The sequence below is a fragment of the Collimonas antrihumi genome, from assembly GCF_018304965.1.
Lineage (GTDB): Bacteria > Pseudomonadota > Gammaproteobacteria > Burkholderiales > Burkholderiaceae_D > Collimonas > Collimonas antrihumi.
In genome coordinates this window covers 1-57,466 of sequence record NZ_JAGQED010000028.1, presented here as the reverse complement: position 1 = coordinate 57,466, position 57,466 = coordinate 1, and the positions used below count along the sequence as shown (strand labels likewise).

Here is a 57,466-nt window from a genome sequence, read left to right as displayed (position 1 = left end):
CAGTTCACCGTTTGCGTAACTGTTGCAAGCGGCAAAGTCGGTATAGAACACGGTCGGCTTGCTGTCGGACTGGCGAGCAATACGCTGCATCAGGCGCTGGCTGGCTCCCTGTACGTAAAATCCCGGACCGGGAGCTGAAGGTTTGGGCGACATGGTCGAGTGCGACCAGATGTTCACCATGTCGATCGCACTTTGCTGCGCATTATTGGCGGCATCAAGCAGCGCATCGGCGACTTTCATCGGATATGCCGTGCCAACCAGCGCAATGCCGGCGATACGCGCCGAGCTTGCATTTGCAGCACGGCCGGCGCTTTCCAGTGCGATCAGCGACCCCATGCTGTGTCCGATCAGGATCGCTTTGGTAACACCTGCGGCATCCAGCAACGCACTCAACCAGTCTGACAGTTCCTCGATGGTGGCCAAGGCAGGGCCTTGGCTGCGCCCATGTCCCGGCAGATCCACCGCCAGCACGCTGAAGCCGTGATGGGCGAAATAGCGGGTTTGCAAGATCCACACAGAATGGTCGTTTTGACCGCCATGGATAAACACCGCGGTCGGCAACGACGGATTGAATGCTTTGCCGCCGGTATAGCAATAAGTATCGTAATCGGTGCCGCGGAAATGTGTTTTTAGTAACATCTCATTTTTCCTTCCGCTCAGCGCGTTGCGACATCTTGAGACCGTAGGCCAGGTCTTCAATCAGATCCTCGACATTCTCCAGGCCTATCGACAATCTCAAGGTGCCTTCGGTAATGCCGGAAGCCGCCAACTGCTCGCTCGGAACCCGGAAGTGGGTAGTCGAGGCCGGATGGATGACCAGCGATTTGGCATCGCCTACATTGGCCAGGTGGGAGAATATCTTGAGCGATTCCACCATGCGCCGGCCGGCCGCGCGATCTCCCTTGAGGTTGAACGAGAACACCGCGCCGCAGCCTTTTGGCAGCAAAGTCTTGCTCAGTGCATGGCCGGGATGCGAAGGCAATTCAGGATAGGCGACCGACTCGACCGCAGCATGCGCCGCCAGGAATTCGACCACCTTGCGGGTGTTGGCGACATGTTTTTCCATACGTAGCGCCAGCGTCTCGATGCCTTGCAGGATGGCGAAGGCATTGTGCGGACTCATCACCGCGCCAAAATCGCGCAAGCCTTCGCGGCGGGCGCGCAAGGAAAACGGCGCGACTGTCGATTCCTCCGAAAAGACCATGCCGTGGAAACCTTCGTACGGCTCGCACAACTCGCTGAAGCGGCCGGTTTTTTCATATGCTTGCTGCCAATCGAAAGTGCCGCCGTCCACCAGCAGGCCGCCGACAGCGGTGCCGTGGCCGCACAGGAACTTGGTGGCCGAATGGAACACCAGGTCGGCGCCATGATCGAACGGGCGCAGCAGATACGGCGTGGTAAACGTGGCGTCCACCATCAGCGGTAGATAATGTTCATGCGCCAGAGCCGCGATACGCGGGATATCCAACACGTCCAGCCCCGGATTGCCGAGCGTCTCGCCGAACAGCACTTTGGTATTCGGCCGGATCGCCGCGCGCCAGGCATCCAGATCGCCGGGGTCGACAAAGGTGGTTTCGATGCCGAAGCGTTTCAAGGTGTAGGACAGCAGGTTGTGCGAACCGCCATACAAGGCGCGCGACGCCACGACATGCGAACCGGCGCCGGCGATGGTGGCCAGGCCCAGATGCATGGCTGCTTGCCCGCTGGCGACGGCAATCCCGGCGACGCCGCCTTCGAGCGCGGCGATGCGTTCTTCCAGCACGGCGTTGGTGGGATTGGAAATGCGCGAATACACGTGGCCTGCGCGCTCCATATTGAACAGCGAGGCAGCGTGGTCGGAATCCTTGAACACAAAGGCCGAGGTCAGGTAGATCGGCGTGGCGCGGGCGCCGGTGGCCGGGTCGGGGACGCTGCCGGCGTGCAGCGACAAGGTGTCGAAGCCGGGGTAATGGGGGGTACTCATGGTACTGGCTGTCTCCTTCTATTCTTGAAATATGAGAACTCGCTCTACTCGTGCTGCGCTGCGCGGTAGATTTTTAGTCTGGCTTAGGCTACATTCTGGATATAGATAAGTAAGAAGTAAGCATAACTCAAGCAAAGGCAGGATGGCCCCATGAAAGTTTCTGAAATCCTCAAAGTCAAAGGCAATATTCTTTACACCGTGACGCCGGAAACGCCGTTGATCGACGCCGTCAATACGATGGCGGAAAAAGATATCGGTTCGCTGGTAGTGATGGAGTTCGGTACGCTGGTGGGGATGCTGACTTTCCGTGAAGTGATGAATGCGATTCACCAGAACGGCGGTGCGGTCGGCAGCAACACGGTGCGCAAGCATATGGACGACAGCCCGATTACCGTCACGCCCGATACCGAAGTCAACGAAGTGCGCCGCATCATGCTGGAGCGCCACGCACGCTATGTACCGATCATGGATGCCCGCACCTTGCTGGGCGTGATGTCGTTTTATGACGTGGCCAAGGCGGTGCTGGATGCCCAAGGTTTTGAAAACAAGATGCTGAAAGCCTATATTCGCGACTGGCCGTCCAACGCCGACGAATAAGGTTCGTTATAAATTTGTCCGGAACCGTTTGTGGCAGTAAGATGCCGCAAACGGTTTTTTTGCGTAACGAAATTGCGTAATTGTGTAATTGCGTAAGCTTCAAAAAAATATTAAAACAGTAATTCATTCGTCGCTGCCATGGCGCGCCCTTCCCATTAGTCCACCTATGTCCAAATCCAGTCAATTTGCCCTGCTGCGCCAGAGACGTTTCGCGCCTTTCTTCTGGACCCAGTTTTTTGGCGCTTTCAACGACAACGTATTCAAGACCGCCTTGCTGACGATCCTGACTTACGAGGCGTTGAGCTGGACCAGCATGGACGTCAATCTGTTGAACAACCTGATTCCAGGTTTGTTCATTTTGCCGTTTGTGGTGTTTTCTGCGACCGCCGGCCAACTCGCCGACAAGTTCGAGAAATCGCGCCTCGCGCGTTATGTCAAAGTGCTGGAAATTATCATCATGGCGGTCGCCGCCGTGGGCTGGATGACGCATAACCTGTGGCTGTTGATTCTGGCCGTGGTCGGCATGGGTGTCCATTCGACCATTTTCGGGCCGGTCAAGTATGCCTATCTGCCGCAGCAGCTGCGCCAGGATGAACTGGTCGGCGGCAACGGCATTATCGAGATGGGAACGTTCGTCGGCATCCTGTTGGGTGAAGTGCTGGGCGCGGTGCTGGTGGTGCACAAGCCGTGGGGTATCGAGCTGGTGGCGGGTGGCACGTTGGCGATTGCGATCATCGGCTGGCTGTTCAGCCGCGGCATTCCACTGACGCCGGCCGCCGAGCCGGCGTTGCAGATCAATTGGAACCCGATTACCGAAACGGTGCGTAACCTGGGCTTTTCCCGCAAGAACCGGCCGGTGTTCCTGGCCATGCTGGCCAACTCATGGTTCTGGTTTTACGGCGCGATCGTGCTGGCGCAGTTTCCCTTGTATGCGAAAAATTACCTGCATGGAGACCATAGTGTTTTTGTGCTTTTGCTGACGGTATTCTCGCTCGGTGTCGGCACCGGTTCGCTACTGTGCGAACGCTTGTCGGGCCACAAGGTGGAAATCGGTCTGGTGCCGTTTGGCGCGATCGGCCTGTCGGTGTTCGGCCTCGACCTGTTTCTTGCCAGCCTGGGCTACACCAATACCGCGATGGTCGACATGGCCGGCTTTGTGCAGCAGCATGGCAGCTGGCGCATCCTGTTCGACTGCGTGATGATCGGCCTGTTCGGCGGCTTGTATATCGTGCCGCTGTTTGCAGTGATCCAGACCCGTTGCGACCGCAGGCATTTGTCGCGCACGATTGCAGGCATGAATATCATGAACGCCTTGTTCATGGTGGTGGCGGCGCTGGTGGCGATGACGCTGTTGAGCTTCGGCTTCACGATTCCGCAGATTTTCCTGGTCACCGCGATTCTCAATGCCATTGTGGCGATATATATATTCACGGTGGTGCCGGAATACCTGGTGCGTTTCGTGGCCTGGATAGTGATTCATACCATTCATCGGGTTCACACCGTCAACCGCGACCGTATTCCGGACGAGGGTGCCGCGGTGCTGGTCTGCAACCATGTCAGTTACGTCGATGCGATCGTGATCATGGCGGCTAGTCCTCGGCCGATCCGTTTTGTGATGGATCACCGGATTTTCAAAATCCCGGTGCTGGCCTGGCTGTTCAAAACCGCCAAGGCGATTCCGATTGCGCCGGCCAAGGAAAATCCTGAGTTGATGGAACGCGCCTTCGCGCAAATCGCCGCTGCGCTGGAAGATGGCGACCTGGTTTGTATTTTCCCGGAAGGTAAGTTGACCAGCACCGGTGAAATGAACGAATTCCGCGGTGGCATCAAGAAAATCGTTGAACGCACGCCAGTGCCAGTGATCCCGATGGCATTGAGCGGCTTGTGGGGCAGCATGTGGACTCGTAGCGCCGGTAATCCCTTCCAACGCTCGTTCAAGCGCGGTCCGCTGTCAGCTTTGCAGCTGACGGTGGGCGAAGCGATAGCGCCGACGCAGGCGACACCGGAATATTTGCAGCAGCAAGTACAGACTTTACGCGGTGCCTGGCAGTAAAACTGGGTCGGGTGGGGCGATCGTACCGATCGTTCCCACGCGTAACGCGATAATAAAAAAGCAACGATTATGGCGCCCGATTCACTATCACGGCGGCTGCGCTGGTAAAATCACATTTTTCAGCCCTTTTTTTATCTGGATCATCATGCCCGGCAATACCTTCGGCAGTTTGTTTAGCGTCACCAATTTCGGCGAATCACACGGCCCGGCCATCGGCTGCATAGTCGACGGCTGCCCGCCGGGACTGGAATTGTCCGAAGCTGATATCCAGCCGGACCTGGATCGCCGTAAACCAGGCACTTCACGCCACGTGACCCAGCGCCAGGAGCCGGACACGGTGGAAATCCTGTCCGGCGTCTATGAAGGCAAGACTACCGGCACCCCGATCATGCTGTTGATCCGCAACCAGGACCAGCGCAGCAAGGATTACGGCAATATCGTCGATACCTTCCGCCCCGGGCATGCCGATTTTACCTATTGGCAAAAATACGGTATCCGCGATCCGCGCGGTGGCGGCCGTTCCTCGGCGCGCCTGACGGCACCCATGGTCGGCGCTGCGGCCATCGCCAAGAAGTGGCTGAAGCAGCAATACGGCACGACTTTCAAGGGTTGCATGAGCCAGCTGGGCGAAATCCCTGTCGCTTTCGAGTCGTGGGACCACGTACCGAATAACCCGTTTTTTGCCGCCAACGTTAGCCAGATCGCCGAACTTGAAGCATATATGGATGCGTTGCGCAAAGATGGCGATTCCTGCGGCGCCCGCATCGATGTTGTCGCCTCCAAGGTGCCGGTCGGCCTGGGTGAACCTTTGTACGACAAGCTGGATGCCGAGATCGGCTACGCCATGATGGGCATCAATGCTGTCAAAGGCGTGGAAATCGGTGCCGGTTTTGCCTCGGTGGCGCAAAAGGGATCGCAGCATGGCGATGAAATTACCCGCAACGGCTTCCTGACCAATAACGCCGGCGGCATCCTGGGCGGTATTTCGAGCGGCCAGGACATCACCGTGTCGATCGCCATCAAGCCGACATCCAGTATCCGTACGCCGCGGCAGTCGATCGACAAGCAAGGTAATCCGGCCACGGTCGAAACCTTCGGCCGCCACGACCCTTGCGTCGGAATCCGGGCGACCCCTATTGCCGAGGCCATGCTGGCCTTGGTACTGATGGACCATGCCCTGCGGCATCGCGCCCAATGCGGCGATGTGCAGGTTGCACCGCTGGTCGATTCCAAGTAGTTCTTCTGGCGCTAGTTCCCCTGGCGCCGCCACAGCCAAGGCTTGGCGGCGACCTTTCTCTTCCCTATGCGTTGTCGATTTGCCGAATCCTGTGGCTGAATTCGGCTGCAAGATAGCTAATCTTGCGCGCCTGATGCAGGTTTACGTTACGCTAGCTGTAACACTCAAAACCAGATTGAATCCGGAGAAAGAGGGGACATCATGATTGATACACTTTCCAGCGCTGCGCTGGCCGGTGGCTTATCGTGGGCCAGCGGCATCCGCCTGTATATGGCGCTGTTCATTGCCGGCTGGTTCGGCCGCCTGGGGTGGATCGATCTGCCGCAGGCGCTGCAGATACTGGAATCGCCATGGGTGATCGGTGTTACCGGCTTGCTGGCAGCCATCGAGTTTCTGGTGGATAAGATTCCCGGGCTTGATTCAGTCTGGGACGCGGTCCACACCTTTATCCGGATTCCGGCCGGCGCGATCCTCGCGGTAGCCGCCATGGGCCATATGGATCCAGCCTGGACTACGGTGGCAGCGTTGATAGGCGGCACTTTTGCGCTGGGAGCGCACGCTACCAAGGCCGGCAGCCGGGCCATGATCAACACCACGCCGGAACCTTTGAGCAACTGGACTGCATCGTTTTCCGAAGATGCGACTGTGCTCGGTGGATTATGGGCAGCGTTTTTCCATCCCTGGCTGTTGTTTGCGTTTCTGTTCCTGTTTTTCCTGTTTGCGATCTGGCTGCTGCCCAAGTTGTGGCGCGGCCTGCGTTGGGTATTTCAAAGGCTTGCCACATGATTTTTTTGCAGTCTCTACGCATGACCCAGCGCGACTGGCGCGCAGGTGAATTACGTTTTTTGCTGATAGCTTTGATTGTGGCCGTCGCCTCCTTATCGGCAGTCGGCTTTTTTGTAGACCGGATGCGCGCCGGGCTGAACCGCGACGCGCACCAGCTGCTGGGTGCCGACCTGTTGATTTCGGCCGATCAGCGTATAACCCCCAGCTGGCGCAAAGAGGCCGAACGCCGCCAGTTGACTTTGGCAGACACGGTTGTGTTTCCCAGCATGGCCATCGCCGGCGAGGGCGACAGCGCCAGGTCGCAGCTGGCTTCGCTGAAAGCAGTCAGCGCCGGCTATCCGTTGCGCGGCAGCCTGGTGGTTGCCGATAGCGTCGCCGGTACGGATGCCAAAACCCGGCAGACTCCAGCCGCAGGCACCGTCTGGCTGGATTCCAATATGCTGACCGCGCTGAATCTGGCGGTGGGCGATCCGCTCAAGCTCGGCGACCGTACTTTCAAGATTGCCAAAGTGCTGGTGGTCGAACCCGACCGCGGTAGCGGTTTCATCAATTTTGCACCGCGCGTGATGTTGTCGATGGCCGATCTGGCATCCACCAAACTGATCCAGGACGGCTCACGGGTTACCTATCGCCTGCTGCTGGCCGGCGCCCCGCAACAGGTGCAGGACTTCCAGAAATGGGTAGAGAGCGATATCAGCCGCGAAAACCTGAAAGGCGTGCGTATCGAGGGCCTGGAAAACGGTCGCCCTGAAATGCGCGCGACACTTGATCGCGGCCAGCAATTCCTGTCCCTGGTCGGTTTGTTGTCAGCCTTGCTGGCAGCAGTTGCGGTGGCAATGGCGGCGCGCCGCTTCATGCTGCGCCACCTGGATGCCTGCGCCATGTTGCGCTGCCTGGGCTTGACGCAAAACCAGGTGACGCAATTATATTTGCTGGAATTCTTGCTGGTCGGCCTGGCTGGCAGTTTGATTGGCGTGGTGCTCGGCTTCGGCGCGCATTTCATGTTGCTCGATCTGCTGGGGAAATTTGTCGCCAGCGATTTGCCGAACGCCAGCGTGATGCCGGCCTTGCAAGGTTTGATCACCGGCATGCTGCTGCTGACCGGTTTTGCCTTGCCGCCTATCCTGCAACTGCGCAATGTGCCGCATAACCGCGTGATCCGGCGCGAGCAAGATGCCCCGCAAGCGCTGGTGCTGGCTACCTACGGGCTTGGCACGCTGACATTTATCGGCTTGCTGTTGTGGCAGGCAGGCGATGTAAAACTGGGTTTGCTGACCGCGCTCGGATTCTTGGGCGGCTTTGCCGTGTTCGCCTTGCTGGGCTGGCTGGCGCTGAAAGCCTCGCGCCATGTGCGTAGTTTGTCGCGCCATCCGAGCTGGCGCTTTGCGTTGACTGCCCTTCAGCGGCGGCCGGTGGCGACCATCGTGCAAATTGTCGCCCTGTCGCTGGGTTTGATGGCATTGCTGCTGCTGACGGTCATCCGCGGCGATCTGGTCGGCGCCTGGCGCCAGGCGACGCCGGCTGACGCACCTAATCGTTTTGTGATCAATATCCAGGATGACCAACGCGCCGAGATTACGCACCGCTTGCAAGCGATCGGCATCGCCCAGCCGCAACTGTTTCCAATGATTCGCGGCCGCCTGACCCAGGTCAACGGCAAGCCGATCACCGCCGATACCTATCCCGAAGACAAGGCCAAGCGCCTGGTCGACCGCGAATTCAACCTGTCCACCATGAATCAGGTGCCGGCCCAGAACACGGTGAGCGCCGGCCGCTGGTTTGACGATACGCAAGCCGCCGCATCGGTTGAGGAAGGCCTGGCCAAGACCTTGAACCTGAAGCTTGGCGATACACTGCAGTTCGACATCGCCGGCCAGCTGGTGAGTGCGCCGATTACCAGCTTGCGCAAGCTGGAGTGGGGCTCGATGCGGGTCAATTTCTTTGTCATCCTCAATCCGAAACTGATGGCCGACATGCCGCAAACCTGGATCACCGCTTTCAATTTGCCGGATGCGCATGCCAATTTCAGCAACGAGTTGACGCGCGATTTTCCGAATCTGACGGTGGTTGATATCGGTAGCGTCATCAAGCAGATCCAGGGCGTGATCGATCAGGTTGTGGCGGCGGTCGAATTCCTTTTCCTGTTTACGCTGCTGTCCGGTGCGCTGGTGCTGTATGCGGCGCTGGTCGGGTCGCAAGACGAACGGACCCGCGAAGCCGGCCTGCTGCGTGCGCTGGGCGCAACCCGCAAGCAATTGTCGCAATCGCAATGGATAGAATTCGGCTTGATCGGCAGTCTCGCCGGCTTCCTGGCGGCCAGCGGCGCTGCGGCAATCGGCTGGGCCCTGGCGCACTATGTATTCAACTTTACCTGGACTTTCAGCCCGCTGGTATGGCTGGCCGGGATGGCGATCGGTGCGATCTGCACGTTTGCCGGTGGCTGGGTCGGATTGCGGCATGTGTTGAATCAACCGCCTTTGCAAACCTTGCGCGAGGCTTGAGTCGCGAGGCTTGATTCAACCCTGTCACGTCATTTCGGGGATAATGCCGGCTTACGCTACCATTTTTCCCCATGACTACAGAACACACCACTACCGCCAATGCGCCAGCGGAGCAGCAACAGGCCAGCCTCTACGACATGATCGGCGGCGCCGGCAAGCTGCGCGAACTGGTCGACCGTTTTTACGACCTGATGGACCTGGAGCCCCAATTTTCCGTGATCCGGGCCTTGCATCCGACTACGCTGGATGGTTCGCGTGACAAGTTTTACTGGTTTTTAAGCGGCTGGAGCGGCGGTCCCGATTTGTATATTGAACAATTCGGCCATCCGCGCCTGCGCGCCCGTCATTTGCCGTATGGGATTGCCTCACCGGAGCGCGACCAGTGGCTGCGCTGCATGGCGCTGGCGATGCAGGATGTCGGCATGGAGGAGCGGCTGCAGGAGCATCTGCTGACGTCCTTCTTCCAGACCGCAGACTGGATGCGCAACAAGCCCGACGTCGTCCATCCGTGATTTCTCTGTAGTTGCAGCTTTACAGTTTTCAATTTCGCAGTTTTCAATCAATTCAGGAATACATGACATCATCAGAATTGCTTATCTTGCTAGCCGTTGCCGCCGTCATCGTCGTGCTGCAAATTATCGCCATCGTACGTAGTTCACGGGGCACGGATCCGGCGCAGCAACTGCAGCAATTGCAGAGCGATTTGCAACGCCACCAGCAAGAGCAGCAAGACCGCGGCGAGCGCCAGCAACGCGAACTGCGCGGCGAGGTGCAAATCAGCGCGCAAGGCATGCGCCAGGAGCTGGGCAGTAACTTCGGCCAGCTGCAGCAAACCCTGGCGGCGCAGATGACCAGCGTCGCGACTTTGCAAAACAACCAGATCGATACCTTTGCCCAGCAACTGGTCAAGCTCAACGAAACCAACGCCCAGCAGCTCGACAGCATGCGGCTGGCGATGAACCAGCAGGCGCAGACCAATCGCGAAGAACAGGCGCAGTCGCTCAAGCGTTTCGGCGATACCCTGAACCAGACGTTGGCGGCACTCACCGAATCGAATGCGCAGCGGATGGCAGAAGTGCGCGCCACGCTGGAAGCCAAGATCAAGGATCTGCAAAACGACAACGGCTTGCGTCTCGAAGAAATGCGCAAGACCGTGGATGAAAAATTGCATGCAACACTGGAACAGCGCCTGGGCGAATCGTTCAAGATCGTCTCCGATCGCCTGGAAAAGGTGCATCAAGGGTTGGGTGAAATGCAACAGCTGGCGATCGGTGTCGGCGACCTCAAACGCGTGCTGACTAACGTCAAGACGCGCGGTACCTGGGGTGAAGTACAGCTTGAGATGTTGCTGGAACAAGTGCTGACGCCGGAGCAATACGCCAAGAATGTGGAAACCGTTCCTGGCAGCGGTGAGCGGGTCGAGTTCGCTATCAAGTTACCCGGCAATGACGATGGCGGCACACCGGTGTGGATGCCGATCGACGCCAAGTTCCCGAAAGAACAATACGAGCGCCTGGCCGACGCCGCTGATCGCGCCGATGCCGAAGGCGTGGCATTGGCTTCGCGCGAACTGGAACGTGCGGTGCGCGGCGAAGCCAAGACGATTGCCGAGAAATACCTGTCGCCGCCGCTGACCACCGATTTTGCCATCCTGTTCCTGCCGACTGAAGGCCTGTATGCCGAAGTGATGCGGCGTCCCGGCCTTGCCGATGAATTGCAGCGGGTGCATAGGATCAGCATTGCCGGACCGTCTACCTTGTCGGCCTTGCTGAACAGTCTGCAGATGGGATTCCGGACGCTGGCGCTGGAGAAGCGGTCGTCTGAAGTATGGCAAGTGCTGGGCGCGGTGAAGACCGAATTCGGCAAGTTCGGCGACGTGCTGGCGGCTACCAAACTGACGCTGGAACGGGCCGCCAAGAATATCGACCAGGCGGAAGTGCGCAGCCGCCAGATGGCGCGCAAGTTGAAATCGGTAGAGGCGTTGCCGAGCGACGCTGCTCAGCGCCTGTTGGGTAAAGAGCCGGAGCCGGAGTTGGCGCCCGACGACGAAAGCTGAAACAACGTCTTCGGCGTTGCCTTATGGCCGCGTTCGCGCTGATCGGCGTCAGGCCATGCAAGGCATCGCGAACGGCGGCTTGCCGGCTTGCCGGACTACGTCGACATCAATCCCCAGGCAAGTCTTGACGATATGCGGCGTCATGGTCAGCGCCGGCGTATCCTGTGCCAGCAGGGCGCCGTCCGCTAGCCACGCCAACTGATCGGCATAGCGCGCCGCCAGGTTGGGGTCGTGCATGATCGCCAGAACGCCGATATTCCATTCTTTCGCCAACTGCCGCAAAGTGTTGAGCAAATGGTGTTGATGCGCCAGATCCAGGGCGGCGGTCGGTTCATCAAGCAACAGATAGCGGGGGACAGGCTGCGATTGCTCATGCTCATGTTGCGGCCGCAATTGCGCCAGCACGCGGGCGAATTGCACCCGTGCCAACTCGCCGCCGGAGAGTGTCGTGACATCCCGCTCTGCCAACGCGGCGGCGCCGGCTAGCGCCAGCGCTTCCATGGCGATCAGGCGGTCGTTCATGCTGCCGCCACCGCCATGCGGATAACGGCCCAGCAACGCGATTTCCATGGCGGTGAATGGAAAGGAAAATTGCACGCTTTGCGGCAATACCGCGCGAGTAGTGGCCAGTTGCTGCGGCCTCAGCTGCGCAAGTGGTATGCCGTTGAGCGAAATATGTCCGGTTAGTTGCGCCTCGCTATTTTGCAGCTTGCCGTGAAACTCGCCGGACATGGCTTTTAGCAACGTGCTTTTACCTGCCCCGTTGCGACCCAGCAGGGCGACGATTTCACCCGGCTGGATATGCAGGCTGAGATTGCGCAAGATGGTTTTGCTGCCGCGCCGCAGTGAGAGATCGCTTGCCATTAACATCGTGCTATTCCAGATTGGTTAGAGGCCCAGTTGCCCGCGTCGGCGCCACAGCAGCACCATGAAGAACGGCCCGCCCAGCAACGCGGTAAGGATACCCAAGGGCATTTCGGCCGGCGCTGCAACGGTGCGCGCGATCAGATCCGCAGCCAAAGTCAGGATGGCGCCGAACAGCAACGCCCCCGGAAGCACCACGCGCTGATCCGGCCCGCAGGCGAGGCGGATGCAGTGTGGCGCCACCAGGCCGATGAAGCCGATGGTGCCGGTGCAAGCCACCAGCGCGCCGACGCACAGCGCGCTGGCAATCAGCACCTGGCGTTTGATGGCTTGTACCGGCACGCCCAGATGCATGGCTTCTGCCTCTCCCAGCAACATGGCATTCAGCGCGGCGGAATGTCGCGCCAGGGCGGCGATGCTGAATACCACCACCGGCGTCGCCACCGCCAGCAAAGACCATTGCGCGCCGGCCAGGCTGCCCAGGTTCCAGAAGGTGAGTGTGCGCAGCTGGTCGTCGCTGGCGACATAGATCAGCAGGCCGATGGCAGCGCCGACGATGGCATTGATGGCGATGCCAGCCAACAGCAGAAGGGGCAGCGCCAGACGGCCACGGGCAGCACCGATCCGATACACCAGCATCGCCACCGCCAGGGCGCCGATGAAAGCGGCCAGCATCGGTGCGTAAATGCCGACCACGCGCAATGCATCCGGCCATAGCGTGGTGCCCAGCACGATGGTCAGTGCCGCCCCGAGCGCGGCGCCGCTGGAGACGCCGATCAGGCCCGGATCGGCTAGCGGATTGCGAAACAAGGCTTGCATGGCGCTGCCGGCGGCGCCGAAACCGCAGCCGACCAGGATCGCCAGCAGCACCCGCGGCAAGCGGATATCCATCAGCACCGCGCGGGTTTGCGTATCTGCCATGTCAAGCTGGCTGCCAGGCCACAGCAGCAGCGGGATGCGCCAGGGATCGATTTGATAAGCGCCCAATGCGGCGCATAACAGCGTGGTGACGATCAATAGCAGTAACAGAACCGCCAGCACCGTGCGTTGCCGGCTTTTACGCGGCAACTCTGGTACATGGACAGCAGCGGCTACAGAACCGGGCAGTGCGCTAGGAAATGAGGATGACATTGCAGCGTTAGTTAATGATTGATGATCAATGGTCAGGAATAAAGTTGGGTGGATAGTTGGCTCAGCGCCTGCGGCAGACGCGGCCCGAAGCCAAGCAGCAACAGCGAATCCATATCGGACACTACTCGCCTTGCTTTAGCTGCCGGCGTCAGGGAAATGCCTGGGCTAGCCAGTAATCGGTCGACGCCGCCTATCGCCGCCAGGCTTTCGCTGGCAATCAGCAGGATGTCGGGCGCGCTTGCAACCGCGCTCTCTGCGGTCAGGGGTTTGTAGCCTTTGAAACCTTTGCCGTCCGAAGTAGCGTTGATTGCTCCGGCGTAGCGGATCATGGCGTCGGCCGCGGTGTCGCGGCCGGCAACCATGGCCTGCGTGCCGCTATTACTGAGGATGAACAGGACGCGCGGCGGCTTGGCCGGATGCTGTTTTTGAACCAACGCCAAAGCAGTCTGCCATTCGCCGTCGAAGCGTTGTAGCAGCGTCTTACCGCGTGCGGCCAAGTCGAGTGCAGAGGCTACACCGGTAATTTTTCCACGTACGGTATTTACGTCATGCCGCTCACCTAGCCGGATCACCCGCACTCCCGCCGCGGCAATCTGTTGCAGCGTGGTCGGCGGGCCGGCATCCGCAGATGCCAGCAGCAGATCTGGATGCAGCGACAACACGCCCTCGGCCGACAATGCGCGCTGATAGCCCATCTTGGGCAGCGCCAGCGCTGCGGCGGGATAGGTGCTGGTGGTATCGGCGCCGATCAGGACCGCACCGGCATCCAGCGCATACACCACCTCGGTGATGGCGCCGCCGGCCACCACCACGCGGCGTGGTGTGGTGGCCGTTGCGGCTTTTGTCGTCGCCAGAGCGGGCAGGGCGCTTAACAGCAGACTGGCCGCGCTGCCGCTTAACAGCAAGCGCCGTTGTGCATTGATGTGCGACTTCACGTCTACGCCTCCGCCATGCTTGCTGCAAGCGGCAAACTCAAGGCCGCGGCGCGCCATGCGGTCAGTTCTGGTTGACCCGGTTTGCGTACGCCGAACAGCATCGCGATGGTATTGCCATCATGGTCGAACACTTCGAGTGAAGTGACTTCGCCGTCGCTAGTCGGCTTGCTCACCACCCAGCTCGAAGCAATCAGATCTTCCCGCAGATGCAGATTGAAGCCGGGATCCAGTATGTTTAGCCAAGGTCCCATTACCTTGACGTTGGCGACTGCGCCAGAGTGGATCTGGATCATGCCGCGGTTGGCTACAAAAACCATGATCGGTAACGCGCTGGCGGCAGCTTGCTCCAATATGCTACGGGTAGCGCTGTTGTCGACCTGGCGCACAAACTGCGGTGGCGCCAGTCGCAGCGCCTGGGTCCGGCTGACGCCGAAATCGCGCAGCAGGCCGAAGAACTGATGGGTGTCGGTCATGCCTTTCCAGGCGGCGCGGAAGCCGTCGCCATCGATTTCTGAATCGGGACTGTCGATGGCTGCTGGCGGCACTGGTTCTACCTTCATGCCGGGTTGTTGGTCAGGATCGCGCCAGCGCGCCACCAACGCATCGAAGGCTTCGTGATTGCTGTGTTCGCGCAAGAACACCTTGTGTACTGCCTCACCGTGCAGGTCGTAGAACTGCAGGCTTTTTTGCGTTGTCTTTTCGGCGCCACGTGCGATTTCTTCAATCACGGCGCAAGCGAAGCGCCATTGTTTATAGAAAATCCGCAAGTCGATGGCTTCGCCTAACGCCAGGCCGACCAGATCGTTATGGCTCATCTTTTGATAGGTGCCGTCCTTTTCATGCACGGCGCTGTCATTGCGGGTGAGCGCCATGACCGGGCCGAGCAGCGGCACTTCTTCAAACAATTCCACAAAACGCGGCATCAAGCGGATTGCCTCGATACCGACGCAGGCGGCAATGGCTTCGCCTTCGGTAATGCCGATCGCGGCGGCGGCATCGCGATTGCGCAGTTTCTGTTCGCGTTTAGCGTTTAAGAAATCCGCGCGCAATTGCTGTTGATCACGTTGCTTGGATGGGCTGGTGGTAGGCATTGTTTTCTCCTTGTCCGGGAAGTTGAATTAATACTGGAATTTCAAGCCGACGTTAAAGCTGCGGCCGGGGGCGGTATAAGCATTTTTCACTGTCGAGCTGTCGGCCAGGCCGCGTACATCCGACCAGTTCCAGTATTGGCGATTGAACAGGTTGTGGATGCCGGCGAACAGCGCAACGTTCTTGCTGATGGTGTAGCCGCCGCGCAGATCCATGACGAAGGCAGCCGGTGGTGCAAAGTCGGTTTGCTTGCTCATGTCGCTACGGCGTTTGGCGCTTTGGTAGATGAAGTCGGTTTGTCCGTACCAGCGTTCGCCAGGTTCGTAGCGCAAACCGAATACCGCCATGAAAGGATTGACCGTATCGAGCGGCGTGCTGCTGCCGTCGGCGCCTTCAGTGTGACCTTTGGTATAAGCCATACCGGCCTTGAAGCCGAGGCCGTTGGCCAGTTGCCAGTCGATTCTCGCTTCGGCGCCGCTGATGCGGGCCTTAGCGCGATTGACATACTGGTAGATGAGCGGATCGACGAACGGCCGGCCGCTGCCACCCACCACTTCTTGTGAGATGAAATTGTTGTAGTTGCCGGTGAAGACCGCCGTGCTGTAGCGCAGGACGCTGTTGCCTCCGTCCAGTTTGCCGCGCAAGCCGAGTTCGAACGTGTTGCTGGTTTCCGGTTTCAGATCTGGATTGCCGATAGTGGCGTAGCCGTAGATCGGATTGCCGAAACTGTTGTTGACCTGGTCCGGCGTCGGCGTGCGGAAACCGCGTGCGTACTGGATGTAAGGCAGCAGTGCCGGGCTGATCTCAACCATCAATGCCAGCCGCGGCGATACGGCACTGCCGCTCGATTTGGTGGGTTTGCCAGTGTAGGACGGATCATTCTCATCCGGTGTCAGGCGATAGCCGTCGAAGCGCAAGCCGGGCGTGATACTGAGCGCGCCGTTTTGCGACAGCCGGATTTCATCCTGGATGAAAGCGCCGAACAGCGAGTAGTCTGTATTCGGGAAAGCCTTGTTGGGGAACGGCGATTCGCCGACGCCAGGAATGGTGCCGTCGCGCAGTCCGCTGATGCGTGCCGTGCTGAGATCAAAACCGTAAACCAGCTTGTGCTGCAGGATGCCGGTGGCGAAGCCGCTTTCGGCCTGCGCCGAAGCGCCGTAGGTGCGTTCCTGATAGGTGTTGTCGCGTGTGCGATCAACTGCCGGGAACCGGTCTTCATAGGAGAACTGATGATTCCTGGCGTCCTGGTAGTAGATCTGCGCATGGGCGTTCTGGAAATAAGGATTGTTGGCGTCCTTGAAATCGTAGCCGAGGCTGTAGCGATTGCGTTCGAGTTTATCGTTAGCGCGCAATGCCAGCGTACTTGCCGTAACCGCGGACAGTACGTTGGAGTCGGTTTTCTGTTCCTGATGATTGATGGTGGCGGTGAAGGTATCCTGGGCGCTGGCCTTGAATACCAGCTTGCCGAGTAGCCCGTTGCCATGCACGTTTTGCGGATTGGCGGTATCGCGGTTGGGGCCGACGATATCGCGTGTGCCCTTGGTGTCAACCCCATGGCCGTCGCGCTTGTTGGCGATGATCAAGCCTTCGAAGCGTTCGCCGCCGAAAGCGGCGACGGCAGTAGTCGAGGTGCTGCCATCGGTAGAGTCGTAGCTGGGTTTGATCGAGAAGTAAGTCGGCTTGTTGAAAATCTTCAGGAAGTCGGATGGATCCTTGGTGATGAAGTTGACGGCGCCGGTCAGGCCGTCGCTGCCGTACATGGCCGATGCCGGTCCGCGCAGGATTTCCACCCGTTTATACATATCCATCTGCACATAGTCGCCCCGGCCGGCTTCCAGCGGCCCGAACGAAAACGCGCTCGGCAGGCGTGTGCCGTCTTCCATCAACAGAATCCGGTTGCCTTCCAGCCCGCGAATATTGATGCCTTCGTTACCGCCGCGGCCACCGGCGGTAGCCGCCGACGATGGCCGGTAAGGCCCGTGCCTGACCGTGACGCCAGGTTCGTAGCGCAGCAGATCCTTGACGTCCCTGGGCTGCTGTTCTTCGATGGTGTCGGCGTTGATCACGGAAATACTGCTGGGCGTGCGTGACACCGCGGTCTCGCTGCGGGTTGCAGTCACCGATATTTCGTCGAGCGTGTGGCTGGTGGCATAGGTGCCTGCCAGCAGCTGCGGCGCGCTCTGGGCAAAAACCGGCAGCGATACGGCGATCGTGGCGAAGACGGCAAAGTTGGCGGCTGCAGGCATTCCTGGCATCGCGATGCGGGTTGGGTATAAATTGGGCAAAGCGTCGTGCTCCAAAACAGTCAAACTTGTTGAGTGGCTGGCGACGCTGGGGATGCGGCTGGCTGGAAAGAGAGAAGTATCTGAGGGCAGGCAATCCACGAGATTGCATTACGTTGAGTCGATTATAAATGAGAATTATTACTATTTACAAGTTATTAATCAAGCAAATGTTAGCAGTCGCGTGGGGTGGGCACGTTTTTGTGCCCACGCGGAATTCACACCACGTACATGCGCCTGTTTCCGCGCCGCGAGAGTTTGTACTCCGTTTATCACAGTAACGCGTTGGCACAAAAGCGTGCCCACCCTACGCAGATCAAGATCAACGTCAGGCAGCCTGTGCCAGAGGTTGAACTTCCCTTGTGATCTTAGCCAAGATTTCTTTTTCAGCAATTTTAAGGTCGTAGGTTTGTTGGAGATTCAGCCAGGACTGTGCATCATTGCCGAAGAATCGGGCAAGGCGTAACGCGGTGTCGGCGGTTATGCCGCGCCGCTCGTGCACGATTTCACTGATGCGAGTGGCCGGGACGTGCAGCGCTATCGCGAGAGCATTTGCGCTCATCGGGATTTGATTCAGATATTCCTCCCGCAGAATTTCTCCCGGGTGGATTGGCCGCATGCCATTTTTGATTTTGCTCATGATTTGATTCCTAATGATAGTCAACCATCTCAACATTCTCCACTCCTCGGGCAGTCCAAACGAAGCAGATTCGCCATTGATCATTCACCCGGATACTGTGCTGGCCAGAGCGATTGCCAGCTAGCGCCTCTAAACGGTTACCGGGCGGCGAACGGACAAAATTAAGTGTCACCGCACTGTCTAACTGCTGAAGCTTTCGTTCCGCAACATTGGTAATGTTTGCAAATTTTGCAACGCGTTTACCTGCAAACAAGGCTTCAGTATCGCCACAGCAGAAGCTAAGTATCATAATTGGAAGGGTATTACGTTAGGCGTTATACGTCAAACGTTAAATGCCATGGGTGGATGGAGGCAATGTATTCTTGCCATGGGGAACGACCGTCTCGCAAGTTACATCTGGTAGCAACTATGCATAATAGGAAACGGTGAAGCAATAGGCTCTGGCCTATACTATTGTCACAATAGGCGATGCCCGTTCATGCATTTGCTTGCCACAAGTAGAAAAACCGGAGTTCATCGTAGCTTGCTGAACAGAACCGAAAGGAAGGAGTTTCTTATGCGTACACTCATGATCCTGGCGGCGGTCGCCATGCTGGCCGGTTGCGCGACGGACGCCGAACGTGCCGCCCAGGCGCAACGCGATGTCGACCAGATGATGCGCATCTACGGACCGGCTTGCGACAGACTGGGGTATAAAGGCAATTCCGACGAATGGCGTAGTTGCGTGCTGCGGCTGGACACAAAAGACAATACCGAACGTTACCCGGCTACGACAACTTGCTTTAGTCACCCCGGCTTAATCCAATGCACGTCGTTTTGACGCCAGCGCTTCCCGGACAATTAAAGCAGTGTTTTCGGCAGGACATCATACTTGAGTTGGTGTCCTGTTTTAACGTGATGGCGGCGCGCAGCTAAGCTCTAAACCGCTGCATCGTGACAGCAAACGCACATTTTATTGCCGTCGGCATCGCGGAAATAGGCGCCATAATAATCGGCATGATATTCAGGGCGTAAGCCGGGCGCGCCTTCACACCGGCCGCCGTTTTTCAAAGCGGCAGCATAGGTGTTGTCGACGGCAGCCCGGGTCAGGGCGAGCAGGGCGACCATCTGGCCGTTGCCGGCAGTTGCCATTTCGCCGTTGTAAGGAGAACCGATAATGAACAGGGGGCGTGCCTTGCCGCTGGCCATCCAGGCCGCCCATGGTTTATCTGCATCGCAAAATTTCAGCTGCAGGTCCAGGGTCTCCATGACAGCCGAATAAAACCGGAATGCGCGCTGAAAATCGGTGGTGCCGACAAAGACATGAGAGATCAAGGTTTTTTCCTTTCGATATGAGGGAGAAAGACGTGAACGATCAATATAATCTGCAACGCTTCGTGGCTGCCCAACAGCCAATCTTCGATATCGTATGCGAAGAACTAAGCAAAGGCAGAAAGAGAAGTCATTGGATGTGGTTTATTTTCCCTCAGATTCAGGGCTTGGGCCACAGCGAGATGGCATCCAAATATGCTATCTCCTCGCTTGACGAAGCCAAGGCGTATCTGGAACATCCGCTGCTTGGACCACGGCTACGGGATTGCAGCGGGCTAGTTGCTGCTGTGGACGGGCGTTCGGTCGAAGAAATTTTTGGTTTCCCGGACTATATGAAATTTCAATCGTCGATGACTTTGTTTGCTCAGGCTAGCTCCGACAATCAGATTTTCAACGAGTGCTTGCGAAAATATTTTGATGGAGAGCCTGATCAAACCACGCTTTTCCGGTTGTGATCATCAAGTTCGACACGCAGTAAAGGCCAGTTGACCGACAACCCGGGATCAGATCAAACCGTCAAACAGGATCACCTCGACTGCATCGCCGCTTGCCACGTCAGCCTGCTCATGCGCAAGCACGATCATGCAATTGGCTTCCGCCATTGAGCGCAATATACCCGAACCCTGGGCCGCGGTAGGGCGTACCGTCCACCGACCTTCGTTCATGCTCAGGATGCCGCGCTGGTATTCCGTGCGGCCTGGCCGTTTGCGAATACCGACGGCGGCGGTGGCGCGCATCAGCGGCAATGGCGCGACCTGCGCCCCCATCATTTGCAGCAAAGCGTCGCGCGCAAAAAAGTAAAACGACACCATGACTGCGACCGGGTTGCCGGGCAGGCCGAAAAACAGAGCTTGCTTGCCAGCCGATGTGATACTGCCGAATGCCAGCGGACGTCCCGGGCGCATGCCGATTTTCCAGAAGGCGACGTCGCCCAGTTGCGCCATCATTTGTTTGGTGTGATCGGCATCGCCGACCGAGACGCCACCGGAAGTGATGATGGCGTCGGCGTTTTCGCAAGCGCTGCGGAAAGCGTTTTCGAGCGCCTGCGGATCGTCGCCCACTACGCCCATGTCGATGATGTCGCAGCCGAGCCGTTGCAGCATGCCGTACAAGGTGTAGCGATTGGAGTCGTAGACGCAGCCGGGGTCCAGCACTTCGCCGACCGAGCGCAGCTCGTCGCCGGTGGAGAAAAATGCCACGCGCAGCCGGCGTCTTACCGGGATTTCGGCGATCCCCAGCGATGCCAGCAAACCGAGATCGGCAGGACGCAGGATGCGGCCCTGGCCGATGGCGGTTGAGCCGGCTTTCAGATCTTCGCCAGCCAGGCGGCGATTCGCGCCAGGCTTGACGGCTGCCAGCGGGACGGTGATCGAATCGACCGGACTGCCGGGCGGGATGTTCACAAATTCCTGCGGGATCACGGTGTCGAGCCCGTCCGGCATCAACGCGCCGGTCATGATCCGTATCGCCTGGCCGCGCGCCAGCGTTCCCTGGTAGGCGCGGCCGGCATGGGCAGTACCGACCACGCTCAGCACGGTATCGGCGTCGGGCAGCAGATCGACGGCGTTGAACGCATAACCGTCCATGGCCGAGTTGTCATGCGCCGGGACATTGATGGGCGAGATGATGTCGCTTGCCAGTACCCGGTCAAGAGCGCTGCGCAGCGCCACTTTTTCAATCGCGGTGACCGGCGTGATGCAATCGTGAATGATGGCTTGGGCCTGCTTGACCGGCATCGCATGCGGATCGTAGTCCGACAGGCAGCTGGTCAGTTCGGACAAGGATGGCTTGGCTGGGCGGGCATTCAAATTGGTCATTGCATTATCGCTGTTGTAACTGTTCTCGGGTATTGATGTTACGGAAAGCGTCGGCGTCGGTAAATAGCGCTTCGCAATAGTTGAGGCGGCTATACCATGTTTCCATCTTACGCCCGCCACCCAGCAGGAAGTCATTGAGCTCGGTTAATAATCCGGTTTTCAGCAGCATGAATACCGGTTGCGGCTGGATCGTCTGATCGCCATGGGCGCTTTGGTTGCTATGGTCGATCGTGGTTGCCACCGCCAGGTCGGCATTGGCGTTTTGCAGCGCTTGCGCCAGACGCGACACCAGATCATGCGGCAGATAGGGTGAGTCGCAGGGCGCGGTCACCAGGTAAGGACTGGTGCAATGGCTCAAGCCCGCCTGCAAGCCCGCCAGCGGGCCGGCAAAGTCAGGCTGCTCATCCGGCCAGACCGGATGCCCGAACGCCGCGTAGCTGCTCTGGTTGCGGTTGGCGTTGATGATCAGGCTGTTGACCTGAGGCGCCAGGCGCGCAATGACGTGGGCCACCATCGGTTTGTCATCGAGCAGGGCCAGACCCTTGTCGACGCCGCCCATGCGCGCGCCGCGGCCGCCGGCCAGTATCAGGCCGGTGATGTTCTGGGCAAACGTAGCGGAAGCCGTAGCGGGAGCGGAGGCGAGATTGGGATCAGCTTTCATGGCGTGACTTCGTCAGCCGCCGATGTACGACATTTCCACTTTCTTCCTGGCGGTTGCCAGACCCTCGGTGTTTTGCGTCCGCAATTCAGAATAACGATCGTCACGGGCACGCCACAATTGGCCGATCACGCTGGAGATTTCGGGATCGCTGCATTCGCTGCGCAACAGGGCGCGCAGATCGTGGCCGGCGCTGGCGAACAGGCAAGTGTACAGCTTGCCTTCGGTCGACAGGCGGGCGCGTGAACAGTCGTGGCAAAACGCCTGGGTGACGCTGGAGATCAAACCGACTTCGCCAATGCCGTCGGCATAGCGCCAGCGCTGCGCTGTTTCTCCTACGTAGTTGGCTGCCAGCGGTTGCATCGGCAGTTCGGTCTGGATCAGGCGTGCGACTTCGGCAGAGGGCACCACTTCATCCATCTTCCAGCCGTTGGAGGCGCCCACATCCATATATTCGATGAAACGCAGGATATACGGCGTGTTCTTGAAGTAACGCGCCATCGGCAGGATTTCCTGGTCGTTGACGCCACGCTTGACGACCATGTTGACCTTGATCGGCCCCAGTCCGACCTGATGCGCGACTTCCAGGCCATGCAAGACCTCGGCAACCGGGAAATCGGCGTCGTTCATGCGTTGGAAGATGTTTTCATCGAGTGCATCCAGCGAGACGGTGACACGCTTGAGACCGGCGTCTTTCAGCGCCTGCGCCTTTTTTGCCAGCAGCGAACCGTTGGTGGTCAGGGTCAGGTCGAGCTCCTTGCCATCCGGCGTTTTCAGGGCGCTTAGCATGGCGATCAGCGTTTCGATGTGCTTGCGCAACAAGGGCTCGCCGCCGGTCAGGCGGATTTTGTGGACGCCATGGGCGACGAACAAACTGGCCAGCCGGGTAATTTCTTCAAACGACAGCAATGCAGTGTGCGGCAAGAATGCATAGTCCTTGTCGAACACTGCGCGCGGCATGCAGTAGACGCAACGGAAGTTGCAGCGGTCGGTGACTGAGATGCGCAAGTCGTGCAGCGGCCGTCCCAGCTGATCGGCGATCAGGCCGGTCGGCGTTTCCAGGATGGAGGGCAAGGTCGGTGGCAGGGACGGCGGCAAAAAACTGCGGCTATCGATCAGCGGGATGACTTTTTTAGTCATGATGTGTGTCTGCGAAGGTGTGCAATATCTTGCATCTCTAAATTGGGTGGCAACTTCTAGAAGATACCATGAGCGTCGGTTTTTAGCTGTAGCGGACCGAGGAAAGTGGGCCGGTCCGGTCGTTTTCAAGCAGGCGCAGACGTGACAAAGGGAGTCAGAGACTCCCTTTGTTTTATTGCCATCGCGCTACACCGCTAATAACTTGCGGTGAATTGTCAGCTTACGACTGTGAGCGCTGGGTTTCGACTTGCACCAGCGGCTCGCTGGATTGCACCGGCAAAGGCTTGCGTTCGCGCGGCACACGTGGTGTCGGAGCGATGCTTGCCGTTGCTTCCTGTGCTGCACGCAGTTTGCTAGGATCGGTTGCGGCCAGTGTCAAACCTGCTGCAGCCAATACGCTTTGCAGATCTTCAACCTTAGGTGATGCTGATGCGCTTGGTACGGCTGTCTTGATGACGGCCGACGCCTCGGCTACCGGTGCCGGCGCTGGTGCAACAACTGGTGCAACAACTGGTGCAACTACTTGAGCCACAGGAGCTACCGTTTCAGCAACCACCGGCGCTGCCGTTTCGATTTGCGGCTCTGCTGCCGGTTGGCTGGCAACGATAGCGGCTACTTCAGGCAGTACCAGTTGAGCCGGTACGGCGACTGCCGCCGGGACCGGAATAACGACTGGTTCGGGTTCGGCTGCAGGTGTTTCAACAACTGGTGCAGCAACTGGTGCTGCAGCAACTGGCGCAGGGGCCGGGGCTGCTGCTACCGGCGTCACTTCGACTGCGACCGGAGCGGCTTCCTGTTGCGGTGCAACTTGCTGCTCAATTTGCTGCGGAACCAGCGGTGCAGCGATTGCGTTCGACAGCGCCGTCGGAGCAGGCGCTGCTTCAAATGCCGAAGCGCTCACTTCTTGCGATACAGGAATTGGCGAAGCCATCATCGGCACGTCGTGGCTGACCGGTGCTGCAGGTTCAGCCCGAACCGGAGTACTGACCACTGTTGTTGCAGGTGCAACAAAAGCGGTGCTGGCTTCTGCCGTATCTGCCGCAGCGGCTTCGCCTGTTTCGACTTCATCGCTGCTGCCTTCGGTAGTGCCTTCGGTGCTGTCACGATCGCGACGATTACGGTTACGGCCACCGCGACGACGACGACGACGTGGTTCTTCGTCTTGCTCGCCGGCTTTGACTTCGGTGCGTCCGCTATCGATTTGCGTTGTTTCCGCAGTATCCACAATGGCGGCAACAGCGACGCCTGCAGTGGCGACTACACCGCCCTTGAGCAAGGTGTCATCGATTTTTTCTTCGCTCAGGTTTTCCTTGCGCTCTTCGCGTGGCGGACGCGGTGGGCGTTCGCTACGTTCGCGCCGGCCTTCATTGCGATTTTCCGATTTGTTGTCGCCGGCATCACGTTGCTCTCTTGGCTCTCTCTGTTCTTTAGGCTCGCGCGGAGGGCGTGGCGGACGTGCTTGCTGGTTTTTAGCTTCTTTGGCTTCAACCGTTTCAATCACCGGTTTCTTGGCGTTGTCGTCGCGTGTTTCCGATTTGCCATCGCTGCCATCGCGATTGCGACCGCCACGATTACGGCCGCGTTGACCACGATTGTTGCGATCGCCACGGTCGCCGCGTTGTTGCGGGCCCTTGGTTTCCGCAGGTGTGGCAGGAGCCGCCACCGGCGCAACTGGCTTGCTGAAGAAGAAACCGAAGATCTTGCCGAGGAAACCGGTTTCTGCTGGAGCGGCAGCCACTGCTGTCGGACGTGCCGCTGTTTCTGCCGGCTTACGCTCGACGATAGGCGCCGGCTGGTCTGGCGTAATGCCCTTGACCACAGCTTCCTGACGCGGCTTGCCTTCTTCTTTTTGGGTTTTGTTGTAACCGATGTCGGTATCGGCTTGTTCCGCCATGGCATAGCTGGCCTGGGTTTCTTCCAGGCGCGGATCGTCGTGCTTCAGGCGTTCCAGCTTGTAATGCGGAGTTTCCAGATGCTTGTTCGGGATCAGGATGATGCCGACCCGGTGACGGGTTTCGATCTTCAGGATCTCGCCGCGTTTTTCGTTGAGCAGGAAAGCAGCAACATCGACTGGCGCCTGGACGTGGATCGCCGCCGAGTTTTCTTTCATCGCCTCTTCCTGGATGATGCGCAGGACTTGGAGGGCGGACGATTCGGTATCGCGGATATGGCCAGTTCCGTTGCAACGCGGGCAAGTTACGTGGCTGCCTTCCGACAGCGACGGACGCAGGCGCTGGCGCGACAATTCCATCAGGCCGAAGCGTGAAATCTTGCCCATCTGGACACGCGCGCGGTCATAGCGCAGCGCATCTTTCAGGCGGGTTTCGACTTCGCGCTGGTTCTTGGAATTCTCCATGTCGATGAAGTCGATCACGATCAAGCCACCGAGGTCGCGCAAACGTAACTGACGGGCAACTTCTTCCGCTGCTTCGCAATTAGTGTTGAATGCAGTGGTTTCGATGTCGCCGCCGCGGGTAGCGCGCGCCGAGTTGACGTCCACGGAAACCAGGGCTTCGGTATGGTCGATCACGATAGCGCCGCCGGATGGCAAGGGCACGGTGCGCGAATAGGCGGTTTCGATCTGGTGTTCGATCTGGAACCGGGAGAACAGCGGCACGTCGTCGCGGTAACGTTTTACGCGGTGCACCATGTCGGGCATGACGTGGGCCATGAACTGCTGAGCCTGGTCGTGGATTTCATCGGTATCGATCAGGATTTCGCCGATATCCGGTTGGAAATAATCGCGGATCGCGCGGATCACCAGCGACGATTCCTGGTAAATCAGGAACGCGCCATTACCTTGCGTGCCGGCACCTTCAATAGCGCGCCAGAGTTGCATCAGGTAGTTCAAGTCCCATTGCAATTCATCAACGTTGCGGCCGATACCGGCAGTACGGGCAATCACCGACATGCCGTTTGGCAGATCCAGCTTGTCCATGGTTTCGCGCAGTTCCTGACGGTCTTCACCTTCAACGCGACGCGAAACACCGCCGCCGCGCGGGTTGTTAGGCATCAGGACCAGATAACGGCCAGCCAGGGATACGAAGGAGGTCAGGGCCGCGCCTTTATTGCCGCGCTCTTCCTTTTCGACCTGCACCATGATTTCCTGGCCTTCGCGCAGTGCATCCTTGATCGATGCGCTACGGACGTCTACACCTTCTTTAAAGTAAGTGCGGGCAACTTCCTTGAACGGCAAAAAGCCATGACGCTCTTCACCGTAGTTGACGAAGCAGGCTTCCAGCGACGGCTCGATACGGGTAATCACACCTTTGTAGATATTGGACTTGCGTTGTTCGCGTCCGGTGGTTTCGATATCGATGTCGATGAGCTTTTGCCCGTCAACAATCGCCACGCGCAGTTCTTCTTGCTGCGTGGCATTAAACAACATGCGTTTCATTTTTCGCTCCGTGACCCTCGGGTCAATGCAATGGCGCTTAAAGATTGCTGTTCTTCAGCATTTCTGTCAGCGACAAAAAGTACAAGGATGTACGCGAGAACGGAGTGCCTGGGGGGAGAGAATTGCCTTGGTGTGTTTGCGCCAATCTACATACAAAGTAGGGCGCAGTGCACAGGCGCGGATGTAGTGCTATCGTTTTACTGAAAACTACCAGGGCGCACCGGTACAGCGTCTTGCGGTTCGCGGAACGCGAGCACGACGCCTGGCGGTGAGCAGCTTGATAGAGCCAAATAAAGCATTGGTTTCAATAAAATCATCGACTTGTTATAAGCACTACATCAACCGGCGAGCTCGTCGCAATCGTAACAATCGTCATGATCGTCACAATAGCATCGAGCTCGCCGGACTTTATCCTAATCATCCAGACATTCTTGTTCAGCATCCGTGCGCGTTATCCGATGACAACAACGGTGCGACCTTGACTCGCGCAGGGGTGATGCGTACACATTTCCCATCAAATTTGCAAATTGGCGAGGCTGATGGGCGCGCCCCTGTGTAGAATGGTCTTTTTATTCTTACACCAGCAACTGTTTTCTAACAATTGCAGAACAATTATATATTCAAAATGAAGGACTTAGCGAGATTTTCTGGAGGACGGGTTGAGACTCGTCCCAAGGCGCGGACACAGGCCGCGCCCAAGCATAAGGCCGAACGTAATGTAGCCGTAAAGCAAGAGGTGTCGGCGCCGCCGCCACCGCCGCCACAAGCGCTTGCAGTGCAGTTGTTGACTATTGCGGAAGAAGACGCAGGTCAACGTATCGACAATTTTTTATTGCGTATTTGTAAAGGAGTGCCCAAGAGCCACATTTATCGGGTGCTACGCTCCGGTGAGGTCAGGGTCAACAAAGGCCGCATCGACCAGACTTACCGGTTGGTGGAGGGCGACGTGATCCGGGTGCCGCCGATTCGCATTGCTGAAAAGCAAGAGCAAGTGGTACCGGGAGCGGAGTTCAAGATATTGCTGGAAGATAATCATTTGCTGGTGATTGACAAACCGGCAGGCGTTGCCGTGCATGGCGGCTCCGGCGTCAGTTATGGTGTCATTGAGCAACTTCGAGCGGCCCGTCCGCAAGCCAAGTTTCTGGAGTTGGTGCATCGGCTGGATCGCGACACCTCCGGCATCTTGTTGCTCGCAAAGAAACGTTCTGCGCTGACCAATCTGCATGAGCAGATGCGCGACGGCGATACCGATAAACGTTATCTGGTGCTGGTGCACGGCGACTGGCAAAACGAACGCCAGCACGTCAAGCTGGCGTTGCATAAGTATACCGCGGCCGATGGCGAGCGCCGCGTGCGGGTGCAAGCCGATGGCCAGGCATCGCACACGATTTTCAACCTGATCCGTCGTTATGGTGATTACGCATTGCTTGAGGCTGAGCTGAAGACCGGCCGCACGCATCAGATCAGGGTCCATTTGTCGGCCAGCGGCTTTGCGATAGCGGGTGACGATAAGTATGGCGATTTTGCCTTGAACCGGACTTTGCAGAAAGCCGACGGCCAGCGTATCGCTCTGAAAAGAATGTTTTTACATGCTTATCAAATTACTTTCGCGCACCCTGAAACCGGCAAGCCGGTAACTATCAAGGCGCCGTTGCCGCCGGAATGCGAGAAATTCCTGAAAAGCCTCCCAAAAAATGTCTCTGCGGCAACACCGGAAGCCGAGGACGATTAGAATATATCAGTTAGTATTTGTTTATCGGCTTGTCGACTTTGCTATCGGCAAGCCACAACGGACAACAGGAATTGGCAAAGGATTGTCAGGCAATATGGCGCGAAAAAAATTTGACTTAATCGTATTTGATTGGGATGGCACCTTGATGGATAGTACGGCCATCATCGTGAAGTGTATTCAGGCTGCGGCCAGGGATCTGGGGCTGGCGATTCCGGACAACAAGGCAGCTTCGCATGTAATCGGGCTGGGTTTGGGAGAGGCGATGCAAGTCGCGATGCCGGGCCTGGAGCCTAGCCAATATCCGCGGGTGGTGGAGCGTTATCGCTATCACTATCTGGCGCAAGACCAGGACCTGACCCTGTTTGACGGCGTGCGTGAAATGTTGGCGGACTTGTCGCAGCAGGGATATTTCCTGGCAATCGCTACCGGCAAGAGCCGGGTCGGACTGAATCGCGCCTTGCACGAGACAAAATTGCTGTCGGTATTCGACGCCACTCGCTGCGCCGATGAAACCTTCTCGAAGCCGCATCCGGCCATGCTGCAGGAATTGACCCGCGAGTTGGGGCAAGACCTCAAGCGCACCGTGATGATCGGCGATACCACGCATGATCTGCAAATGGCGATGAATGCAGGCGCGGCAGGCATTGCGGTTCAGTATGGCGCGCATCCTGCCCACGAGCTCGATGTGCTGAAACCGCTGTTTAATGCAAGCTCGACGGTGGAACTGCATGCCTGGCTTAATGAGAATGCCTGAATCTATGCCATTGAATATGCCATTGGATCCGGGCCAATGAGTGGACCACTGAGCGACGCGCCGTGAACGATATCCGTATCCCCATCTGTGCTTCTTCTGCGCTGGCAGAACGTGGCAAAGGCGTGCGCTTTGCGGTTACCGCCTGGGGTGAGGATGCGGTTGCGTTTGTCGTACGTCACCACAATATCGTCCACGCTTACCTGAACCGCTGCGCACATATTTCACTGGAGCTGGACTGGAATGAAGGCGAGTTTTTCGAATCCAGCGGTTTGTATCTGATGTGTGCAACGCATGGCGCGGTGTACGAGCCGGAAACCGGGCTCTGTGCCGGTGGCCCATGCCGCGGTGGCCGTTTGCATAAGATTGTGGTTGAAGAAAGCAATGATCAGGTGTTCTGGATCCCTGATGAATACATACGGCCGGCAGTTGCGTGAGATTGCACGGATGTCGTATTCAATAACGATTTCGGATAAACGAAGTGAGCAAAGACCATGAGCAATAACGAATTTGATAATGTGGGAAGTGCAGTGGGAACCGCAGTGCCCGCTAAAAAAGAGGGTTGGGAGCGCGAAGTGCTGGAGAAGCTGGCATTCGCTTCGTTGCGCGAGCAGCGCGCGCGGCGGCGCTGGGGGATTTTCTTCAAGCTGGCTTTTCTTGGCGTGATCGGTTTCGCATTTTGGCTCGGCATGAACTACGAAGGCTCGGATACGCAAACCGTCGGCGCACATACCGCGCTGGTAAAGATCAATGGTGCGATCGAATCGGAAGGTAACGGCTCAGCCGGCGTGGTGGTGCCGGCGCTTGACAATGCATTTGCCGCGGATGATTCGGTCGGCGTGATCTTGCGCATCAACAGCCCTGGCGGCAGCCCGGTGCAGGCCGGCATCATCAATGATGAAATCGCTCGCTTGCGCAAAGAGTATCCGAACAAGCCGCTGTACGTGGTGGTGGATGAGATGTGCGCTTCCGGCGGTTACTACATCGCTGCCGCGGCCGATAAAATCTATGTCAACAAAGCCAGTATCGTCGGCTCGATCGGCGTGCTGATGGATGGCTTCGGCTTCACCGGACTGATGGACAAGGTTGGTGTCGAGCGGCGCTTGCTGACTGCTGGCGATAACAAGGGTTTCCTCGATCCGTTCAGCCCGATGAGCGCTACCCAGAAAGGTTATGCGCAAACCATGCTGGCGGAAATCCATCAGCAGTTTATTGATGTCGTGCGTAAAGGCCGCGGCGCGCGCCTGAAAGAAACGCCGGAAACTTTCTCCGGCCTGTTCTGGAGCGGCTCCAAGGCGATCGAGATGGGTCTCGCCGATGGTTATGGAACGGTAGACAGCGTTGCGCGCGATGTCTTGAAGCAGGAAGATATTGTCGATTACACCAAGAGCGAAGGTTTGCCTGAGCGCGTGCTGAAAAAATTCGGCGTGGCGATGGGCGCCGGCGTGGTGCAATCTTTGGTGAATAGCGTCAAGCCGAGTTTGCGTTGACCTCGATTCAGGGGCCCGCTTGCGCAATATTGCGAGCAGTCTTTGAAGACAATATCAAAGTGGAAACCGATTTGAGGCCGACTGGAAATCGACATATCGTAATACCCTAATTTGCCTTGTATCTTCGCGATCCTGTTGTATATTGAAGTGACTCGAGGAATAGCGAACGGAGGAGGCGATTATAGATATAGTTGAATCGTTGACCACTCAGTTGCAATTGTTTCGGTAGCAAAAAGTCACATCATTGCAATACAACCCCTTGCATTGAGGTAGTACATTTGCTGCTGGACAAACCCCCGCATCATGGATGCGGCACCGAGAAGTTTTCGACTTCTCAACATAATGTCTTTCGGGACAGGCAAATACGGCGACGGCGCAACACCGTCGTCGTTTTGCATTTTGCGCGCGGAAATTGTGGTGCGCGAAATTATTGAGCCACTACACTATTGCGCCAGAAACAGGAATACGGTTGGCTTCTTGTGAAAGTCCGGATGTTTGCCGGCCGCCAGGGCCGCCTTCCATTTGGCCGCGGTCTGGGTCTTGATGGTTTCTGAGGGCAGCGTCAAATCGGTGGCCACGCAAATCAACGTACTGGCTTGGCAGGCATTAGCCAGTGCTTCCAGAAATGCGCTATTGCGGTACGGCGTTTCAATGAACAACTGCGTCTGCTGTTCCTGGCGTGAACGCAATTCCAATGCCTTGATGCGTTTGCTGCGTTGTTCGGCGTCGGTGGGCAGGTAGCCGTTGAAGGCGAAGCTCTGGCCGTTAAGGCCGCTGCTCATGATGGCTAGCAGCAGCGATGACGGACCGACCAATGGCCGTACCTGAATCCCGTGTGCATGGGCCAGTCGTACCAGATTGGCGCCGGGGTCGGCGACTGCCGGCACGCCTGCTTCTGAGATCAGGCCGGCATCCTGGCCGGCCAGGATCGGCGCCAGCAAAGCAGGCAATGCGGCGCTGGCAGTGTTGACGTTGAGTTCGGCGATTTGAATTTCTTGCAATGGTTTGGCCAGCGACTGTGCCGCATCGATCAATTTCAAAAAGGCGCGCGTCGTCTTTGCATTTTCTGCGATGAAATAATCCAGCCGGGCGGTAAGCGCCTGTACTTCAAGCGGGATGATGGCCGCCAGTGCGGTAGCCGGAGGCTGTGTCAACCCGGCTTCGCTCTGGCCCAAGGTGTTGGGAATTAAATACAGGATACCTGGCATGTCGGTCTATCTTATGAAAAATGGAAAGGCGGCGCGGCGCAGCATACCGGTCAGTGCGATTAATGGCAAACCGGTCAGGGCAGTCGGATCGGTGCTTTCGATTTTTTCCAGGATGGCGATGCCCAGTCCTTCATTTTTTGCGCTGCCGGCGCAATCGTAAGGTTGTTCAATGCGCAAGTAGGCCTCCAGTTCAGCATCGGGGAGGTCGCGGAAGGTGACAAAGGTCTGGACATTTTCTATCTGCGCGGCTTGTCCGGCCTGGCTCTGCCGGCTATCCCACAAGCACAGGGCGGTGTGGAATATGACGCGGCGGCCACGCATCTTCCGCAGTTGCGCCAAGGCGTTTTCATGACTGCCAGGTTTGCCGATCTGCTCGCCATCCAGCGTGGCAACCTGGTCTGAGCCAATCACCAGTGCATTTGGCGCGGCCAGCGCCACCGTGCGGGCTTTTTCCTGGGCCAGGCGCAAGGCGGTGGCTTCCGGACTTTCGCCAGGAAGCGGTGTTTCGTCGATATCCGGCACTACCACCTCAAATGGAATTTGTAGCCGGGAAAGCAATTCTTTACGGTATCTGGAGCTGGAGCCGAGGATCAGTCGCGGCAGGAGTGGGGATGTTATGGGAGACGTGGTTTGTTGTAAAGAAGCCATGGTTTTCGTTAATTGAACGATTGCCCAACAATAAAATGCCGAGAAAGTGCGGAAATCGCGCTAACACTTTGACGAATAAGGGAAAAGGCTGTTATTATCGCAGGTTTTCCGGGTTCGGCTGGGTTCGGTCTTATTATGAGTGCTTTTGTCATCGACGCCTTTGAGTATTCGCGCCATAAAGAGCGCCGTGAAGGCGAAATCGCCGTGGCTGACTTGGGTCGCCTGGCCGATGAATCGGCAGACCGCTCCGGCTCTCTGCATTGGGTTCTGGTTGGCGGTGTCGATAACCTGGGGCATCCCCAGTTGACGATGTCGGTAACGGGCTCGATCAAGATCATGTGTCAGCGCTGCTTGACGCCGTTTGTCTTCGATATCGATGCGGAATCCGTATTGGTGTTGGCAAAAGATGAAGAAAGTGCAGATGCAATCGATGCGCTTCTTGATGATGACGAAATCGATGTCATCGTCGGCACTAAATCATTGAATATCGTTGAGTTGATTGAGGATGAGGCTTTGCTGGCCTTGCCGCTGTCGCCCAAGCATCCGGTTTGCCCGGACCAGTCTGCGCTGGATGGGCTGAAAAGCAGCAAAAAAGAATCGCCATTCGCGATGCTGAAGAATTTGAAGTAGCAGTAATTGCACGAGAAGTAATAAGGAATTGCGGTAAATTTGTTGCGCTGATTTTCACATGAATGTGATTCCGTGTGACTAAGGTGTGGCAATAGGTAGTAAAATCCGCGCACAAACGCGGCAGGAATATCCAGCCTTTCCCTGTTCTGAGGGTTGGATATGTTAAACTTTAAGATCTTAAGAAAGCAGGAGTTATCATGGCAGTTCAACAAAATAAGAAGACCCCATCGAAGCGCGGCATGCACCGTGCCCACGATTTTCTGGTTGCACCTCCGCTGGCTATCGAGCCAACGACCGGTGAAACACATCTGCGTCACCATATCAGCCCAAATGGCTTTTACCGTGGCCGTAAAGTGTTGAAGACCAAGAACGACGAGTAATTAATACTTGTTCTTGCGATGCAGGGTGAAGGCGGCGCGATGAGTTTTACTCAGCAGCGCCGTTTTTGTATGCGAATATCCTTGCGTCATTTTGAATCGCGCCCAATCTGCCTCATAATACGGCTTAGAGTAGGCACTGAATCAAAACAATGACAATCAAAATTTCTATCGACTGTATGGGTGGTGATCACGGCCCATCGGTTACCGTACCTGCTGCTATTTCATTTGCCAATCGCGAGCCTGAGGCCGAGTTGGTGCTGGTTGGTCTTGAAGAAGAAATTCGGGCGCAACTGAAAAAGCACAGGGCGAGTTCCCATCCGCGTTTATCGGTGCTGCATGCATCCGAAGTGGTGACGATGGATGATTCCATCGAAACTGCATTACGCCGTAAAAAGGACTCTTCAATGCGTGTCGCCCTGCGTCTGATTAAAGACCAGCAGGTGCAGGCGTGCGTCTCGGCGGGTAATACCGGCGCCTTGATGGCGGTTTCCCGTTATTTGCTCAAGACTTTGCATGGCGTCGACCGTCCTGCCATTTGTACTCTTCTTCCCAATCAAAAAGACCGTCCGACTTACATGCTCGACCTGGGTGCGAACGTTGACTGCGAAGCTCTGCATCTGCATCAGTTTGCATTGATGGGATCGGCCCTGGTGTCGGCCATGGAAGGCAAGCCGAGGCCGACGATCGGTTTGCTCAATGTCGGCGAAGAAGATATCAAGGGCAACGAGGTAGTCAAGCAGACCGCGGCATTGCTGCGCGCGGATCATGAAAAAGGTATCCTGAATTTCTACGGTAATGTCGAAGGCAACGATATTTTCGAAGGCACTACCGACATCGTCGTCTGCGACGGTTTTGTCGGCAATGTCACGCTCAAGGCGTCCGAAGGCCTGGGGCGTTTCGTCAAGACGGTATTGACGACGGAATTCAAGAGCGGCATTGTGAATATGCTGGGCGCAATCATCGCCCGCGGCGCCATCAAAGCGATCTCGCGCCGCCTGAATCCTTCGCGTTATAACGGCGCCAGCCTGCTTGGCTTGCGCGGGCTGGTTTTCAAGAGCCATGGCAGCGCCGATGCTTATGGTTACGAATGGGCTATACAGCGTGCATTCGATGCGGCCAAATATGATGTATTGTCTCGTATTGCGACCACGATTGCGGAGCTGATGCCGCAAGCCGATATCGCCTCCAAGCCTGCGGATGCAGGCGCCGGTGGCGCGTCCGGTGAAATCGTTAATACTGAATTAACCCAACAAAAGACAGCATGACTACATTTAGCAAAATTGTCGGCACCGGCAGCTATTTGCCGCCGAAGCGGGTGACCAATCAAGAGCTTACCGAGCAGCTCGCCGCGAAGGGGATCGAGACATCCCATGAATGGATTTTTTCGCGCAGCGGCATCGCAGCGCGCCACTATGCAGAAGCGGATGTGCAATCCAGCGATCTCGCCGTGGCAGCCGCCAAACAGGCGCTGGACATGGCGCGCATGCAGCCCGACGATATCGATCTGGTGATCGTCGCCACCTCGACCCCGGACTATTTCGGCGGCTTTCCGAGCACAGCTTGCGTGGTGCAGCAAAAACTCGGCATTACCAATGGCGGCGCAGCCTTTGATGTGCAGGCGGTGTGCAGCGGGTTTGTGTATGCGGTATCGATCGCGGACAGTTTTATCAAGACCGGCGTCCACAAGAACGTATTGGTAATCGGTACCGAGGTTTTTTCACGGATACTGAATTTTGAAGATCGCACCACCTGTGTCTTGTTTGGAGATGGCGCCGGCGCAGTGGTCATGTCCGGCTCCGCCGAACCTGGCATCCTTGCCACCAAGCTGCACGCCGATGGCCGCCACAAAGACATACTGTGCGTACCGGGCAAGGTGAATTCCGGTGCGGTTGAAGGTAGCGCTTTCCTGTACATGGACGGTCAGGCAGTCTTCAAGCTGGCGGTATCGGTATTGGAGAAAGTCGCCAACGAAACTCTGCAAATCGCCGGCATGTCGGCTGCCGAGATCGACTGGCTGATTCCGCATCAAGCCAACATCCGCATCATGCAAAGCACTGCACGCAAACTGGGCCTGGATATCGAGCGCATGGTGGTGACAGTCGACCAGCATGGCAATACTTCGGCAGCATCGATTCCGCTGGCGCTGGACCAGGCGGTGCGCGATGGCCGCGTCAAGCCTGGCCATAACGTCATGATGGAAGGTGTGGGCGGCGGCTTTACATGGGGCGCCATCCTGGCGCGCATGTAAGCCCCTGAGCGGCTTAGGCACTTTAACCCCCATATGGCAGGTTGCTGCCAGATCGCGGCTACACGCCAGCGTGTATTTAACAAATTTGATACCCAATTAGGTAATGCATGAATAAATTCGCATTTGTTTTCCCGGGTCAGGGTTCGCAGGCCATTGGCATGTTGAACGGTTTTGCCGATAACCCGGTGGTGAAAGACACGGTTGCAGAAGCTTCGGAAGCGCTGCAGTTCGATCTCGGCAAACTGATTGCCGAGGGACCGAAAGAAGAGCTGGATCTGACCACCAATACCCAGCCGGTCATGTTGACGGCGGCGGTTGCCTGTTACCGCGCCTGGCTGGCGGCAGGCGGCAAAGCGCCGTCGCTGGTGGCTGGTCACAGCCTGGGTGAGTATTCGGCGCTGGTAGCCGCGGGCGTGATTGCGTTCAAGGATGCGGTGCCGTTGGTGCGTTTCCGTGCACAAGCCATGCAGCAAGCGGTGCCGGTAGGGCAGGGCGGCATGGCTGTCATTCTCGGTTTGTCGGATGAGGACGTGCGCGCAGTCTGCCTGGCAGCCGCGCAAGGTGAGGTCGTCGAAGCGGTGAATTTCAATGCGCCGGCACAGGTGGTGATCGCCGGTCATAAGGGGGCGATTGAGCGCGCTTGTGTCGCAGCGAAAGAAAAAGGTGCAAAACGTGCCTTGCCATTGCCGGTATCGGCCCCATTTCATTCCTCGTTGTTAAAGCCTGCGTCGGATCGTTTGCGTGAATACATGCAGGATCTCACTTTCGCAGCGCCGCAAATCGCGCTGATCAATAACGTCGACGTGGCCATCGTCAGCGATCCGGAAGCCATCAAGAATGCGCTGGTGCGGCAAGCGGCCAGCCCGGTGCGTTGGGTGGAAACCGTGCAAAAAATTGCTGCCGAAGGTGTCACGCACGTGGTTGAATGCGGTCCGGGCAAGGTTCTTGCCGGGTTGACCAAGCGTATTAACGATACCTTGATCAGTGACATGATCGTCGATCAGGCATCGCTGGATAAGATGTTGGAGACACAGATGTTGGAGAGACTCAAGTGACAATACAAAATACAGATTCACAGAATTTAGCCGGGCAGGTGGCTTTGGTCACCGGCGCCTCGCGCGGAATCGGCCGCGCTATCGCATTGCAATTGCTCCAGCGCGGCGCCAAGGTGATTGGCACCGCAACCTCCGAAGCGGGTGCAGCGGCAATCACCGAATATATGGAAGCTAGCCAGCCGGGCCAAGGACGCGGTATTGTGTTGAATGTGAATGACGCTGCCGGTTGCTCGGCGGCAGTCGAGCTGGCGCAGAAGGAATTTGGCGGCCTGTCGATTCTTGTCAATAATGCAGGCATTACCCAGGATCAACTGGCAATGCGCATGAAGGACGAGGAGTGGGATGCCGTCATCGCCACCAACCTGACCGCTGTAGCGCGTTTGTCGCGCGCTGTCCTGCGTGGCATGATGAAAGCCAAGCACGGTCGCATCATCAATATCACCTCGGTAGTCGGCTCGGCTGGTAATCCGGGGCAAATGAACTATGCTGCGGCCAAGGCCGGCGTATCCGGCATGAGCCGGGCGCTGGCGCGTGAGATCGGCAGCCGCAACATTACGGTCAATTGCGTAGCGCCCGGTTTTATCGATACCGATATGACCAAGGACCTGGGCGAGCAGCAACATGCTGCACTGCTGCAACAGATTCCGCTGGGACGGCTGGGTGCTGCAGATGATGTGGCGGCGGCAGTGGTTTTCCTGGCATCGCCACAAGCCGGCTACATCACGGGCACTACTTTGCACGTGAATGGCGGCATGTACATGAGCTGAAACGGGCTTGCGGTTCCGGGCTTATGCCAGAGTTAAGTCGGAGTTAAATCAGAGTTAAATGTAAGTAGTGCCATTTAGTACCAATTTAGAAGCTTTTGACATGGTTTTGTTAAATCTTAAAGACTAATGTCGAAAGTAAATTTTCAATGCGCAAACCTGCTAAAATGCGCGCACTTTCTGTAACCTAATGGAGGCATCACATGTCCGATATCGAACAACGCGTTAAAAAAATCGTCGCTGAGCAACTGGGCGTCGCAGAAGCTGACATCAAGATCGAATCGTCGTTTGTCAACGATCTGGGTGCTGACTCACTCGACACGGTTGAACTGGTGATGGCACTGGAAGATGAGTTCGAAATGGAAATCCCTGACGAACAAGCTGAAAAGATCACTACAGTGCAACAAGCTATTGATTACGCTAAGGCCCACGTTAAGGCTGCCTAAGCAAGCTTTGAATGTATCCAGGAGAACCGCTTGAGCCGCACACGTGAACGCCGCGTTGTGATAACTGGCCTGGGTTGCATTTCACCGGTCGGCAATACGATTGCCGATGCGTGGAGTGCGATTATTGCAGGCAAATCAGGGATCGCAGCCATCACCAAGTTTGATGCCTCCGCTTTTTCCACGCGTTTTGCGGGAGAAGTGAAGGGCTTCAATATCGAAGATTACATTCCTGCCAAAGAAGCACGGCATATGGATACTTTTATCCACTATGGCATGGCGGCAGGGATGCAGGCGATGCAAGACAGTGGCCTGGAAGTAACTGAAACTAATGCTGAGCGGATAGGCGTCATCATCGGCTCCGGTATTGGTGGTTTGCCGTTGATCGAAGAAACGCATGCCGAACTGACCGCTCGCGGTCCGCGCCGGATTAGCCCGTTCTTCATCCCGGCATCGATCATCAACATGATTTCAGGCAATCTGTCGATCAAATACGGTCTTAGAGGACCGAATCTGGCGATCGTGACTGCTTGTACTACAGGCTTGCATTGTATCGGTGCTGCCGGCCGCATGATTCAGTACGGCGATGCCGATGTGATGATTGCCGGCGGTGCGGAGTCAAGCGTGTCGCCGTTGGGCGTCGGCGGTTTTGCGTCAGCGCGTGCGTTGTCAGCGCGTAATGACGATCCCGCCACGGCTTCGCGTCCGTGGGACAAGGACCGGGACGGTTTCGTATTAGGTGAGGGCGCCGGTGTACTGGTGCTTGAAGAATACGAACATGCCAAGGCGCGCGGCGCCAAGATTTATGCGGAACTGCTCGGCTTCGGCATGAGCGGCGACGCCTATCACATGACTGCACCTAGCCTGGATGGCCCGCGCCGTTGCGTCGGCAACGCCTTGCGCGACGCTGGCGTCAATGCCGACCAGGTGCAATACCTGAACGCGCATGGTACTTCGACACCATTGGGCGACAAGAATGAAACCGAAGCGATCAAGGCGGCTTTCGGCGACCACGCTTATAAGCTGGTGGTGAATTCGACCAAGTCGATGACCGGACATTTGCTGGGTGGGGCAGGTGGCCTGGAGTCGGTATTCACGGTGTTGGCTTTGCATAATCAAATCTCGCCGCCGACGACCAATATTTTCAATCAGGATCCTGAATGTGATCTCGATTACTGCGCCAACACGGCAAGGGACATGAAAATAGACATCGCAGTCAAAAATTCATTCGGCTTTGGCGGCACGAATGGCACCCTGGTTTTTGGCAAAATTTAAAATTTTGCTACAGGCTTCGAACCGGTCTCCGTGGAGACCGGTTCGAATTTCGTTTTAAAATCTCATGATGTCGATCGCCCTGTCCGCCGTAATCCGGCCATCCAAGGTGATGTCTGCGTTGGTGGGCTTGCAGTGCCTGCTGGCCGGTTCGGTTGGCATCCTGATTGCCGCCGGCGCTGTCGGCGATTTACCGTTATCCGAGCGCCTTGCTCTGGCCGCGCTGTGTTTGTCAGCGGCTATTTACGGAATAACGCGCTACACTCGTAGCAGGAAAGCAGTTCAAATCAATATTTCCGGAAGCGGTCATATCAGACTTGTCGATATGGCAACAGCAAAGACCGTACCTGCCGCGAAACAAATACCATTGCCAGTGAAATTGCTTGAAGGCACTACTCTCTGGTCACATTTACTGCTGCTGCGCCTTCGATTGGATAGCGGCTCGGTCCGAACAATCGCTATACTGCCTGATAGTGTTTCTAACGATACTTTCAGAAGATTATCCGTGGCATGTCGCTGGATTGCGTCGCGCACGGATCAAACGGGGCCTGCTGGATTAGATAATGAATAAGCATTTTCTTGAACTTTTGTCATTGCTTACTATCTATTCCGGCGCGCTCATGCAGGTCGCAACAAAACAAGGGAATGGGGATTGACGACAGAACGCGAAATTGATCAACTGCTTGTCGAGCGCGTACAGCGTGGCGATAAGAAGGCGTTCGAGCTTTTGGTTATTAAATACCAACGCAAGCTGATGCGCCTTGTGTCGCGGCTGGTACGCGATCAGGCAGAAGCTGAGGATGTTGTGCAGGAAGCCTTTATCAAGGCGTACCGGGCGCTGCCTCAGTTTAGGGGCGACTCGGCCTTCTATACCTGGTTGTACCGGATTGGCATAAATACTGCTAAGAATTATTTGGTGACCCAGGGGCGCAGGGCTCCCACCTCGACAGAAGCAAATTCTGAAGAAGCAGAAACTTTTGACGATGGCGAGCAACTAAGGGATATAAACACCCCGGAATCTTTGCTGGCCACCAAGCAGATTGCGCAAACCGTGAATACTGCGATGGAGGCTTTGCCGGCAGAGTTGCGTACGGCGATTACCTTACGTGAGATAGAGGGTTTGAGTTATGACGAGATTGCTGAGGCAATGGGATGTCCGATAGGAACGGTGCGCAGTCGGATATTCAGGGCACGGGAAGCTATCGCAGAGAAGTTGAGGCCGTTGCTGGATACGGCCATCGACAAACGTTGGTAAAAAAACGTTAAAAAAAGATAGTGGTTTTTCGGGAACGAAGGGGTTGGCCTGGTTTTAAGGTGACATATGAATACCAAAGATATAACCCAAGAGCAGATTTCTGCCTTGGCTGACGGGGAGTTGTCCAGCGCCTATGTGGATATGGCATTGGCTGCTTTGCGTCAAACAGAAGGTCGCGACACATGGGACGTCTATCACGAGATAGGCGACATCATGCGTTCGGATGATATGGCGTTGACCATGAGTCCGGATTTTTTCAGCCGCATGTCGGCGCGGCTGGAAGCTGAGCCTGCGATTATTGCAGCGCCTTTGGCCGCCACTTCGCAGCCAGCCGAGCATCTCGCTGCCGGTGGCGGCCAGTCCATGCGCTTTGGCATGACGGGCGGCGTCGGACGTTCCATCAAGCGCTTTGCCTTGCCGGGTATGGCTGCTGCGGCTGTAGCTGCCGCGGCTTTCATTATCACGCCGCAAACGGCGGTGGTCGGCGGTCCGGCGTCTAATGGCGCGGCAACGTCGCAACTGGCCCTGGCTTCGGCGCCTGCTGTCAGCGACGATCACGCAGTTACGCGTAACGGAGAAGTGTTACGGGATCCACGGATGGATGAATATCTGGTGGCACATCAACGTTTCTCTCCTTCCCTCTATAGCGCTGCGCAATACGCGCGGCCGGCCACATACGCACCTGATGTTAATAACTAATATGCGGCAGACGCGGGTCTTGCTAGGAGTTGTTCTGTCGCTGGTCATGGTGCTTTCCGCGCAAGCGGAAAGCACCGATGGCGCTGCGGCTGCAAATGCAGCTGACAAGCAGGAGGCGCAGACGCTGCTGAAAAAAATCCAGTCGGCGGCGCAAAGACTGAATTATTCCGGCACTTTCATCTATCAGCAGGCGAACCAGATACGCACGTCGCGTATTACGCACATGCTGGATGGGCGGAATGAAATAGAAAAATTGGAAATCCTCGATGGCCAGCCGCGTGAATATATCCGGCGTAACGAGGATGTCACCTGTTATATGCCGGAGATCAAAACCAAGATAGTCGAGAGGCGCGTCACCCAAGACGGTTTCCCTGCCATTTTGGCGGCGCTGCCGGCCGATCTGACCGATTATTACAATGTGAAAATGGGTGAGACCGGACGTGTTGCCGGTTTTGATTGCCAGGCCGTGCTGCTGGAACCCAGGGACAACATGCGTTATGGTTACAAGCTCTGGGCAGAAAAAAAGTCCGGCTTGTTGTTACGGGCGCAAACGCTGAACGGCAAGAATGAAATCATCGAGCAGATTTCATTTACCCAAATTGCCATAGGTAATATCGATCACAATCAATTGAAGCCGAGCTTTGGCAACACCAATTCCTGGCATGCCGAGAGCAGCGTAATCAATCCGTCCAATCTGAACGAGTGGACGGTGACCGGCATGCCTCCGGGTTTCAAGAAGGTACGCGAGCTCAAGCGTATGGTGGCAGATGCGCCGGCCGCGAAGAGCGCGCCCGGTACACCTGCAACGCGGCGCGAGGTTTCGCAGCTGATTTTTTCGGACGGACTGGTGGCGATTTCCATATTTATCGAACCGGGCAGTCAAAGCCGTACGGAAGGATCCTTGCAACAGGGAGCACTGAATATCGTGGGTAAGCGCCAGGGGGAATACTGGTTGACGATTGTTGGCGATGTGCCGCCGGCGGCGATGCGGCAGGTGGCGAATTCAATTGAACTCAAAAACAAATAAAACTTATATGACTATGAAAATGCCAGGTCTGGCTCGTTACGTTTTGTCTGCTATGGCTATCAGTGCCGCGGGTGCCGTTGGCGTCACAGCGACCGTTTTTGTTCCCTCCATGATCGGCGTCGGGCCCCAGGCGATCGCCGCGCCGGTATCCGGATTGCCGGATTTTACCGACATCGTTGAAAAGACCGGCCCGGCGGTAGTCAATATCCGCACCACGGAAAAAATCAAGGCAGGTTCCGGCCAGGGTGATTCAGACGATCCTAGCGACGCCGAGATGCAGGATTTTTTCCGTCGTTTTTTCGGTGTTCCTGTTCCCAATACGCCGCGTCAGGCGCCGTCGCCACGCGGCCGCAAGGCTGAGCCCAAGTCGCAGGAAGAAGTGCCGCGCGGCGTAGGTTCCGGTTTCGTGATTTCGGCCGACGGCTATGTCATGACCAATGCGCACGTGATCGACGGCGCCAGCGAAGTGTATGTAACGCTGACCGACAAGCGCGAATTCAAAGCCAAGGTGATAGGCGCTGATACACGCAGCGACGTCGCCTTGTTGAAAATCGACGGCGCCAATCTGCCACGCCTGACAATCGGCGATTCCGACAAGATCAAGGCCGGCGAATGGGTGCTGGCGATCGGCTCGCCGTTCGGCCTGGAAAATACTGTGACCGCCGGCATCATTTCGGCAAAAGCGCGCGATACCGGCGATTACCTGCCATTGATCCAGACCGACGTTGCCGTCAATCCCGGCAATTCCGGCGGGCCGTTGATCAATATGCGTGGCGAAGTGGTTGGCATCAACTCGCAAATCTACAGCCGCTCCGGCGGTTTCATGGGAATTTCGTTTGCGGTGCCGATTGATGAAGCCATGCGCGTCTCGGACCAGTTGAAAACAACGGGTAAGGTGACTCGCGGCCGGATTGGCGTACAGATCGGCGAAGTGACCAAGGATGTGGCTGAATCGCTGGGCTTGCCCAAGGCTGAAGGCGCGCTGGTCGCCAGAGTCGAGGCGGATGGCCCGGCGGCCAAGGCTGGCTTGCAGGCTGGCGACATCATCTTGAAATTCAACGGTGTGGCAATTGAGAAAGCGAACGACTTGCCGCGTCTGGTCGGCAATACCAAGCCAGGAGCGCGCGGCACGATCAGCGTCTGGCGCAAAGGCAGCAGCCGCGACTTCCCGATCGTGATCACGGAACTGGTGGCCGACAAAATCGCCTCCGATGACACTCCGAAGCCGAAGAAAGAGCCGCAGGTTGCCAATGCGCTCGGCCTGATCGTCAGTGATTTGACCGACGCCAAAAAGAAAGAGTTAGGCGCCGATGGCGGCGTGTTGATCGAGTCGGCCGAAGGTAGCGCCGGGCGGGTCGGCCTGCGTGCCGGCGACGTGGTGCAACGCTTGAACAATACCGATATCAAGGATGCCAAGCAGTTCAACGCCCTGGTTGCCAAGCTGGAGCCGAAGAAAATGGCCGTGCTGCTGGTGCGTCGCGGCGAGTCGTCGCAATTCGTGCCGTTGCGTCCAGGTAACTGATCGCGCTGTTCGTTATCGTCCGGAGCTGCAGGCCGTCGAGGCTTGCAGCTTTTTGTTTTTACCGGTCTTGGCTTGCCAGGCAAGCCTGTCTTCAGAGATTCCGACGCAATCATGTCAAAAATCCACTTTACGCTGTATAGCCGCTCTTACTGTCATCTTTGCGAGGACATGCTGCAGGCGTTGCTGGCTTTGCGAGCGCCTGATGAAAGCGACGCCGGCTGGTTTGAGGTGGAAGTGATCGATGTCGATGATCATCCCGATCTGGTGGCCAGGTACGATGAGTTGGTGCCCGTACTTTCTGGAAGCAAGGATGGCGGGGCGCCGATGCAACTTTGTCATTATTTTCTTGATGTTGAATTGGTAAGGAAATTTTTAAGCGAAGGCGGCTAAGGAAGTGGCCGACAACGTAGTTGAATCACTCCCCGCCACGCATCAATGTATAAATGTAAATATGATATTTATATTTTCTAAGTGGCAATAAATTTCACATACTCCCGCCAGGAAAGATAAAAAGAGACTCTTGCAGCCCATGCTTTAAGGTGTTTTTAAGATACTTGTAGGAGTATGTAGATGAATCGCTTTCCTTGTTATACTGGAAGGCAATATCTTCAGCCCTTTGATTTGTCGGTTTTCCCCTCTGAAATCCGGTAAAATGGCGGCACTGAATAACCTGTCATAAAAGGCGCTTGCCTGGGACACTAGTGCAGTGTTTCGCACCTGCCGGCACATGAAAGTTCGTCTTTTTGCCCCATACGTCGTTGCGCATCCTCGCGATAGTTCGCTATCGCTACGGCGCGCGCCTAGTCTGGAACAAAAATCCTCCACTTTTATTCGTGCCGCCAAGTACGGAACACCACACTGAGCCCGGCTCAGAGCGCCTTTTTTGTAATCGCGTCTGTCAATGAACAACATCCGTAATTTCTCCATCATCGCCCACATCGACCACGGTAAATCTACCCTGGCGGACCGTATCATCCAATCTTGCGGCGGCTTGTCCGATCGTGAGATGGAGGCGCAGGTACTCGACTCAATGGATATCGAGCGCGAGCGCGGCATTACGATCAAGGCCCAGACCGCTGCGCTGTCCTATAAAGCGCTGGATGGCCAGATTTATAATTTGAACCTGATCGATACGCCTGGCCACGTCGACTTCAGCTACGAAGTCAGCCGTTCGCTGTCCGCCTGCGAAGGCGCGCTGCTGGTGGTCGATGCTTCGCAAGGCGTGGAAGCCCAGACTGTGGCTAACTGCTATACCGCACTGGATCTCGGCGTGGAAGTGGTGCCGGTCTTGAACAAGATCGACTTGCCTTCTGCAGATCCGGATAACGCGATTGCTGAAATCGAAGACGTGATCGGGATCGACGCCCATGACGCCGTCCATTGTTCGGCCAAGACCGGCCTGGGCGTACGTGAAGTGCTGGAATCGCTGATTGTCAAAGTGCCGCCTCCGAAGGGCGATCCGGACGCTCCTTTGCAAGCGCTGATTGTCGATTCCTGGTTCGATAACTACGTCGGCGTCGTGATGCTGGTGCGTATCAAGAACGGTACTTTGCGTCCTAAGGACAAGATCCTGCTGATGGCCACAGGCTCTCAGCATCTGACCGAAAGCGTCGGTGTGTTCACGCCTAAATCGCAGTCGCGCGAATCGCTGTCCGCCGGCCAGGTGGGTTTCATCATCGCCGGCATCAAAGAATTGAAAGCCGCCAAGGTCGGCGATACGGTAACGCTGGCGTCGAAGCCTGCCGCCGAAGCGTTGCCTGGCTTTAAAGAAGTGCAGCCGCAGGTGTTTGCCGGCTTGTTCCCGGTCGAAGCGAACCAGTACGATGCGCTGCGCGATTCGCTGGAAAAGCTCAAGCTGAACGACGCCGCCCTGCAATACGAACCTGAGGTATCGCAAGCGCTGGGCTTCGGCTTCCGCTGCGGCTTCCTCGGTTTGCTGCACATGGAAATCGTCCAGGAGCGGCTTGAGCGCGAGTTCGACATGGACTTGATCACCACCGCGCCTACCGTGATTTACGAAGTGGTGAAGCGCGATGGCACCATCATGCTGGTGGACAATCCATCGAAGATGCCCGATCCGTCCAATATCGAAGAAGTGCGTGAACCGATCGTTACCGTCAATTTGTACATGCCGCAAGAGTATGTGGGCTCGGTGATCACACTGTGCACCCAGAAGCGCGGGCAGCAGGTCGACATGAGTTATCACGGCAAGCAAGTCAAGCTGACCTATGAAATCCCGATGGCTGAAGTGGTGCTCGATTTCTTCGATCGCCTGAAATCGACCTCGCGCGGTTATGCCTCGATGGACTACGAGTTCAAGGAATACCGCTCGGCCGACGTGGTCAAGGTCGACATGCTGATCAACAGCGAAAAAGTCGACGCGCTGGCGATCATCGTGCATCGCGCCAACAGCCAGTACCGCGGCCGTGCGGTCGCTGCCAAGATGCGCGAGCTGATCCCGCGCCAGATGTTCGACGTCGCGATTCAGGCGGCGATCGGCGCCAATATCATTTCGCGTGAAAACGTCAAGGCGTTGCGCAAGAACGTGCTGGCAAAGTGCTACGGCGGCGATATCAGCCGTAAGCGTAAATTGCTGGAAAAGCAGAAGGCCGGTAAAAAACGGATGAAGCAGGTGGGTTCAGTGGAGATCCCGCAAGAAGCATTCCTGGCAATCTTACAAGTGGATGAAAAATGACATTGCAATCAATTTTAGGAAATTTCGCGTTAATTCTGTTTGTCTTGACCATTGTCACCGGCATCATCTGGTTTTTTGATCGCTTCTACCTGGGCAAACAACGGCGCGCCAAGGCCGATGCCGCCCTGGCCGAGTTCGATGCCCGCAATGCCAAGCTGAATGCCGACGGCATCAAGCTCGAGGCCAGCGGCCGCGCCGCGCTGGAAGCCGACCTGTTGCGTCAGCCGACCTGGGTCGAGTACTCCGGCAGCTTTTTCCCGGTCATCGCGATGGTGTTCTTCTTGCGTTCGTTCTTGTACGAGCCGTTCAAGATTCCATCCAGCTCGATGGTGCCGACGCTGCTGGTAGGCGACCTGATCCTGGTCAATAAATTCACGTATGGTATCCGTCTGCCGATCCTGAATAAAAAAGTGATCGAGATGAACCAGCCGCAGCGCGGCGACGTGATGGTGTTCAAATATCCCAAGGATATGTCGCTCGATTACATCAAGCGCGTGGTTGGGGTGCCCGGTGATAAAATAACATACCGAAACAAACGTTTAACAATTAACGGTAAAGCTCTTTCTTATGCGCCGTTGCCGGATTACCTGAATGAAGACAGCTTGGATTACTCCCAGCAATTCACGGAAAGCCTGTCAAACGTGCAACATACGATCGCAGTGCGCAATGGCCGGCCGCCGATTTCGCTGGAAGGTGTGATGGATTTTCCTGACAAAGGCGCCTGTTCCTATAATCCGGAAGGATTTACCTGTACCGTTCCTGCTGGCAATTATTTCATGATGGGGGATAATCGGGATAACAGCGAAGACAGTCGCTACTGGGGATTTGTACCGGATCAGAATATTGTCGGAAAAGCATTTTTAGTCTGGATGAATTTGGGTAATTTCAAGCGTATCGGCACTTTCTTTAAATAAACCATTGCGGAGTCAGGGATGACAAGAATTTCCGGATCTACACGGAAGCAGCAAGGCATTACTTTATTCGGCTTGATCGTTATTTTGGCGGTTCTCGGCTGTATCGGCGTACTGGTGGCCAAGGTGACGCCGACTACGATCGAATATTTTTCTATCAAAAAAGCGATAGCCAGCGCCAGGACGGCCGGCACCACGGTACAGGAAATCCAGAACGCGTTTAACAAGCAAGCCGAGGTTGGTTATATCGATGCGATTTCAGGCAAAGACCTGGAGATCACGAAGGATGGCGACAATATCCAGATCAGTTTTTCGTACCAGAAAAAAATCCCGCTGGTCGGACCTGTCAGCTTGTTGATCGATTATGCGGGCAGCACTGCGAAGTCTTGATCAGTATTGAATGCAGCATTGAAGCATGCGTTGAAAAATCAAAGCGGACGACAACCGTAAACGTCGAAGAGTCGAAGAAGAAAATGGACCTCATGTTATTGCAGAATCGGCTAGGCCACACTTTTAAGGATGCTACTTTATTGCAGCAGGCCTTGACGCATCGCAGCCATAGCACCTTGCATAACGAGCGGTTGGAGTTCCTCGGCGATTCGATTCTGAATTGCGTTGTCGCCTCATTGTTGTTCGACCGTTATACCAAGATAGACGAAGGTGATTTGTCGCGGGTGCGCGCCAATCTGGTCAAGCAGCAATCATTGTATGAAATCGCCCAACGGCTGGAGTTGTCGCAATTCTTGCGGCTGGGTGAAGGCGAGTTGAAATCCGGCGGGTTTCGCCGGCCTTCGATTTTGGCCGATACGCTGGAAGCGCTGTTCGGCGCGATTTTCCTGGATGCCGGCTTCGATGCCGCACGCGATGTGATCCGTGCTTTATATATCCCGATCCTGGATACCGTCGATCCCAAGACATTGGGTAAAGATGCAAAGACCCTGCTGCAGGAATACCTGCAAGGGAAGAAAATCGCCTTGCCGCAATACAATGTCGTGGCTACTCACGGCGCTGCGCACAATCAGGAATTTGAAATCGAATGCCTGGTGCCTAAACTGGATATACAAGTATTCGGCAATGGCGGCAGCCGCCGCGCCGGTGAGCAGGCAGCTGCCAAGCTGGCGCTGGAAGCAGTGCAAAAAGCATTTGTGAAAGCACCTGCGGCGCCACGCAAAGCCAAGCCGCGCACAGCGCAATTGAAACTGAGCGGTATTGCGACGATTCAGCCGGATGCGCCGGAAGCGTCATTGGATGTCGTAAGCAAACCTGCCGCACCGGTCAAGGATAAAGGCCCGGCGGAAGCAACCGCGGCGGTAGCAGCGGTAAAGGCATCTGCCAAGGCACAGGTGCCAGCCGTTAACGGAAGTGTAGGTACTGCGGGCGGTGCCGAAGCAGCCGCGCCATCCAAAACAAGCAATGCGGCCAACGCCGCTACAGAAACCGTCGCCGCAAGTAGCGTGGCCACGGTAGCAACCCCTTCTAATGCAACACCCCATACCACGAGTAAATCGAAAACCGCATGACAGACTCTACACCCCAGGCATCGACTAACGCCGCAACTGATTTCCGTTGTGGCTACATAGCTATTGTCGGTCGCCCCAACGTAGGCAAGTCGACCCTGATGAACGAGCTGATCGGCGCCAAGGTCAGCATTACGTCGCGCAAGGCGCAGACCACCCGTCATCGGATTACCGGGATTCAAACCGTGGCCGACACGCAGTTTGTGTATGTCGATACGCCAGGCTTCCAGACGCGCCACTCGAATGCGCTGAATAAAACGCTGAATCGCACCGTGACTACGACGCTGACCGCGGCCGACGTCATTTTGTACATCATCGAAGCCGGTACTTTTGGTCCGGCCGACCAGCAAGTGATGGCTTTGTTGCCGGCTAATGTGCCTTGCATCCTGGTCATCAACAAGTCGGATCGCGTCAAAGACAAGGCCGTGCTGCTGCCATTTGCGCAAAAAATCGCTGCCATGCGCGATTTCGCCGCGGTGGTGCCGGTGTCGGCCAAGCTGCGCTTCCAGCTGGATAATCTGCAAGGTGAAATCCGCAAGCATCTGCCGGCAAATCCGCCGATGTTCGGTGAAGACGATATTACCGATCGCAGCGAAAAATTTCTTGCAGCCGAGATCGTGCGCGAGAAGGTATTCCGTTTTGTCGGCGATGAGTTGCCTTATACCAGCACCGTCCTGATCGAAAAATTCGAACTTGAAGGCAACCTGCGCCGGGTGTTCGCGGCGATCCTGGTTGAGCGCGATACCCACAAATCGATGGTGATCGGGCAGAAGGGCGCCCGCCTCAAGGATATTTCAACGCAAGCGCGGCTGGATATGGAACGCCTGTTCGGCGGCCCGGTGTACCTGGAAATCTGGGTCAAGGTTAAATCCGGCTGGGCCGATAACGAAGCCGGATTGCGCGCCTACGGCTACGAATAAGCCAGAGAGCATGAACGCGATCATCGCTGACGACAGCACCGGAGAAGCCGCCCTGCCGCCAACCGTGGCTGAAGAGCAGGTGATCGCGGTTATCAGCGACGCTGTTCCTGCCTCTACTCCTGCTTCTACTACAACTTCTGCCAGCCCGCCGAAACGCCGGGCCAAACCACTCGATACCCGCGTCACCGCCCAACCCGGCTTCGTACTGCACAGCTACCCGCACCGTGAAACCAGCCTGATCATCGATGTCTTCAGCCGCGATTACGGCCGTATCGCCCTGGTTGCCAAGGGCGCCAAACGTCCTTTGTCAAAATTGCGCGGCGTGCTGCAAACCTTCCAGCCCTTGTCGCTGAGCTGGAGCGGCAAATCCGAAGTTCGCACCTTGATCGCCGCCGAATGGGTAGGCGGCATGCTGCCGCTGGAAAAATCGGCATTGCTATGCGGTTTCTACCTGAATGAACTGCTGGTCAAACTGGTGGCGCGCGACGATCCGCACGCGATATTGTTCGACCACTACGTCACCACCCTGAATCAGCTGGCGCACCAGGAACCTGCGCCGATCGTGCTGCGCCAATTCGAAAGAGCATTGCTCAAGCAGACCGGAGTGGCCGGCGATTTCACCCGCTGCACCAGCAGCCGCCAGCCGGTCGATCCCGCAGAAAGCTACGTAGTCGATCCCGAACGCGGTCCACGCCTTGCGCGGGCGGCCGATTCCTGGCCGCGCGTCAGCGGCAAGACCTTGCTGGATATGGAACGGGAAGACTACAGCGACGTCGTCACGCAGGCCCAGAGCAAGGTGCTGATGCGCTTTTTGCTGGCCCATCATCTGGGTGGCGCGCCATTGAACACGCGGCAGATACTGATCGACCTGATGCAGCTGTAAAGGTATTGATGATTAGTCCTGAATATTGATTTTTGATGAAAATTTCCCACTGGCCCAACTATATCAGCGTTGCCGTCGCGGCAGATTTAGTGCAATCTTGATATCCGACAAAACCAATCCCATTACCCGAGCATACGATGAGCTATCTCAACCCCACATCGTCGATCATCGACCTTGGCATCAACATCGATCACGTCGCCACCTTGCGCAATGCGCGCGGCACCACCTACCCCGATCCGCTGCAAGCGGCACTGCAGGCGGAAGAAGCGGGCGCCGATGTCATCACTTTGCATTTGCGCGAAGACCGGCGCCACATCAAGGATGCCGATGTTGAAATCATCCGGCCGCAATTGCGCACGCGGATGAACCTGGAAGCGGCGGTAACTCAGGAAATGATCGATTTTTCCTGCAAGATCAAGCCGCAGGATTCTTGCCTGGTGCCGGAACGCCGCCACGAGCTGACCACTGAAGGCGGCCTGGATGTCGTCAGGTATTTCACCCAGGTGCAAGCGGCGGTGCGTCAATTGCAGGCCGAAGGTATTCGCGTCAGCCTGTTCATCGATCCTGAAGCCGATCAGATTCAAGCCGCTGCGGAAGTTGGCGCGCCCGTAATCGAACTGCACACCGGGCGTTATGCCGAAGCGCACGACGAAGCCGGACAGCGCAGCGAACTGGAGCGCGTGCAAATAGCGGTGCAGGAAGGCGTCAAGCGCGGCCTCAGGGTCAATGCCGGACATGGCCTGCATTACACCAATACCCAGGCAATTGCCGCGATTCCCGACATCGCCGAGCTGAACATCGGCCACGCCATCGTGGCGCATGCCGTGTTCGTCGGCTGGAAAGCTGCGATCAGCGAAATGAAAGCCTTGATGGTGAAAGCGCGTCTGGGCAAATAGAAAGGCTCGCGATGATTTATGGCATCGGCACGGACATCATTCAGATTCCTCGGATAGCGGCCGCGCTGCAGCGTAACGGTGACCGCTTTGCGGAAAAAATCCTTGGTCCGCAAGAAATGGAAAAATACCTGTCTCGCAAAGCCAAGGTGGAGGCGCGCGGCATCCGTTTTCTGGCGACGCGTTTTGCCGCCAAAGAGGCTTTTTCCAAAGCCCTCGGGCTAGGCATGAAGATGCCGATGACCTGGCGTGCCATGCAAACCTTGAACGCGCCCAGCGGCAAGCCGATCGTAGTGGTCAACCCGGCGCTGGATGAATACATGCAAAAGAATGGCTTGACCGCTCAGGTATCGATTACCGATGAGGTGGAATACGCGGTCGCCTTCGTTATTGTGGAGAAGAGATGAGTTGTAGCTTAGGTAGTGGTTTAAGCAACGTGGTGAATGATCATGCCGTAAGCCAAGCGGCACCAGGCCCGGTCATGCTGGACGTGGTCGGCGCGAGTTTAAGCGCTGACGATATCCGTCGCATCCAGCATCCGCTCACCGGCGGCGTAATCCTGTTCACACGCAATTACCAGGACCGTGCCCAGCTTGCCGCGCTGACCGCGGCGATTCATGCGGCACGTCCCGGCATATTGATTGCGGTCGACCACGAAGGCGGCCGGGTGCAACGTTTCAGGACCGACGGCTTTACCCGTTTGCCGGCGATGCGCCTGCTCGGGCAGCAATGGGATCGCGATGTGCTAGGCGCGGCCAAGGCAGCGACCGCGGTTGGTTTCGTGCTGGCCAGCGAGTTGCGCGCCTGTGGTGTCGATCTGTCGTTTACACCGGTACTCGATCTCGATTTCGGCGAGTCCAGCGTGATCGGCGAACGCGCTTTCCATCGCGATCCGCGCGTGGTCACCCTGTTGGCGAAGAGTTTGAATCACGGCCTGGCGCTGGCCGGCATGGCTAACTGCGGTAAGCATTTCCCCGGTCATGGCTACGTGCAGGGCGACTCGCACCTGTCGTTGCCGATCGACGATCGTAGTTTGGCGCAGATCATGGAAGAAGACGTCAAACCCTACGGCTGGCTCGGCATGAGCCTGGCGGCCGTGATGCCGGCGCATGTGATTTATTCGAAGGTGGATAAGCACTCAGCCGGCTTTTCCAAGAAGTGGCTGACCATCTTGCGCAACGATATCGGCTTCAACGGCGTGATCTTCAGCGACGATCTGAGCATGGAAGCAGCCAGTTCTGCCGGCGGCGTACTGGATGGCGCCAAGGCGGCTTTGGCGGCCGGTTGCGACGTGGTCCTGATTTGCAATTCGCCGGACAAGGCTGATCAGCTGCTGGCCGGGTTAAGCGTAACTGGCGACGAGTCGGCAGCATCCCGTGCGCGCCTGGCAGCCCTGGTGCCGCAAACCGCGGCATTGGATTGGGATACGCTGCAAACCGACGCGGATTACCTGGCTGCCAGGTCGCTGGTGCAATCATTGTCATGATGGATGGGATGATCGAGAGCCTTGCATCATGACTGAAGCTGAAAATCCGGAAATCCCGGAAAATCCCGAGATCCCCCAGATTCCAGATCCGCGTGCAGTGGTGCTGGAAACCGTCGCCAAATTGCCGAATCTGCCCGGTGTGTATCGTTATTTCGATGCCGCCGACAACATCCTGTATGTCGGCAAGGCGCGCGATCTGAAGAAGCGGGTATCCAGCTACTTCCAAAAAAATCTTGCCAGTCCGCGCACCGCCATGATGGTCGAGCGCATCGCCCGGCTGGAGACGACGGTAACGCGCAGCGAAGCCGAAGCCTTGATCCTGGAAAGCAATCTGATCAAGTCTTTGCAGCCGCGTTACAACATTCTTTTCCGTGACGATAAATCCTATCCCTACCTGAAGATCAGCGGCCAGGAAACCCCGCGCATGGCTTACTATCGCGGCGCCGTCGATAAAAAAAACCAGTATTTCGGCCCGTTTCCGAGTGCCTGGGCAGTCAAGGAGTCGATGCAGATCTTGCAGAAGGTGTTCTTGCTGCGAACCTGTGAAGACAGCGTCTTCGCAAATCGCACCAGGCCTTGTTTGCTGCACCAGATCCAGCGCTGCAGTGCACCCTGCGTGAATCTGATCAGCCATGAGGATTACCTGTCCGATGTTGATAACGCCGCCAAGTTTTTGCGCGGACGGCAAACCGAAGTATTGACAGCCCTGGAGCAAAAGATGCACGCCTATGCCGCCGAGCTGAAATTCGAGCAGGCGGCGGTGGTGCGCAACCAGATCACCGCGTTGTCGCGCGTGCTGCATCAGCAAAGCATGGAAACCGTGGGCGACAGCGATATCGATATCGTGGCCGTCATCGTCCAGGGCGGACGTGCCTGCGTCAATCTGGCGATGGTGCGCGGCGGCCGCCATTTGGGCGATCGCGCGTATTTCCCTAGTCATGTCGAGGGTGCGTTGTCGAACCCGGAAGAAGTGCAGGGCGAAACCATAGAACTTGCCGTGCTCAAGGCTTTCCTTGCGCAGCACTACATCGATACATTCATTCCCGGGACCTTGATCCTGAATATCGAGTTCGACGAGCCGGCGCTGATGGTGGCGCTCATGGAGCAATGCGGCCATCGCATCAACCTGCTGTTCCAGCCGCAAGGACAGCGCCGCCAATGGCTGGAGATGGCGCACAAGGGCGCTGAAATTTCCCTCGCCAGATTGTTGTCGGAGCAGGGCTCGCAACAATCCCGGACGCGGGCGCTGGTCGACGTGCTGGGTCTTGAAGTCGAAGACATCGACAGTTTGCGCGCCGAGTGTTTCGACATCAGCCATACCTCAGGCGAGGCGACCCAGGCATCTTGCGTGGTGTTCCACCATCACGCCATGCAAAACGGCGAATACCGGCGCTATAACATCAAGGACATCACACCTGGCGACGACTATGCCGCGATGCGCCAGGTGCTGATGCGGCGTTACGAGAAAGTGGCTAACGGCGACGGCGTCATGCCCGATATCGTGCTGATCGACGGCGGCAAGGGCCAGGTTGAAATGGCGCGCCAGGTGCTGGCCGAACTGGGGCTGGATATCAGCCTGATTGTCGGTGTCGCCAAAGGCGAAGGGCGCAAGGTCGGGCTGGAAACGCTGATCTTCGCCGATGGTCGGGCCGCCCGCGAGCTGGGCAAGGAATCTGCAGCCCTGATGCTGATTGCCCAGATTCGCGACGAGGCGCACCGCTTCGCCATCACCGGCATGCGCGCCAAGCGCGCCAAGGCCCGCCAGAGCTCGCGGCTGGAAGAGATCGAAGGGATCGGCGCCAAACGCCGCCAGAAGCTGCTGGCGCGCTTTGGCGGCTTGCGCGGCGTGGCGGATGCCAGCATTGAGGATATTGCCTCGGTCGAGGGCATTTCGCGTGTGCTGGCAGAGGAAATCTACAAGCAGCTCCATTGAGACTAATGTTGCGTGTTGGGGGGCATTGCTTATTGCTTTTGCAGGTTTTGTTTCCCAACTGCTGCATACTCCTAGATAATTAGAACATGAACAGTTGGCTCCTTAACTATAAAACTATTTATGCCATTTAATTTTCCGATTTTACTGACTTGGTTGCGGGTGGCCTTGATCCCGCTGGTGGTCGGTGTTTTCTACCTTCCCGATCTTGGTTTTCATGGTTTTTCAATATTGCAGCTGGGCCTGGCTTCGACCATCATTTTCATCGTCGCTGCAGTGACCGACTGGTTCGACGGTTTCCTGGCGCGGCGCTGGAACCAGACTTCCGCTTTCGGCGCGTTCCTGGATCCGGTCGCAGACAAGCTGATGGTCGCCGGCGCCTTGCTGGTGCTGGTGCATCTGCAGCGGGTCGATCCAATCATCGCGTTTGTGATCATCGGCCGCGAGATCGCCATCAGCGCCTTGCGCGAATGGATGGCGCAAATCGGCGCATCGAAATCGGTGGCGGTCAGTTCGATCGGCAAAATAAAAACCACCGCACAGATGGTCGCCATCCCGATGTTGTTGTATTATGGCGACCTGCTTGGCATTGACACCCGTTTCTGGGGGCAAGTGCTATTGTTGATTGCAGCGGTGTTGACGGTATGGTCCATGTTTTACTATTTGCGTAAGGCCTGGCCGCTGATCAAGGAAAGTACCGCTGCAAAAGAAAACAACAAGCAGTGAAGTGAAGTCGGTGTTTTGAAAAAAAAGATGACGAAAATTTTTCGAAATTATTGACAAACTCTGTAGATCAACTATAATGTCGTCTCTGTAGTTGATGCAGAAAAAGAAATACATGCGGGAGTAGCTCAGTTGGTAGAGCGCAACCTTGCCAAGGTTGAGGTCGAGAGTTCGAGACTCTTCTCCCGCTCCAGATTCAAAAAAGGAAGCTGGAAAAAGCTTCCTTTTTTTATGTAAAATCAGTAGCTGGCCATGTTGGTTGAACGAAGTTGATTCAGCTAATATTATTTTGATTTTGCAGTAAGCAGCATACCTCTGGCGGGGTAGCAAAGTGGTTATGCAGCGGCCTGCAAAGCCGTTTACGCCGGTTCGATCCCGACCCCCGCCTCCAGTTTTTTTTCAATGAAATCAATTACTTACAGATTTAATTGCTTTTAAATACTGTGTTTATATGCAGTATAAAGCAGTTCAAAACAGTGGCCGACCACACTTTTTGTGCGGGTGACCACACCTCAAACGGCTTGTTTGCCGTTGACAAATAGATGGTACCGAGACGATTATTCGTCAATGTCTACTATCAAACAACTCCCATCTGGCAATTTCCAGCTTCGCGTCACTAACAAGCTGCTGCCCACCGATTTCTACTCTACGTTTACATCACGCGAAGAAGCTCAGGCATACGGCGATCGTCTCGAAGCGCTGCTGAAGCAAGGCGTCGTCCCTGCAGCACTACTAGAAAAAAAAGTCACACCTACATCGTGGATGGTCTCGCGATGCATTGCTGAGTACGTCAAGGCCGGTGAACCGCAGGGGTCCGACATCAAAGTGCTTGAGACAGTGATGCCGACCATGGTCCACGAGTCGACCGCAGGTCTGACTTATCAGTGGTGCGAGGACTGGCTGAATCGACTAAAGCGGGAAAACAACTTAGCGCCGTCAACAATCAGACATCGTGTCGGAGCGCTTAAAAGGTGCTTTGACTGGATGCTGCGGAAGCATCCGGACATCCTGGCGTACAATCATCTTTCGCAGTTCAAGGTTGGGTATGCAACATACACTGCGGAAGACGAGCGCATCCTTGCGCTTAAAGGCAAGCAGAAAAAGGAAGATATAGAGCGAGATCGTCGACTGGGAGAGAACAAAGACGACGAGGATGAAGAGCAGCTTGTGCTGGCTGCGATGAAAGACATGCCGCACGAACGAACTTTTTTTAACCTTGCGCTCGAAACTGCAATGCGCATGCGCGAGATGTACACACTCGATGTCTCGCAGATAAGCCTGCCAAAACGCACGATTCATCTGACCAGGACCAAAAATGGAGACAATCGGCAGGTGCCGATGTCATCTGTTGCGATACCGCTCATGCGCGACTATCTGCATACATATGCAGCGGACATCAAGGCCAGAAACGGCGTGGCTTTCCCGTATTGGAACGGAGTAAGGGATGAGAAAAATATGGCTTCGACGACAAGCCAGACCTCTCGCATCTTTCATGAAGTCTTCGAAGCAGCAAAGCTGGAGGATTTTGTTTTCCACGATCTGCGTCATGAAGCAACATGCCGATTGTTCTTGCGCACAAAATTTTCAGACATACTGATCGCGAAGGTTACGGGTCACAAAGACCTGCGAATGCTTAAGCGATATGCAAGCCTTCGCGGGTCCGACATGGCTGATGGGATGTGGTAGTCAATGCGGTAAGTCTGGCAGCACTGGACGCGGTTTAATGCGGCCGTGCGCCGGCTTCACGACGACGTGACCTATGATTGGCGGCGATTTCCGGCGCCTGGCTTGGTTTTCCCCCGAGCCTGTCAGATTTTCTGTGTGAACGGGGTTATGAAATAATACCGAAAGGGAAATTCCATGACCGACGTAATGACCACAAAGAAACCGAAGAAGCAGAAAGCACCTAGCCTCATCCCCGTTGATC

Annotated in this window: 55 protein-coding genes and 2 tRNA genes (1 of these 57 cut by a window edge); 41 read left to right on the top strand and 16 right to left on the bottom strand. The window is 56.6% G+C overall.

The window, feature by feature from the left end; all coding sequences use genetic code 11:
- Positions 1-639 carry the 5' portion of an alpha/beta fold hydrolase gene (locus KHU29_RS18705; RefSeq protein WP_211454622.1) on the bottom strand. It extends 243 nt beyond the left edge of the window, so 639 of the gene's 882 nt are visible here — the first part of the coding sequence; the start codon lies at positions 637-639; the stop codon falls past the left edge of the window.
- Between the two features lies 1 nt (position 640).
- Positions 641-1,963 (bottom strand): O-acetylhomoserine aminocarboxypropyltransferase, encoded by a 1,323-nt coding sequence (locus KHU29_RS18700; RefSeq protein WP_211454621.1) that lies wholly within the window; start codon positions 1,961-1,963, stop codon positions 641-643.
- Positions 1,964-2,113: 150 nt separating this feature from the next.
- On the opposite strand from KHU29_RS18700, the gene KHU29_RS18695 reads away from it, so the two are divergent.
- From KHU29_RS18695 to KHU29_RS18665, 7 genes are all read left to right on the top strand, one after another.
- Positions 2,114-2,560: a CBS domain-containing protein gene (locus tag KHU29_RS18695; protein WP_092416296.1), complete on the top strand. Its 447-nt coding sequence runs from the start codon at positions 2,114-2,116 to the stop codon at positions 2,558-2,560.
- Between the two features lie 166 nt (positions 2,561-2,726).
- A complete protein-coding gene (locus KHU29_RS18690; RefSeq protein ID WP_211454620.1) occupies positions 2,727-4,613 on the top strand; it encodes an MFS transporter in 1,887 nt (628 codons plus the stop codon).
- Between the two features lie 145 nt (positions 4,614-4,758).
- Positions 4,759-5,850 (top strand): chorismate synthase, encoded by a 1,092-nt coding sequence (gene aroC, locus KHU29_RS18685; RefSeq protein WP_211454619.1) that lies wholly within the window; start codon positions 4,759-4,761, stop codon positions 5,848-5,850.
- A gap of 201 nt (positions 5,851-6,051) precedes the next feature.
- The gene (locus KHU29_RS18680) at positions 6,052-6,636 is read left to right on the top strand and encodes a DUF4126 domain-containing protein (protein WP_211454618.1); all 585 of its coding nucleotides are present in this window, start codon (positions 6,052-6,054) and stop codon (positions 6,634-6,636) included.
- On the top strand, positions 6,636-9,137 hold the full coding sequence (locus tag KHU29_RS18675; protein ID WP_211454640.1) for an ABC transporter permease: 2,502 nt from the start codon (positions 6,636-6,638) through the stop codon (positions 9,135-9,137). The genes KHU29_RS18680 and KHU29_RS18675 overlap by 1 nt, the downstream gene beginning before the upstream one ends.
- A 137-nt stretch (positions 9,138-9,274) precedes the next feature.
- The gene (locus KHU29_RS18670) at positions 9,275-9,649 is read left to right on the top strand and encodes a group II truncated hemoglobin (RefSeq protein ID WP_484793071.1); all 375 of its coding nucleotides are present in this window, start codon (positions 9,275-9,277) and stop codon (positions 9,647-9,649) included.
- 62 nt (positions 9,650-9,711) lie between these two features.
- Complete coding sequence (locus KHU29_RS18665; RefSeq protein WP_211454616.1) at positions 9,712-11,193, top strand: DNA recombination protein RmuC; 1,482 nt, start codon at positions 9,712-9,714, stop codon at positions 11,191-11,193.
- Positions 11,194-11,241: 48 nt separating this feature from the next.
- Here the strand turns inward: KHU29_RS18665 and KHU29_RS18660 are convergent, their stop codons facing one another.
- From KHU29_RS18660 to KHU29_RS18630, 7 genes are all read right to left on the bottom strand, one after another.
- Positions 11,242-12,063 carry a heme ABC transporter ATP-binding protein gene (locus KHU29_RS18660; protein WP_211454614.1) on the bottom strand — a complete coding sequence of 274 codons (822 nt, stop codon included), beginning with the start codon at positions 12,061-12,063 and terminating at the stop codon, positions 11,242-11,244.
- A gap of 18 nt (positions 12,064-12,081) precedes the next feature.
- Positions 12,082-13,188, bottom strand: coding sequence for a FecCD family ABC transporter permease (locus tag KHU29_RS18655; RefSeq protein WP_211454612.1), 1,107 nt, complete (start codon positions 13,186-13,188; stop codon positions 12,082-12,084).
- A 32-nt stretch (positions 13,189-13,220) separates the two neighbouring features.
- Positions 13,221-14,123, bottom strand: coding sequence for a heme/hemin ABC transporter substrate-binding protein (locus tag KHU29_RS18650; RefSeq protein WP_343216074.1), 903 nt, complete (start codon positions 14,121-14,123; stop codon positions 13,221-13,223).
- Between the two features lie 2 nt (positions 14,124-14,125).
- The gene (locus KHU29_RS18645; RefSeq protein WP_211454609.1) at positions 14,126-15,214 is read right to left on the bottom strand and encodes a hemin-degrading factor; all 1,089 of its coding nucleotides are present in this window, start codon (positions 15,212-15,214) and stop codon (positions 14,126-14,128) included.
- Between the two features lie 27 nt (positions 15,215-15,241).
- Positions 15,242-17,467 (bottom strand): TonB-dependent hemoglobin/transferrin/lactoferrin family receptor, encoded by a 2,226-nt coding sequence (locus tag KHU29_RS18640; RefSeq protein ID WP_211454638.1) that lies wholly within the window; start codon positions 17,465-17,467, stop codon positions 15,242-15,244.
- A gap of 355 nt (positions 17,468-17,822) precedes the next feature.
- A complete protein-coding gene (locus KHU29_RS18635; protein WP_211454608.1) occupies positions 17,823-18,134 on the bottom strand; it encodes a HigA family addiction module antitoxin in 312 nt (103 codons plus the stop codon).
- A gap of 10 nt (positions 18,135-18,144) precedes the next feature.
- Positions 18,145-18,423, bottom strand: a complete 279-nt coding sequence (locus KHU29_RS18630) for a type II toxin-antitoxin system RelE/ParE family toxin (protein ID WP_211454607.1) — start codon at positions 18,421-18,423, stop codon at positions 18,145-18,147.
- Between the two features lie 267 nt (positions 18,424-18,690).
- Here KHU29_RS18630 and KHU29_RS18625 point away from each other — a divergent pair, with 267 nt between their 5' ends.
- Entirely contained in the window at positions 18,691-18,954 is a 264-nt protein-coding gene (locus KHU29_RS18625) for a hypothetical protein (RefSeq protein WP_211454606.1), read from the top strand.
- A 98-nt stretch (positions 18,955-19,052) separates the two neighbouring features.
- On the opposite strand, the gene KHU29_RS18620 is transcribed toward KHU29_RS18625, so the two are convergent.
- Positions 19,053-19,448: a VOC family protein gene (locus tag KHU29_RS18620; RefSeq protein WP_211454605.1), complete on the bottom strand. Its 396-nt coding sequence runs from the start codon at positions 19,446-19,448 to the stop codon at positions 19,053-19,055.
- A gap of 32 nt (positions 19,449-19,480) precedes the next feature.
- On the opposite strand from KHU29_RS18620, the gene KHU29_RS18615 reads away from it, so the two are divergent.
- Positions 19,481-19,900, top strand: a complete 420-nt coding sequence (locus tag KHU29_RS18615) for a DUF1810 domain-containing protein (protein ID WP_211454604.1) — start codon at positions 19,481-19,483, stop codon at positions 19,898-19,900.
- A gap of 48 nt (positions 19,901-19,948) precedes the next feature.
- Here KHU29_RS18615 and moeA read toward each other — a convergent pair whose 3' ends face one another.
- The 4 genes from moeA to KHU29_RS18595 all read right to left on the bottom strand — a co-directional run bounded on the left by moeA (position 19,949) and on the right by KHU29_RS18595 (position 26,457).
- Entirely contained in the window at positions 19,949-21,262 is a 1,314-nt protein-coding gene (gene moeA, locus KHU29_RS18610) for a molybdopterin molybdotransferase MoeA (protein ID WP_211454603.1), read from the bottom strand.
- Positions 21,263-21,266: 4 nt separating this feature from the next.
- Complete coding sequence (gene mobA / locus KHU29_RS18605; protein ID WP_211454602.1) at positions 21,267-21,923, bottom strand: molybdenum cofactor guanylyltransferase MobA; 657 nt, start codon at positions 21,921-21,923, stop codon at positions 21,267-21,269.
- 12 nt (positions 21,924-21,935) lie between these two features.
- Positions 21,936-23,060, bottom strand: coding sequence for a GTP 3',8-cyclase MoaA (gene moaA / locus KHU29_RS18600; protein WP_211454601.1), 1,125 nt, complete (start codon positions 23,058-23,060; stop codon positions 21,936-21,938).
- A 220-nt stretch (positions 23,061-23,280) separates the two neighbouring features.
- Complete coding sequence (locus KHU29_RS18595; RefSeq protein ID WP_211454599.1) at positions 23,281-26,457, bottom strand: Rne/Rng family ribonuclease; 3,177 nt, start codon at positions 26,455-26,457, stop codon at positions 23,281-23,283.
- A 625-nt stretch (positions 26,458-27,082) separates the two neighbouring features.
- On the opposite strand from KHU29_RS18595, the gene KHU29_RS18590 reads away from it, so the two are divergent.
- The 4 genes from KHU29_RS18590 to KHU29_RS18575 all read left to right on the top strand — a co-directional run bounded on the left by KHU29_RS18590 (position 27,083) and on the right by KHU29_RS18575 (position 30,430).
- A complete protein-coding gene (locus KHU29_RS18590; RefSeq protein ID WP_211454597.1) occupies positions 27,083-28,189 on the top strand; it encodes an RluA family pseudouridine synthase in 1,107 nt (368 codons plus the stop codon).
- 94 nt (positions 28,190-28,283) lie between these two features.
- The gene (locus KHU29_RS18585; protein ID WP_211454596.1) at positions 28,284-28,943 is read left to right on the top strand and encodes an HAD-IIIA family hydrolase; all 660 of its coding nucleotides are present in this window, start codon (positions 28,284-28,286) and stop codon (positions 28,941-28,943) included.
- Between the two features lie 62 nt (positions 28,944-29,005).
- On the top strand, positions 29,006-29,377 hold the full coding sequence (locus tag KHU29_RS18580) for a Rieske (2Fe-2S) protein (RefSeq protein WP_211454594.1): 372 nt from the start codon (positions 29,006-29,008) through the stop codon (positions 29,375-29,377).
- A 57-nt stretch (positions 29,378-29,434) separates the two neighbouring features.
- Entirely contained in the window at positions 29,435-30,430 is a 996-nt protein-coding gene (locus tag KHU29_RS18575; RefSeq protein WP_211454592.1) for a S49 family peptidase, read from the top strand.
- Between the two features lie 443 nt (positions 30,431-30,873).
- Here the strand turns inward: KHU29_RS18575 and KHU29_RS18570 are convergent, their stop codons facing one another.
- Positions 30,874-31,638, bottom strand: coding sequence for an SAM-dependent methyltransferase (locus KHU29_RS18570; RefSeq protein WP_211454590.1), 765 nt, complete (start codon positions 31,636-31,638; stop codon positions 30,874-30,876).
- Positions 31,639-31,644: 6 nt separating this feature from the next.
- Positions 31,645-32,286 (bottom strand): Maf-like protein, encoded by a 642-nt coding sequence (locus tag KHU29_RS18565; protein WP_281416154.1) that lies wholly within the window; start codon positions 32,284-32,286, stop codon positions 31,645-31,647.
- Positions 32,287-32,421: 135 nt separating this feature from the next.
- Here KHU29_RS18565 and KHU29_RS18560 point away from each other — a divergent pair, with 135 nt between their 5' ends.
- From KHU29_RS18560 to KHU29_RS18425, 28 genes are all read left to right on the top strand, one after another.
- Positions 32,422-32,916 (top strand): YceD family protein, encoded by a 495-nt coding sequence (locus KHU29_RS18560; protein WP_211454588.1) that lies wholly within the window; start codon positions 32,422-32,424, stop codon positions 32,914-32,916.
- A 197-nt stretch (positions 32,917-33,113) separates the two neighbouring features.
- The gene (gene rpmF, locus KHU29_RS18555; protein ID WP_014006864.1) at positions 33,114-33,296 is read left to right on the top strand and encodes a 50S ribosomal protein L32; all 183 of its coding nucleotides are present in this window, start codon (positions 33,114-33,116) and stop codon (positions 33,294-33,296) included.
- 149 nt (positions 33,297-33,445) lie between these two features.
- Complete coding sequence (plsX, locus tag KHU29_RS18550; RefSeq protein WP_211454586.1) at positions 33,446-34,561, top strand: phosphate acyltransferase PlsX; 1,116 nt, start codon at positions 33,446-33,448, stop codon at positions 34,559-34,561.
- The gene (locus KHU29_RS18545; RefSeq protein ID WP_211454584.1) at positions 34,558-35,544 is read left to right on the top strand and encodes a beta-ketoacyl-ACP synthase III; all 987 of its coding nucleotides are present in this window, start codon (positions 34,558-34,560) and stop codon (positions 35,542-35,544) included. Before plsX ends, KHU29_RS18545 begins: the two co-directional genes overlap by 4 nt.
- A gap of 107 nt (positions 35,545-35,651) precedes the next feature.
- A complete protein-coding gene (fabD, locus tag KHU29_RS18540; RefSeq protein ID WP_211454582.1) occupies positions 35,652-36,599 on the top strand; it encodes an ACP S-malonyltransferase in 948 nt (315 codons plus the stop codon).
- Positions 36,596-37,366 (top strand): 3-oxoacyl-ACP reductase FabG, encoded by a 771-nt coding sequence (fabG, locus tag KHU29_RS18535; protein ID WP_211454580.1) that lies wholly within the window; start codon positions 36,596-36,598, stop codon positions 37,364-37,366. Before fabD ends, fabG begins: the two co-directional genes overlap by 4 nt.
- Positions 37,367-37,566: 200 nt before the next feature.
- Positions 37,567-37,809 carry an acyl carrier protein gene (gene acpP, locus KHU29_RS18530; RefSeq protein ID WP_038487422.1) on the top strand — a complete coding sequence of 81 codons (243 nt, stop codon included), beginning with the start codon at positions 37,567-37,569 and terminating at the stop codon, positions 37,807-37,809.
- 30 nt (positions 37,810-37,839) lie between these two features.
- Complete coding sequence (gene fabF / locus KHU29_RS18525) at positions 37,840-39,081, top strand: beta-ketoacyl-ACP synthase II (protein ID WP_211454578.1); 1,242 nt, start codon at positions 37,840-37,842, stop codon at positions 39,079-39,081.
- A 64-nt stretch (positions 39,082-39,145) separates the two neighbouring features.
- Complete coding sequence (locus KHU29_RS18520) at positions 39,146-39,649, top strand: flagellar hook-length control protein (RefSeq protein ID WP_211454576.1); 504 nt, start codon at positions 39,146-39,148, stop codon at positions 39,647-39,649.
- A gap of 81 nt (positions 39,650-39,730) precedes the next feature.
- Positions 39,731-40,333: an RNA polymerase sigma factor RpoE gene (rpoE, locus tag KHU29_RS18515; protein WP_211454574.1), complete on the top strand. Its 603-nt coding sequence runs from the start codon at positions 39,731-39,733 to the stop codon at positions 40,331-40,333.
- Positions 40,334-40,399: 66 nt separating this feature from the next.
- Entirely contained in the window at positions 40,400-41,032 is a 633-nt protein-coding gene (locus KHU29_RS18510; protein WP_211454572.1) for a sigma-E factor negative regulatory protein, read from the top strand.
- Position 41,033: 1 nt separating this feature from the next.
- Positions 41,034-42,059, top strand: coding sequence for a MucB/RseB C-terminal domain-containing protein (locus KHU29_RS18505; RefSeq protein ID WP_211454634.1), 1,026 nt, complete (start codon positions 41,034-41,036; stop codon positions 42,057-42,059).
- Positions 42,060-42,066: 7 nt separating this feature from the next.
- Positions 42,067-43,581 (top strand): DegQ family serine endoprotease, encoded by a 1,515-nt coding sequence (locus KHU29_RS18500; protein WP_211454569.1) that lies wholly within the window; start codon positions 42,067-42,069, stop codon positions 43,579-43,581.
- A gap of 42 nt (positions 43,582-43,623) precedes the next feature.
- Positions 43,624-43,971, top strand: a complete 348-nt coding sequence (locus tag KHU29_RS18495) for a glutaredoxin family protein (protein WP_343216073.1) — start codon at positions 43,624-43,626, stop codon at positions 43,969-43,971.
- A gap of 511 nt (positions 43,972-44,482) precedes the next feature.
- The gene (gene lepA, locus KHU29_RS18490) at positions 44,483-46,276 is read left to right on the top strand and encodes a translation elongation factor 4 (protein WP_211454567.1); all 1,794 of its coding nucleotides are present in this window, start codon (positions 44,483-44,485) and stop codon (positions 46,274-46,276) included.
- Positions 46,273-47,190 (top strand): signal peptidase I, encoded by a 918-nt coding sequence (gene lepB, locus KHU29_RS18485; RefSeq protein WP_211454565.1) that lies wholly within the window; start codon positions 46,273-46,275, stop codon positions 47,188-47,190. Before lepA ends, lepB begins: the two co-directional genes overlap by 4 nt.
- A gap of 18 nt (positions 47,191-47,208) precedes the next feature.
- The gene (locus tag KHU29_RS18480) at positions 47,209-47,577 is read left to right on the top strand and encodes a DUF4845 domain-containing protein (protein ID WP_211454563.1); all 369 of its coding nucleotides are present in this window, start codon (positions 47,209-47,211) and stop codon (positions 47,575-47,577) included.
- 83 nt (positions 47,578-47,660) lie between these two features.
- Positions 47,661-48,707, top strand: a complete 1,047-nt coding sequence (gene rnc, locus KHU29_RS18475) for a ribonuclease III (RefSeq protein WP_211454561.1) — start codon at positions 47,661-47,663, stop codon at positions 48,705-48,707.
- Entirely contained in the window at positions 48,704-49,624 is a 921-nt protein-coding gene (gene era, locus KHU29_RS18470; RefSeq protein WP_211454559.1) for a GTPase Era, read from the top strand. The genes rnc and era overlap by 4 nt, the downstream gene beginning before the upstream one ends.
- A gap of 10 nt (positions 49,625-49,634) precedes the next feature.
- Positions 49,635-50,507: a DNA repair protein RecO gene (gene recO, locus KHU29_RS18465; RefSeq protein WP_211454557.1), complete on the top strand. Its 873-nt coding sequence runs from the start codon at positions 49,635-49,637 to the stop codon at positions 50,505-50,507.
- A 137-nt stretch (positions 50,508-50,644) separates the two neighbouring features.
- Positions 50,645-51,403, top strand: coding sequence for a pyridoxine 5'-phosphate synthase (gene pdxJ, locus KHU29_RS18460; RefSeq protein WP_211454555.1), 759 nt, complete (start codon positions 50,645-50,647; stop codon positions 51,401-51,403).
- 11 nt (positions 51,404-51,414) lie between these two features.
- On the top strand, positions 51,415-51,807 hold the full coding sequence (gene acpS, locus KHU29_RS18455; RefSeq protein WP_211454553.1) for a holo-ACP synthase: 393 nt from the start codon (positions 51,415-51,417) through the stop codon (positions 51,805-51,807).
- A 74-nt stretch (positions 51,808-51,881) separates the two neighbouring features.
- On the top strand, positions 51,882-52,886 hold the full coding sequence (gene nagZ / locus KHU29_RS18450) for a beta-N-acetylhexosaminidase (RefSeq protein WP_211454629.1): 1,005 nt from the start codon (positions 51,882-51,884) through the stop codon (positions 52,884-52,886).
- 28 nt (positions 52,887-52,914) lie between these two features.
- Positions 52,915-54,819: an excinuclease ABC subunit UvrC gene (gene uvrC, locus KHU29_RS18445; protein ID WP_211454551.1), complete on the top strand. Its 1,905-nt coding sequence runs from the start codon at positions 52,915-52,917 to the stop codon at positions 54,817-54,819.
- A 120-nt stretch (positions 54,820-54,939) separates the two neighbouring features.
- The gene (pgsA, locus tag KHU29_RS18440) at positions 54,940-55,542 is read left to right on the top strand and encodes a CDP-diacylglycerol--glycerol-3-phosphate 3-phosphatidyltransferase (protein ID WP_211454549.1); all 603 of its coding nucleotides are present in this window, start codon (positions 54,940-54,942) and stop codon (positions 55,540-55,542) included.
- Positions 55,543-55,656: 114 nt separating this feature from the next.
- Positions 55,657-55,732: transfer RNA gene (locus tag KHU29_RS18435), tRNA-Gly, on the top strand.
- 124 nt (positions 55,733-55,856) lie between these two features.
- A tRNA-Cys gene (locus KHU29_RS18430) sits at positions 55,857-55,930 on the top strand.
- A gap of 176 nt (positions 55,931-56,106) precedes the next feature.
- Positions 56,107-57,225 carry a site-specific integrase gene (locus KHU29_RS18425; protein WP_211454546.1) on the top strand — a complete coding sequence of 373 codons (1,119 nt, stop codon included), beginning with the start codon at positions 56,107-56,109 and terminating at the stop codon, positions 57,223-57,225.
- The last annotated feature ends 241 nt before the right edge of the window (positions 57,226-57,466 follow it).

What these genes read in the sequence shown, in the direction of transcription:
- rpmF (WP_014006864.1), top strand. Translation starts at nt 33,114, where the DNA reads ATGGCAGTTCAACAAAATAAGAAGACCCCATCGAAGCGCGGCATGCAC.
- KHU29_RS18590 (WP_211454597.1), top strand. Translation starts at nt 27,083, where the DNA reads ATGAAGGACTTAGCGAGATTTTCTGGAGGACGGGTTGAGACTCGTCCC.
- KHU29_RS18665 (WP_211454616.1), top strand. Translation starts at nt 9,712, where the DNA reads ATGACATCATCAGAATTGCTTATCTTGCTAGCCGTTGCCGCCGTCATC.
- KHU29_RS18640 (WP_211454638.1), bottom strand. Translation starts at nt 17,467, where the DNA reads ATGCCAGGAATGCCTGCAGCCGCCAACTTTGCCGTCTTCGCCACGATC.
- mobA (WP_211454602.1), bottom strand. Translation starts at nt 21,923, where the DNA reads ATGAAAGCTGATCCCAATCTCGCCTCCGCTCCCGCTACGGCTTCCGCT.
- lepA (WP_211454567.1), top strand. Translation starts at nt 44,483, where the DNA reads ATGAACAACATCCGTAATTTCTCCATCATCGCCCACATCGACCACGGT.
- KHU29_RS18545 (WP_211454584.1), top strand. Translation starts at nt 34,558, where the DNA reads ATGACTACATTTAGCAAAATTGTCGGCACCGGCAGCTATTTGCCGCCG.
- KHU29_RS18560 (WP_211454588.1), top strand. Translation starts at nt 32,422, where the DNA reads ATGAGTGCTTTTGTCATCGACGCCTTTGAGTATTCGCGCCATAAAGAG.
- recO (WP_211454557.1), top strand. Translation starts at nt 49,635, where the DNA reads ATGAACGCGATCATCGCTGACGACAGCACCGGAGAAGCCGCCCTGCCG.
- KHU29_RS18570 (WP_211454590.1), bottom strand. Translation starts at nt 31,638, where the DNA reads ATGCCAGGTATCCTGTATTTAATTCCCAACACCTTGGGCCAGAGCGAA.
- KHU29_RS18655 (WP_211454612.1), bottom strand. Translation starts at nt 13,188, where the DNA reads ATGTCATCCTCATTTCCTAGCGCACTGCCCGGTTCTGTAGCCGCTGCT.
- KHU29_RS18510 (WP_211454572.1), top strand. Translation starts at nt 40,400, where the DNA reads ATGAATACCAAAGATATAACCCAAGAGCAGATTTCTGCCTTGGCTGAC.
- moeA (WP_211454603.1), bottom strand. Translation starts at nt 21,262, where the DNA reads ATGACCAATTTGAATGCCCGCCCAGCCAAGCCATCCTTGTCCGAACTG.
- pdxJ (WP_211454555.1), top strand. Translation starts at nt 50,645, where the DNA reads ATGAGCTATCTCAACCCCACATCGTCGATCATCGACCTTGGCATCAAC.
- pgsA (WP_211454549.1), top strand. Translation starts at nt 54,940, where the DNA reads ATGCCATTTAATTTTCCGATTTTACTGACTTGGTTGCGGGTGGCCTTG.
- KHU29_RS18520 (WP_211454576.1), top strand. Translation starts at nt 39,146, where the DNA reads ATGATGTCGATCGCCCTGTCCGCCGTAATCCGGCCATCCAAGGTGATG.
- KHU29_RS18575 (WP_211454592.1), top strand. Translation starts at nt 29,435, where the DNA reads ATGAGCAATAACGAATTTGATAATGTGGGAAGTGCAGTGGGAACCGCA.
- KHU29_RS18595 (WP_211454599.1), bottom strand. Translation starts at nt 26,457, where the DNA reads ATGAAACGCATGTTGTTTAATGCCACGCAGCAAGAAGAACTGCGCGTG.
- nagZ (WP_211454629.1), top strand. Translation starts at nt 51,882, where the DNA reads ATGCTGGACGTGGTCGGCGCGAGTTTAAGCGCTGACGATATCCGTCGC.
- moaA (WP_211454601.1), bottom strand. Translation starts at nt 23,060, where the DNA reads ATGACTAAAAAAGTCATCCCGCTGATCGATAGCCGCAGTTTTTTGCCG.
- KHU29_RS18695 (WP_092416296.1), top strand. Translation starts at nt 2,114, where the DNA reads ATGAAAGTTTCTGAAATCCTCAAAGTCAAAGGCAATATTCTTTACACC.
- KHU29_RS18635 (WP_211454608.1), bottom strand. Translation starts at nt 18,134, where the DNA reads ATGAGCAAAATCAAAAATGGCATGCGGCCAATCCACCCGGGAGAAATT.
- KHU29_RS18680 (WP_211454618.1), top strand. Translation starts at nt 6,052, where the DNA reads ATGATTGATACACTTTCCAGCGCTGCGCTGGCCGGTGGCTTATCGTGG.
- lepB (WP_211454565.1), top strand. Translation starts at nt 46,273, where the DNA reads ATGACATTGCAATCAATTTTAGGAAATTTCGCGTTAATTCTGTTTGTC.
- era (WP_211454559.1), top strand. Translation starts at nt 48,704, where the DNA reads ATGACAGACTCTACACCCCAGGCATCGACTAACGCCGCAACTGATTTC.
- KHU29_RS18700 (WP_211454621.1), bottom strand. Translation starts at nt 1,963, where the DNA reads ATGAGTACCCCCCATTACCCCGGCTTCGACACCTTGTCGCTGCACGCC.
- KHU29_RS18505 (WP_211454634.1), top strand. Translation starts at nt 41,034, where the DNA reads ATGCGGCAGACGCGGGTCTTGCTAGGAGTTGTTCTGTCGCTGGTCATG.
- KHU29_RS18565 (WP_281416154.1), bottom strand. Translation starts at nt 32,286, where the DNA reads ATGGCTTCTTTACAACAAACCACGTCTCCCATAACATCCCCACTCCTG.
- uvrC (WP_211454551.1), top strand. Translation starts at nt 52,915, where the DNA reads ATGACTGAAGCTGAAAATCCGGAAATCCCGGAAAATCCCGAGATCCCC.
- KHU29_RS18660 (WP_211454614.1), bottom strand. Translation starts at nt 12,063, where the DNA reads ATGTTAATGGCAAGCGATCTCTCACTGCGGCGCGGCAGCAAAACCATC.
- KHU29_RS18645 (WP_211454609.1), bottom strand. Translation starts at nt 15,214, where the DNA reads ATGCCTACCACCAGCCCATCCAAGCAACGTGATCAACAGCAATTGCGC.
- KHU29_RS18690 (WP_211454620.1), top strand. Translation starts at nt 2,727, where the DNA reads ATGTCCAAATCCAGTCAATTTGCCCTGCTGCGCCAGAGACGTTTCGCG.
- KHU29_RS18480 (WP_211454563.1), top strand. Translation starts at nt 47,209, where the DNA reads ATGACAAGAATTTCCGGATCTACACGGAAGCAGCAAGGCATTACTTTA.
- plsX (WP_211454586.1), top strand. Translation starts at nt 33,446, where the DNA reads ATGACAATCAAAATTTCTATCGACTGTATGGGTGGTGATCACGGCCCA.
- KHU29_RS18585 (WP_211454596.1), top strand. Translation starts at nt 28,284, where the DNA reads ATGGCGCGAAAAAAATTTGACTTAATCGTATTTGATTGGGATGGCACC.
- KHU29_RS18425 (WP_211454546.1), top strand. Translation starts at nt 56,107, where the DNA reads ATGTCTACTATCAAACAACTCCCATCTGGCAATTTCCAGCTTCGCGTC.
- KHU29_RS18500 (WP_211454569.1), top strand. Translation starts at nt 42,067, where the DNA reads ATGACTATGAAAATGCCAGGTCTGGCTCGTTACGTTTTGTCTGCTATG.
- rnc (WP_211454561.1), top strand. Translation starts at nt 47,661, where the DNA reads ATGGACCTCATGTTATTGCAGAATCGGCTAGGCCACACTTTTAAGGAT.
- aroC (WP_211454619.1), top strand. Translation starts at nt 4,759, where the DNA reads ATGCCCGGCAATACCTTCGGCAGTTTGTTTAGCGTCACCAATTTCGGC.
- fabD (WP_211454582.1), top strand. Translation starts at nt 35,652, where the DNA reads ATGAATAAATTCGCATTTGTTTTCCCGGGTCAGGGTTCGCAGGCCATT.
- acpS (WP_211454553.1), top strand. Translation starts at nt 51,415, where the DNA reads ATGATTTATGGCATCGGCACGGACATCATTCAGATTCCTCGGATAGCG.
- KHU29_RS18670 (WP_484793071.1), top strand. Translation starts at nt 9,275, where the DNA reads ATGATCGGCGGCGCCGGCAAGCTGCGCGAACTGGTCGACCGTTTTTAC.
- KHU29_RS18625 (WP_211454606.1), top strand. Translation starts at nt 18,691, where the DNA reads ATGCGTACACTCATGATCCTGGCGGCGGTCGCCATGCTGGCCGGTTGC.
- KHU29_RS18630 (WP_211454607.1), bottom strand. Translation starts at nt 18,423, where the DNA reads ATGATACTTAGCTTCTGCTGTGGCGATACTGAAGCCTTGTTTGCAGGT.
- acpP (WP_038487422.1), top strand. Translation starts at nt 37,567, where the DNA reads ATGTCCGATATCGAACAACGCGTTAAAAAAATCGTCGCTGAGCAACTG.